Genomic DNA, 43,804 nt, shown 5'->3' with positions numbered 1-43,804 from the left:
CAGCCGCAGCTGATCGGGACCGACCGGGCAGCCCTGGCGCCAGCTGGAACCGAGCCGCTCCGCGGTGACCGGCTTGATGACGGCAACGTAGGACGGCAGGCCGCTGCCGGCCGGCGCGGCGAGTTCCACGGTCTGGACCGTGGCGGCCGGCGCCGACGTGGCACCACCGAGGACCGCGGCCAGCGCAAACGTGATGACAGCAAAGACTTTCGTTCTCAGATTCACGACGATGTTTCTCCGATCGGTTGGGTTGGTGCTGACGACCGGCGGGTCCCCGCTCCGGTCGAACAGCGTGTTCAGCGCACCGGTGAGCTCGACGCGTGCGAGGACCGCGCCGATTCGGAAGTGGATGCCGTGCGCCTCGAGCGGGGTTCCCGTGCCGTGCGCTTCGACGACGTCGAAAGTGGACAGTCCGGCGTCAGCCGGATGTCGTAGTTGGCCTGTCGTTGTTCACCATGCCGACGCCCGCCTTCCCCAGTAAGCGCTTCCCCTTGCACCGAGAGTGCCGAATGGTCACCTCGTCATCCCCAAACCGGGTGATCACACTCTCGATGAGGCGAAATGTGTCAGCGGCGGGCGAACGGCGTCAACCAGGCCGGCAAGGTTTCACACCCGGCCGAAACGTCGGGTTCACAGCCCGAGCGCGCAACCTCTGCGACGTAGGGCGCCGGCCAGCGAATACGGGCTCGATCAGCGCCACGTCCGGCCCCGAAAGGGCGCGCCCGCGGTGTGGAAAGTTCGCCTCACGGAAGCGGACCTGAACCGGTGACGAAGATCCGTGCCGTGCCTCAGCGGGCGACGTAGCCGCCATCGACCGGCAGGGCCACCCCGATGACGAACCCGGCTCCGGGGCTGCACAGCCACAGCACGGCCTGGGCGATCTCCTCGGCGGTCCCGAGGCGGTTGATGGGCTGGTCGGCCTCGGCCTCGGCGCGGTCGCGCTCGCCCTGGGCGATCATGTCGCTGACCATCGGGGTGTCGATGGTGCCGGGCAGATCGCGTTGACGCGGATGCCGCGCGGGGCGTATTCGAGGGCGGCTTCGTCGACGTCGGTGAGGGCGACCGCCGCGCCCGACTCGGCGAACGCGCGCGCTGTGGCCAGGCCCATCCCGGCACCGGCTCCGGTGACGAAGGCGACCTGGCCGGTGAAGTCGTAGGTGGGATTCATCTCGAGTGTTCTCCGGTTTCAGCGGGCGAGTTCGATGGTGACCCGGCCGGCGGTGGCGAGCACCTCGGCGCCGCCGTCGGCCAGGTGGCCGAGGACGACCACACCGCTCGCCGGAGGTGCGTCGCGGTAGTAGCTGGCCAGGTTGCCCCACGGGGCGTAGAAGGCCAGGTCACCGGCCTTCGGGTCGGCGCTCTCCGGGGCGTCGGTGGTGGACAGCCGCCGGGGCAGGTCGGAAATCCGCTCAGAATCGTGGAAGTCGCCCAGGTTCAGCGTGAGCGGCAGGAGGGAGGCGAAATCACGAGCTGCGGCGCTGTCGTTCAGGGTCGCGTTCACGACGCGACCTTCGACGGTGAGGTGGGTGTTCACGGCGGTGGTGCTCCCGGTCGTGGGTGCGAGGGTCGTCGAAGGCGCCGAGGAGGGCGGCTCTTCGGGGCTGCAGGCGGCCACGGCCAGCAGAGCCGCGGTCAGGATCGCGCGGGTGAGGATCACCGGTCCTCCGCCATGGGCTCGGCGAAGTGCCGGAAGCCGTCACGCTGGACGTGAATGTCGAACAGGCGCTCGGCCAGGACGTCCGGACTGCTGTGCTCCGCCTCGGGCCGGATGGCTCCGGGGACGATCAGCTGGGCGACGTGGATGTTTTCCGGAACCAGAGCGTCGTGCAGCATGCCGGCGTAGGCGCTCTCCGCAGCGAAGGCGATCGAGGTGCCGGCGAGCCCGGGGTTCGGCCGCACTGCGCTGCCGCCGTTCACGAACAGGACAGTCCCGCGCCCGAGGGCGCGCATGCCGGGCAGCACGGCGTGCACGGCGGTGACCGGACCCTTCACGGAGAAGTTCAGGGGCGCGTCGAGGTCGTCGGCGCTCGTGTCGAGGACCGGCTTCATGAAGTCGGCGCGGGGCACCGGACTGAACTGGAAGACTTCGACCGGCCCGAGAGCGCCGGCGGCGTCCTGCAGCGCGGCGGTGAGCGACGCGCGATCGAGTACGTCGGCGGGGAACGCGCGGGCCTCGATCCGGGGCCGGCGCCGACGAGTGCGAAGGTCGACATGGGAACTCCTCGGTCGGGATCGGGTCCGATCCCAGGGAACCAGAGACCCCGCGTGGCCGGGGAGGTTCTCCCGGAAGGTGTACTGGCAGAGCACCCTTCGCCGTGGTGCCCGGCCCTATGGTGGTGGCGTGGACAACCGCCAGGAAGTCCGCGAGTTCCTCGTCTCGCGGCGCGCCAAGATCACCCCGGAGCAGGCCGGACTCCCCGCCGGGAGCAAACGCCGGGTGCCGGGCCTGCGCCGCAGCGAAGTCGCCACGCTGGCCGACGTGAGCGTCGAGTACTACGCCAAGCTCGAGCGCGGAAACCTCGCCGGTGTCTCCGCTTCCGTACTGGACGCGGTGGCCAGGGCCCTCCGGCTCGACGACGCGGAACGAGCCCACCTGCTCGCCCTCGCCCACGCCGCGGACGGCACGAGCGCGATCCTGCGGCGACCGAAGACCAAGCAGTGGACCCCGCACCGCAGCCTGCAGTGGACGCTGGACGCGGTCACCGAAGGACCCGCGTTCGTCCGCAATGGACGGATGGACCTGCTGGCGGCGAACCGCCTCGCGCGAGCTTTCTATTCGGAGGTCTACGCGAGCCCGCTGCAACCGCCGAACATCGCCCGGTTCCAGTTCCTCGATCCCGCCTCGCGCCGGTTCTACCCGGACTGGGGTCTCTTCGCCGACGTCTGCGTCGCGATCCTGCACACCGAAGCGGGCCGCAACCCGCACGACAAGGGCCTGCACGACCTCGTCGGGGAACTGTCCACCCGCAGTGATGAGTTCCGCACCCGGTGGGGCGCGCACAACGTCCGCCACCACGGCACCGGCTCGAAGACCTTCCACCACCCCGTTGTCGGGAACCTGACCCTCGCCTACGAAGGTCTCGAGCTGGCCACCGAACCCGGCCTCACCCTCACCATCTACACCGCGGAACCCGGCTCACCGTCCGACGAGGCCCTGCGGCTCCTGGCCTCGTGGGCCGCCACCCAGGAGGGGGAGGGATCGGCTCATCCCCCGGCCCTGCGGGGGGCGGCGGACCAGGACGCGAGGAGCTCCGGCCCTTCCGCGGACGGTGAGCCCGGTTCCGCCGTGTAGACGACCAGGTGAGAGGCACCGGCGAGGTTTCCGCGTTCGAGCTTGGCGTAGTACTCGACGCTGACGTCGGCCAGTGCGGCGACTTCGCTGCGGCGCAACCCCGGCACGCGCCGCCGGCTGGCAACCCGGCCTGCTCCGGCGTGATCTCGGCCCGCCGCGAGACGAGGAACTCGCGGACTTCGGCACGGTTGTCCACAGCGCGACCGTACGCGCCGCCACCCCACGTTGGGGTGTACTACCAGTACATCCTCCGTCAGTGACTCGCTCCCAGCCCGGGAAGACGGTTGTCTGGAAGCTCAGGGGCCGTCCGGCCCGCCACCGTCACGTGAGGAGTCACCCATGCGCGGAGCTGTCATCCACGCTCCCGGCGACGTGCGCTTCGAACAGCTCGACGACCCGAAGATCCAGCAGCCGACCGACGCGATCATCCGCACCGTCATCACCTGCGTGTGCGGCTCGGACCTGTGGCCCTACCGCGGCCTCGAGCCGGTCGGCGATCCGCACCCGATGGGCCACGAGTACGTCGGCGTGGTCGAAGAGGTCGGCGGCGAGGTCACCTCGGTCAAGCCCGGCCAGTTCGTGGTCGGCTCCTTCGCCACTTCGGACAACACCTGCGCGAACTGCCGCAACGGCTGGCAGTCCTCGTGCCTGCACCGCGAGTTCATGAGCACCTGCCAGGCCGGCTACGTCCGCATCCCCAACGCCCAGGGCACCCTCGTCGCCACCGCCGATTACCCGGATGAGGAGTTCCTGCCGAGCCTGCTCGCGGTGTCCGACGTCATGGGCACCGGCTGGTACGCCGCCCTCGCCGCCGAGGTCAAGCCCGGCGACACCGCCGTCGTGGTCGGCGACGGCGCCGTCGGGCTCTGCGGCGTCATCGCGGCCAAGGAACTCGGCGCCGAACGCGTCATCGCCATGAGCCGCCACGAATCCCGCCAGAAGCTGGCCACCGGGTTCGGCGCCACCGACATCGTCACCGAACGCGGCGACGACGGCGGCGCCCGCATCAAGGACCTCACCGGCGGCATCGGCGCCGACTCGGTGCTGGAATGCGTCGGCACCGCCGAGTCCATGCAGCAGGCCCTGCGCGCGGCCCGGCCCGGCGGCAACGTCGGGTTCGTCGGCGTCCCCCACGACGTGCAGCTCGCCGGCGAGGACCTGTTCTTCTCCCACGTCGGCCTGCGCGGCGGCCCGGCACCCGTGCGCCGCTACCTGCCCGACCTGATCGACCGGGTCCTCACCGGCCACATCAACCCGGGCCAGGTCTTCGATCTCACTCTGCCCCTGGACCAGGTGGCGGAGGGCTACCGGGCCATGGACGAGCGCCGCGCCATCAAGGCCCTGCTCACCCCCTGACCGCAGCCCCGCCAAGCTCGCCGACGCACTGATCCACATCGCAGGTCAGGACGAGCCGCCACTGCGCTTCGTCGCCGGCGCCGACGCCGTCGAGTACATCGAGGGCAAAGCCCAGCTCCTGCTCGACCAGGCCGGCGCCCACCGCGAGCTGTCCTCGTCCCTGGCTCACGACGACGCCTGATCCACCTGGGCCTGCCGGGCCGGGATCCCGACCCGGCGCCCGCCCTCACCGCGCGGCGATGATCAGTTCCCGGGCCTTGCGGGACACGGCCACGGCGCTCATGCCGTAGTTGCCGAGCACCACCGCCGTCCAGCCGGACTCGGCGAACCACTCCACGTTGGTGGACACGCCCATCGCGCCGCCGTTGTGGCCGTTGATCCGCTGCCCGTTCAGGTAGTGGGTGCTCGGCCCGTAGCCCTCGAAGAACGAGTTGTCCGGTGCCAGCGGCCACTTCGGGCTCGCGGCGAGGTAGGTGTACGCCGCCGAGTGGAACCTGTTGCGCTGGAAGGCGCTCGCGAAGCGAGCCACGTCCGGGGCACTGGCGAACGCGCCGCCCGCCGGGTTGCCGAGGATGCCGCCGTCGAACCTGTCCACCACGTCGGTCCACTCGCTGCTGCCCGCGAGCTTCTCGTAGGGATGGGCGATCCGGCGGTCCTCGCGCCACTGGGCCGCGGTGAAGAACCCCGCCGTGGACATGCCGGCCGGTGTGAACACGTGCTGCCGGATGTAGTCGTAGTAGTTCTGCCCCGACAGCTGGGCCACGACCGCGGCGAGCACGTAGTAGCCGTCGTTGCTGTACACGTTGCGGGTGCCCGGGGTGAAGTTCAACGGCATGGTGCGGATGAAGTCGATGTTGCCGGCGAAGATCTCGTCCAGGGTCGTCCACTTCTCCTGGCCAGGTGGCCTCGGCGGGTTTTGTGCCGGGCGGCCCAGGCCGGAGGTGTGGGTGAGGAGCTGGTGGATGGTGACGGTCTCGGCGACCTCGGGCCGGAAGCCCGGCAGGTACGTGCCCAGCGACGCGCCGTAGGCGAGCTTGCCCTGTTCCGCCAGCTGGTGGATGGCCGTGGCGGTGAAGAGCTTGGTGATCGAGCCCAGGGCGAAGATCGTGTCCGGGCCGTTGGGGACGCCCCGTGCCTTGTCGGCCATCCGGTGTGAGCGGGCCAGGACGGTTTTGTCCCGGAGGGTCAGCAACACGGTGCCGGAGAACGTGTCCTCCTCGGCGAGCTGGGTCAGGTACCGGTCGAACTCCCCGCCCGGCCGCAGGGCGTCGGGTGCGCGGTCGGCATGTGCGGAACCGGCGGTCGCCATCAGCCCTCCGACGGCGAGGGGGGCGATTCCCAGGGTGGCGAGCACGGTGCGCCGGGACGGCTGGTTCATCGGGAGGTCCTTCCGGTGGCGATCGGTCATGGGCCGGAGCCTGCCGACCGCCGGTCAGGATCTTGTCAGGATCGGGTCCGCACCTCGTTTTCTTGGCCAGTTCACAGGTATGTGGTCGAGACTCCTCGCCATGCCGGCACGCATCCTGGTCGCCGAGGACGACCGCAAGCAGGCGGAGCTGATCCGCCGCTACCTCGAACGCGAGGGCCACGAGGCCACCGTCGTGCACGACGGGCGGGACGTGCTCGACCACGCCCGCCGGCGGGCCCCGGACCTGCTGCTGCTCGATCTGATGCTGCCGGGCGTGGACGGGCTGACGGTGTGCCGGTCGCTACGTGCCGAGAAGGACATCCCGATCATCATGCTCACCGCGCGGACCGGCGAGGACGACCTGCTGCTCGGGCTCGCGCTCGGCGCCGACGACTACGTCACCAAGCCCTACCGGCCGCGGGAGCTGGTCGCCCGGATCCACACCGTGCTGCGCCGTGCCGCTCGGGCCGCGCCGGAGCGGTACCAGGTCGGTGGCCTCGTCGTCGACATCACCCGCCACGAGGTCCGCGCGGACGGCAGACCGGTGGACACCACGCCCGCCGAGTTCACGATCCTCGCCTCTCTCGCGGCATCGCCGGGACGGGCGTTCACCCGCCAGCTGCTGCTCGAGCGGGTCGGCGGCTTCGACCGGGACGTCACCGGCCGCACCATCGACACGCACGTGATGAACCTGCGCCGCAAGCTCGAGCCGGTGCCGACCCGGCCGCGCTACCTGCTCACCGTGTACGGCGTCGGGTACAAGCTCGCGGAGCCGGACGATGCGCCGTAGCCTCCTGCTGAAGCTGGTCGCGCTGTCGCTGGCGGTGGCGGCGCTCGCGGTGAGCGCGACCGCGTTGCTCGCCACCTACGACACGGGCGGCCAGCTACGGGAGGAGCTGACGGCCGACGCGTCGCTGCTGTCGACCGACAGCGACATCCTCGCCGGGCTGGTCACCTACGCCAACGAGCACCGCGACTGGTCCGGCGTCGAGCCGCTCGTGCGGGAGCTGGCGGAACGCACCGGGCGCCGCGTAGTCCTTGCTGCGCCCGGCGGTGAGCCGTTCGTGGACTCGGCCGGGGGCGCGGCCGGCCTGCCCCCGGCGCCCGCGGCGCGGATCGACGCGACCCGGCCGCCCGGCCGGTCGGGCGGGGCCGAGCCGAACGTGGTCGCCCGGGAACCGTCGCTCGGCGTCGACATCTCGTTCTACATCTGGCAGCTCACCGAGGAGGAACGGCGGCAGCGGCAGGCATACGCCCGGGAGGTGGTCGACTGCGTGCGGCGCACCGGCGGCGAGCGGAGCGCGTCGAGCCGCCACCGCGTCGCCGGGCCGGACGGCGGCGGCCCGGCGCAGGTCCCGTGCGTGCCCGCCGCGATGTTCGCGCCCTCGGCGGCCGCCCGCGAGCTCGACGAGCGAACCGTGGACCTGGCCACGCCCTGCCTGACCGCACACGATCTGGCGTACGACGTCACGACCGGCCCGGCCGGCACGCGGCAGCTCCGGCAGCGGCCGGCCGCCGGTCCACAGTGGATCGACTGCGTGGAGACCGCTCGTGCCGAGGCGAAGCGCCCCTACGTGGCCGCACCGGCCGACCTGTACCTGGGTGAGAGCGACCGGTTCGACCCGTTCTCCCCGGACGGCTGGTGGCGGACTGCGGCGATGGTGGCGGCGGTCCTGCTCGTCGCGGCGGCGGTCACGGTCCTGGCCGGGCGGCGGCTGGTGCACCCGATCCGCGCGCTCACCGCCGCCGCCCGGCGGATGGCCGACGGCGACCGCGCGGCCCGTGTCCCCGTGCACGGCAACGACGAGGTGACCCAGCTGGCCGCGGCCTTCAACACGATGGCCGACTCGATCGCGAACACCGACCGGCAGCGAAGGGCGCTGGTCAGCGACGTGGCGCACGAGCTGCGCACCCCGCTCGCGAACGTCCGCGGCCACCTGGAAGCCGTGCAGGACGGAGTTTTCCCGCTCGACGCCGAGCTGGTCGGATCGCTGCTGGAGGAGTCGGCCCTGCTCGAACGCCTCGTCGCCGACCTGCAGGACCTCGCGCTCGCGGACGCTGGAATGCTGCGCATCCACCCGGAGGAGTGCCAGGCGGGTGACCTCGCCGAGCAGGCCGTTGCGGCGCACCGCGCGCGAGCCGAGGCGTCCGGAGTGGACCTTCGGGTCGCGGTCGCCGAAGCCGTGGTCATCCGGGCCGATCCCACGCGGCTGCGCCAGGCACTCGGCAACCTCGTGTCCAACGCGACGCGGCACACCCCGGCCGGCGGCTCCGTGACGGTGACGGTGACCGGCCCCGCGGACCAGGTGGAGTTCACCGTGACCGACACCGGAACGGGCATCGCCGCCGAGCACCTGCCGCACGTGTTCGAGCGCTTCTACCGCGCCGACCCGTCCCGCAGCCGCGCCACCGGCGGCAGCGGGCTCGGGCTCGCCATCTCCAAGCACCTGGTGGAAGCGCACGACGGGGAGCTGTCGGTGACCAGCACACCCGGCTGCGGCTCGACGTTCACCATCCGCCTCGGCCGGCGAGCACGCGGCGCAACACGAGCGAGCTGGCAGACCTGACGGCGTCCCCCTGGCAACGGCAGCCAGCACGCGTCGGTGCTGCGGTCCAGCGGGCTGATCACCAGCGCGCGGTCGGGGAAGTCGCAGATCCACGAGAGCACCCCGCTGGGCCTGGGCGTCATCCGCGCCAGCCGAGCCCGGGCGTGCGCTGCCGCGAATGAGTCATTCGCGACGTTCCGGGCCGGGGGTTGCGCGACCCGCCTGCCAAAGCGAACAATCATTCGCTATGGAGTCCCGAGCCAGCTTCACCGCGGAGACGATGGCCCTGCAGCGGGCGTTCGAATCCCACCGCCCACCCGGGCGTCGCCGCTTCGACGACCCGTATGCGACCGCCTTCCTGCGCCCATCCCTGCGTGTCCTCGCCGAAGCGGCCCGGCTCCCCGGCATCCGGCACCTCGTCACCGGCCTCTACGACGTCGTCGCCGGTCCCGGGCCGCGTGCCTCCGGCATCGCGCGGACCGAGGTCATCGACGACGCCCTCACCGAGGCCATGACCGGCGACACCCAGTGCGTCCTGCTCGGCGCCGGGTACGACGCGCGCGCCCACCGGCTGCCCGCGCTCGCCGGCCGGGCCGTCTTCGAGGTCGACCACCCCGCCACCCAGGCCCGGAAGCGGGCCGTCCTGGGTGCCGGCCCCCGCTACGTGTCCGTCGACTTCGAACGCGACGACCTCGCCGGCCGGCTCACCGAAAGCGGCTTCGACCCGGGGAAGCCGAGCGTGTTCGTCTGGGAGGGCGTCACCAACTACCTCACCGCCGACGCCGTCGACGCGACGCTGGCCGCCGTGCACGGACTCGGCGGCGACCTCGTCTTCACCTACGTCGACGTCCGGGCCCTGCACGAGCCCAGCCCGTTCCCCGAGGCGCGCCGGTGGGTGCGGGCCGTCGCGCGGGCCGGGGAGCCGTGGACCTTCGGGTTGCTGCCCGCCGAAACCGGGGAGTTCCTGGCCGAGCGCGGCTTCGACCTGCGCGAAGACGTCTCGGCCCACGACGCCGGCGGCGGCTCGCGGCTCTACCGGATCGCGATCGCGATCGCGGCGAGGAGTGCCCGTGCCCCGCATCAGTGAGGAGCGCCGCACCGCGCAACGGCAGCGGATCCTCGACGCGGCGATGACCTGCTTCGAGAAGGCCGGCCCGGACGGGGCGTCCATGCAGGACATCGTCGCCGAATCGGGGATGAGCGCCGGCGCCCTCTACCGCTACTTCGACGGCAAGGAGGCGATCATCGAGGCGGTCGCCGCCGACCGGCACGAGTACGAGCGGGACCTCGTCGCCGCGGCGATCGCCGACGGCGGCCCGGACGCCCTCCGCCGGTTCCTGAACGCCTACTTCGACTGGGTGGCCGACCCCGAGGAGGCACGACGGCGGCGCGTCACCGTCCACGTCTGGGCCCGCGCCCAGCACGACGAGCGGCTCCGGCGGATCGTCACCGAGGGGCTCGCCCCGCTCGACGACGTCGGCCGCGCGCTGACCGCCACCGGGCTGCCGGACGGCGTCGAGCCGGACATGTTCGCGCGCGTCCTGCTCGCGCTCATCCAGGGTTTCCTGCTCCAGCGCTCCTGGGAGCCCGATCTCGACGCGCAGCGCTACCGCGACACGGTCACCAGCCTCCTCGATCGGGTGTTGCCCCGGTGAGCGGCGAGCGTGTCAGCCTGTCGCCGTGCAGCGCCTGATGACGTCCTCGCGGCTCGTAACCCGGCGCGCCGGCCGAACCCAGGTCGCCCGGCTGCGCGAGCTGCCGTCGGTCGTTTCGGCCGAGCTCGCCAGCTGCGCACGAGCGTCCGCGAGCGTGTCCGCGACAGCACGCGGCCGCCCCTGCCACCGTCACGCCGAGGGCCCTGGTCCGGACGCGCGCGGGCAGGGGCGTCAGTCCACTTCGGACTCACTGCCGGTCGCTCCGGTGACCATGGCGCGGCCTGGACGACCTTGAAATCGCGACCGTCGAGTACCTCGACTGGTACAACAACCGACGCCTGCACGGCACGGCATATGTCCCCGATTTCCCAGGCAAAGCGGCCGCTTACAATGGTGACGACCAGGCTGGCCGTCGTGCCCGCCACCCGGTCGGTGCGATCTGGGAGGATCACCGGATGACGATGTCGCTCTCGGCCGAACTGTGGCCGGACGTGCAGCCGGAGACCGCGCGGCGGCTCATGCTGGCCGGGGTGGAAGCCTTTGCCCAGCGCGGCTACCACGCCACCACCACGCGGGACATCGCCGGCGCCGCGGGGATGTCGCCCGCCGCGCTCTACGTGCACTTTCCCTCCAAGGCCGCGCTGCTGTTCGCCATCAGCCGGTACGGCCACGAACAGACCCTCGCGCTCGTCGAGAACGTCGTCGCGAAGGAGTCCGATCCCGTCGAACGGATCCGGCTCATCGTCGAGGACTTCGTGGCCTGGCACGCCCGGCGCCACACCGTGGCGCGGGTCGTCCAGTACGAGCTGCAGGCGCTGCCCGAGCAGGAGTTCGAGGTCGTCGCCGCACTGCGGCGGCGGATCGAGCGGATCGTGCGCGAAGTCATCACCAAGGGTGCCGCCGACGGCGTGTTCACGGTGTCCGACCCGCACGTCGCGGCCCGGGCGGTGCTCTCGCTCGGCGTCGACGTCGCCCGCTGGTACAGCGAGCGCGCCCGGCAGACGCCGACCGCGCTGGGCAAGGAGTACGGCGGGCTGGTGCTGCGGATGCTCGGCGTCACCCCTGAGACGCCGGTCACAGACTAAGCAGTCGTTCAACCCTCCGCAGTAGCGGACACTCCCTGTCCGCTACGCCTGGCAGGGTGGTCCTCGTGCGAAACGACACCGAACGCCACGCGAAGTGACCGTCCTGGACGCGCGGGCACTCAACCGCGCCACCCTCGCCCGGCAGCTGCTCCTCGAGCGGGCCGGCCTTCCCGTCCTCGACGCCGTCGCGCACCTCGGCGGTCTGCAAGCGCAGGAGCCGCAGGAGCCGTTCACCGGGCTGTGGTCGCGGCTGCGCGCGTTCGACCCGGCGGCGCTGGACGCCCTGCTGACCGGCCGGCGCGTGGTGCGGACCCACCTCATGCGCCGCACCGTCCACCTGCTCACCGCCGACGACGTCCTGGCGTGGCGGAGCCGGTTCGACGCCATGCTGCGCCAGCGTGTCCTCGGCACCTACCGCCGCGAGCTCGAAGGGGCGGACTTCGCCGAGCTCGCGGCGGCGGGCCGGGCGGTGCTGGCCGACGGCGAGCCCCGCTCGATGGGCGAGCTCGCGCGGGCGGTCGCGCGGCGCCGGCCCGCGGCCGATCCGCGGCCGCTCGGCGAACTGCTGATCGCCGCGCTGATCCCGTCGGTGCAGCTGCCGCCGCGGGGGCTGTGGCGCGTCAAGGCGGGCGTGCGCTACCTCCCGCTGCCGGCGTGGCTGGACCGTGACGTCGACCCGCTCGACCCCGCGGACCCGGCGGACCCGGCGGACCGGATCGGGCGGGCGCTGGTGCGGCGCTACCTGGCGGCGTTCGGTCCCGCGGCCACGGCGGACCTGCGTGCGTGGTGCGGTCTGGCCGGTCTGCCGGCCGCGGTGAAGGCACTGCGTGCCGAACTGGTGGTCTTCCGCGACGAGCGGGGACGCGAGCTGCTCGACCTGCCCGACGCACCGCGCCCCGAGCCGGACACACCCGCGCCGGTGCGGTTCCTGCCGGCGTTCGACAACGCGATCCTCGGCTACGACGACCGCTCCCGGATCATCGACGACGCCCACCGCGGGCTGTCGGTGGCGGGCGAGCGGGTGGTGCTGGTGGACGGCCGGGTTTCGGCGACCTGGAGGGTCGACGGTGCGGACGTGGTGGTGCGGCCGGTGCGGCGGTTGTCCCGGCCCGAACACACCGCCGTGGCCGGGGAGGGCGGGGAACTCGCGTCGTTCCTCTCCGGCGGCGCAAGCGATTGCGTCCGCGTGGAACCGGGCTAACCCACGGCCCTGGCGAACCGCTCCGCCACCTCCCGCAGCCGCTCGACCAGCCCCGGCGGTGCCTCTTCGACCACGAAGTCGTAACCCCACTGGGCCAGGTAGTAGGGCACGGTGTCGAGCGTGTTCGCGCCGGTCAGCACCCGGCAGCTGTGCTCGTCGACCTCCTCGACGACCCCCGACGTGGGCGGGATGCGCCGAGCCAGCACGGCGGCCGGGGCGGCCACCCGCAGGACGAGCCGGTGCGGGTAGGGCGCGGTGGAGATCTGCCGGGAGACGTACGCCGCGAGGTCCCCGGCCGGGGGTTCGCGCGGGGTGAAGCGGAAGCTCGCGACCGGCACGCCCGCGATCCGGTCGACGCGGAAGGTGCGCCAGTCCGCCCGGTCGAGGTCGAAGGCGACCAGGTACCAGCGCCTTCCCGTGTGGACCAGCCGCAGCGGCTCGACCGACCGCTCCGTCTCCGCCCCTTCGCGGTCGCCGTAGCCGAAGCGCAGCCGTTCGTGGTCGCGGCAGGCCGAGGCGACCGCGGTGAGCACGTCCGCGTCGACCATCGGGCCGGTGCCGGGCAGCGACACCGTCGCCGCGTGCAGCGCGCCGACCCGGGGCCGCAGCCGCGCGGGCAGCACCTGCTCCAGCTTCGCCAGCGCGCGCACCGACGTCTCCTCGATGCCGCTGACCGTGCCGCTCGCCGCCGTGCGCAGGCCGACCGCGACCGCGACGGCCTCGTCGTCGTCCAGCAGCAGCGGTGGCAGCGCGGCGCCCGCCCCGAGCCGGTAGCCGCCGGCCACCCCCGGCGTCGCGTGCACCGGGTAGCCGAGGGAACGCAGCCGCTCGACGTCCCGGCGGATCGTGCGGACGTCGACCTCGAGCCGCGCCGCGAGGCCGGCGCCCGGCCAGTCCCGCCGCGCCTGCAGCAGGGAGAGCAGCCGGAGCAGGCGTTCCGCAGTGCCGTACATGGCACGCAGTGTGCCATGTATCGCGGACAACTTCGGTCCTCGATCGACCGGATAGTGCCGCCGGGCGGTCAAAGACTTGCCAGGCACCGTCCCAGGCGGAAAGAGTGACGCATGCCGATCGATCCGCACACCCTGCTCGCCGTCGCCCGCGAAGAAGCGGAACTGGGCCAAGCCGAAGGCGGCGTGCCGATCGGGGCCGCACTGTTCGACACCGCGGGCACGCTGCTGGGCCGCGGGCACAACCGGCGTGTGCAGGACGGCGACCCGTCGATGCACGCCGAGACCGCGGCGTTCCGCAACGCCGGCCGCCGCCCGCACTACCGCGACACGATCATGGTCACCACGCTCTCGCCGTGCTGGTACTGCTCCGGGCTCGTCCGTCAGTTCGGTATCGGGCGCGTCGTCATCGGCGAGGCGAAGACGTTCCACGGCGGTCACGACTGGCTCGCCGGGCTCGGTGTGGAGATCACCCTGCTCGACGACCCCGGCTGCACCGCGCTGATGACGGAGTTCATCGCCGCGCGCCCGGACCTGTGGTTCGAGGACATCGGGGTCGAGAAGTCCGAATAGGACAGTGCTCGACCGGACAGCTTGCTGAGGAGCCGGTATGCCGCCATCCGTTCCGCTCGTGGACCTATCGCCGTGGTTCGCGGGCACGTCCGAGGGCCGGGCCGAAGTGGCGGGCCGGGTCGACAACGCGCTGCAGGAGTCCGGCTTCCTGCTGGTCACCGGGCACGGCGTCCCGGACGGCCTGCGCCGCCGGACCCGTGAGCTGGCGCGGGAGTTCTTCGCGCTGCCCGAGGACGTCAAGCAGCGCTACGCCGTGACCGTCGGCGGCCGCGGCTGGCTGCCGCCGGGCGTCGAGGCCAACGGCTACGCCGAGGGCACCGAGACCCCGCCGGACCTCAAGGAGTCCTATTCCGCGGGCGCGGACGCCAAGACCGGCGTCGCCGAGATCGACGGGTTCTGGTTCCAGCCCAACGTCTGGCCGCACGAGGTGCCCGGCTTGGGCGAGGCGGCCACGGAGTACATGCGCCGGATGCGGGCGCTGGCGGACCACCTGCTGGAGATCTTCGCCGCGGCCCTCGGCCTCGCCCAGAGCCACTTCACCCGGCACACCGGGCACCCGACGTACACCTTCAACATCAACTGGTACCCGCCGATGACCCGGGTCGGCCCGCCGGCACCGGACCAGTTCCGGATCGGCCCGCACACCGACTTCGGCACGGTCACGGTGCTCGACCGCCAGGCCGGCGTCGGCGGGCTCCAGGTCTGCACGGCCGGGAACGAGTGGGAGGACGCGCCGTTCCACCCGGACGCGTTCACGGTGAACATCGGTGACCTGATGGCCCGGTGGACGGGTGACCGCTGGCGCTCGACGCGCCACCGCGTCCTCCCGCCGGCGACGACGGCCCCGGACGAGGACCTGGTGTCCCTGATCTTCTTCTACGAGACCGACCACGACGCGCGGATCACGTCGCTCGCGCCGCCGCTCGGCACGCGGATGTACCCCGAAGTCATCGCGTCGGACTACCTGCGCGAAAAGCTCGACGCCATCACGCTCACCTGACCCTGCCCAGGCTGCGCTGTCCAAGCCTCACGAAGCGGGCTCCGCGCCGATCGTCCGGTTGCGGCCCGCCGCCTTCGCCCGCAGCAACGCCCCCTCCGCGGCGCGCAACGCGTCCGCGAGGACGCCGTCGGCCGGGCAGCCCGCCACGCCGATCGACACGGTCACGCCGACGAACTGCGGGCCGTCCCCCGAGGCCTTCAACGCCACCAGCGTCGAAGCGATCCGCAGCCGGATCCGCTCGGCGATCGCCAGCGCGTCGAAGCGGCCGGTGCCCGGCAGCAGCACCGCGAACTCCTCGCCGCCGGACCGGCCCACCAGATCAGCGGCACGGACCTCATCACGCAGGGCGCCGGCGACCGCGCGCAGGACGGCGTCGCCGACGCGGACGCCGTAGCGGTCGTTGAGCAGGCGGAAGTGGTCGAGGTCGAGCAGCAACACGGCCGCTCCCCGGCCGGGCCCGCCGAGCCGGTCCAGCCGGGCTTCGGCGGCGCCGCGCCACGACGCGGCGGTCAGCACGCCGGTGCCGGGATCGAGGGTGACGTGGTCGCGGCGGCCGCCGCCCGATCCGCCGCGGTGCAGCACGACGGTGGCACCGGCCAGCAGCGGAACCAGCAGCGGCGCGGCTCCGGCGGCCCAGGCGAGCGGCAGGCCGAACGCCGTCATCGCGGCGTCGAAGACGTGCCCCGGCGCGGCTTCGCGCGGACGGCGGGGCCCGTCGGCGCCGGTCACGAGCGCGGCGTTCACCGCGAGGAACACCAGCCCGGCGACGGTGAGCAGGAGGACGGTCCGGGCGTCGAGGGCCTCGCCGAGCGGCCGGACGCCGGTCGCGGTGAGGAAGGCCCCGGCGACGAGACCGGCCAGCGCGGTCGCCGCGGCGCCGAACACCTGCCGGTACACGGGTCTTCTGCGGACCCGGAACCACTGGTGCAGCGCGGAGAGCGCGACCAGCGCGACGGCGAGCCCGGGCCGCAGGACGAGCACGCCCGCGAAGACCCACGGCGTGTCGACGCCGGGGCCGAGGAGGGTGTCCTCGCGGTGGCGCTCGACCGGCCGCGCGAGCTCCGCCGACACCAGCATCCCGGCCACGAGCAGCGCGAACGGCGCGAGCATCGCGGTGAGCGGCGGGTACCGGAGGGCGGCGAGCACGACGGCGGCGACGGCGAGGGCGTCGACCACGACGAGGTAGCAGATCCGGCCCCGGCGCGGCAGCCGCCACAGTGCCCACCGCCGCAGGGCCCAGCGCCGCAGGACGAGGGCGGCCAGGAGCCGGCCCGGGCGGCGTTCCCCGCCGGCGGCGACCGTGGAATCCCCCACCATTTCGGCAAAGTAGCCGGAATGCGGGCCCGTGTCGATCCGCCTTCAGGGGAATTTCACATCGTCACCCGGGCCCGGGCACCGTAAGTCATTTTCCGACCACCGGAGGGTTGACACGCAACATTGGTCTAGTCCACTGTGTGGTGGCACACAGCGCTCCTCCCGGGATGATCCCGCCGCCTCAAACCGGAGGTGCTCCACCCTGCGCGTCTGGAGGACCCCCATGAAATCAGTGCGCCGTCTGCTCACCCTCGCGGTCGCGGCTTCGGCCGCGATGGCGACGGTCATCGGTCTCGCCCCGCAGGCCATGGCCGCGGTCGACCCGGTGCTCGCGTCCCCGTACCTCTACCAGTGGGGCGGGCAGACCAGCCCGACCGCGGCGATGTCCGCGACGGGCGTGAAAGCGTTTACGCTCGCGTTCGTGCTTTCGGACGGCACCTGCAACCCGAAGTGGGACGGCAGCCGTTCGCTCACCGGCTCGGACAAGACGATGATCCAGAACATCCGCAACGCGGGCGGGGACGTGATCCCCTCCTTCGGCGGCTGGTCCGGCACCAAACTCGGCTCGAAGTGCACGTCGGCCTCGGCGCTGGCGGGTGCCTACCAGAAGGTGATCGACGCCTACGGCCTCAAGGCGATCGACCTCGACATCGAGAACACCGACGAGTTCCAGAACGCGACGGTCCAGGACCGCATCCTCAACGCGGTCAAGCTGACCAAGCAGAAGAACCCGAACCTGAAGGTCGTCATCACCATCGGCACCACCACGACCGGCCCCGACACCTGGGGCAAGCGCCTGATCAACCAGGCCAAGGCGATCGGGGCGGGCGTCGACGTCTGGTCGGTCATGCCGTTCGACTTCTCCGACGGCGGTGACATGGCCGCCCTGACGAAGTCCGCGGTCGACGGGCTGAAGAACCAGCTCAAGACCACCTTCGGCTGGAACGACGACACCGCCTACCGGCACAGTGGCCTCTCCTCGATGAACGGCAAGACCGACAACGCGGGCGAGACCGTCACGGTGGCCAACTTCAACTCCATCCGCGGCTACGCGGCGAGCCACCACCTGGCCCGCCTCACGTTCTGGGCCACCAACCGCGACTGCAGCGGCGGCGGCGAATGCAGCGGCATCAGCCAGGACAAGTACGCGTTCACCAAGATCGTCGCCGGCTACACCGGCTGACACCGAGCCCGTAGTGGGGCCGTCGGAGGCCCTCTCACCGGCATCGGGGCCGGTGAGGGGGCCTTCGCGGGGGCCTGTCAGCGCCGCGGACCACCGGGGTAGGGCCCGCAGGCGTACGGGTAGCACTGGTAGGGGTTCCACCGCGGGTCCCATGTGGACGGCGGTGCGCTCGTCTTCGTCGTGACCGGTGGCGGCGGCGGCAGGTCGATCGTCACCGTCGGGGTGGGGGTCGGCGACCGGCGCGCGTGCATCACCGCCGGGGACGGCGTGGTCGTCTCGGTCGGGACGGCGAGCACACTCGACGAAGCCGGGGCGCCGGTGGCCGGTTGCAGCGGCGGGAACTGCGTGGACCTGGGTGCGGAGTCCGGGCGCGTCGCCAGCACGAGCACCAGCCCGCCCAGCACGACGAGCACCGCCGACGCCAGCGCCACCCGCGCCGCCCCGCTGGGCCCCGGCTCGGGCCCGGTGTCCCGGCGCGCCGCCAGCTCGGCCGCGCGCGAGCCGGGTTTGCGCGGCCGCGCCCCGGTCTGGCGGAGCAGTTCATCGACCGTAACCCGGTCCCGCCGCCTGCGCGCACTGCGCGTCATGCACGACCTCCACCTGTTCCCCCGCCGCCGCGCTCGCCCGCGGCCGCATGATCCGGGTGGATCCTAGAAACCCTTGCGGGAATTGTAAACGCGCTGATCGCCGCGGTCTCGTTACCGTTTCGAGACAACCGGATCGCGTTCCCGGCCGTAGCCGTCAACGAGCCGCGAACCGCCGCCGCAGCCCGGCCAGCCGCCGGGTCACCGGCGTGAACTCCGGGAGCTTCAGCAACGCCAGCAGCCCGAACGGCACGGCCATCCCGAGCAGCCCCTGCACCGGCAGCTTCACCCACGCCGCGGGGATCACGCCGAGCGACGCGGGCACGGCACGGCCGGCGAGCACCGCGGCCACCACGCCGAGCCCGCTCACCGAGAGGGTGATCAGGCCGACCCGCAGCGACCGCTTGCTGCGCAGGTGCCCGAGCCGGACCCACAGCCAGACCTGGCCGAGGACGGCACCGACCACGAACCCGGCGCCGTTGACGAGCATCACGCCGTAGACGACGTGCTCGCCGTCGAGCAGCCCGCGGCAGAGCAGCAGCAGCGGGATCTTCACCGCGGTCATCACGAGCATGATCAGCGTGGGCGTGCGGGCGTCCTTCATCGCGTAGAACACCCGCAGCTGCAGCATGACCAGCGCGAAGGGCAGCAGCCCGACGGCGGAGACGGCCAGGGTCTGGCCGAGCCGCTCGGCGTCGTCGAGGGTGCCGCGGCCCCAGGTGAAGATCGCGATGCCGATCGGCGTGCCGACCACGGCCAGCACGGCGGAGATCGGCACGAAGAGCACCGTGGAAATGCGGGAGGCGAGCGAAAGGTCGCCGACGAGCGACCCCGTGTCGCCGTTCGCGGCGGCGCGGCTCATCCGCGGCATCAGCGCGGTCAGCAGCGAAACGCCGAGGATGCCGTACGGCAACTGGAAGAGCAGGGACGCGTAGCTGTAGGCCGTGACGCCGCCGCTGGAGCCGCCGGTCAGCACGCGGGTGGTGACGACGAACCCGACGTGGCTGACGACGACGTAGCCGAGGATCCACGCGGCGAGCCCGCCGAACTCCTTGATCCGCGGGTCGAAGCCCCAGCGCCAGCGGAACCGGAAGCCGGTGCGCAGCAACGCCGGGATGAGCACGACCGCCTGCGCGACGATGCCGAGCGTGGTGCCGAGGCCGAGCACGAGCAGCTTCGGGTCGCTCATCCGGACCGGGTCGAGGGTCAGCTCCCCCGGCACGAGCGCGAACACGACGAGCGTGCCGGTGACGACGACGTTGTTCAGCACCGGCGCCCAGGCCGGCGGCCCGAAGACGTCTTGGGCGTTGAGGATCGCCGAAAGCAGCGCGAACAGCCCGTAGAACAGGATCTGCGGCAGCAGCAGGTACGCCAGCGCGGTGGTCAGCGCGGGGTTCGCGGTCGGAGACGATTTGTCGACGTAGAGCGCGGTGAACAGCGGGGCGATCGCCACCGCGACGGCCGTCCCGACGGCGAGCAGCACCAGCGCCATCGTGATCAGCCGCTGCGTGTAGGCGCGGCCGCCGTCCGGGTCGTCCTGGGAGCGGACCAGCAGCGGCACGACGACACTGGCCAGGACGCCGCCGAAGAGCAGTTCGAACACGATGTTGGGCAACGTGTTGGCGACGGTGAAGGAGTCGTTGATCACCCCGGCTCCGGCCACCGCGGCGAGCAGCAGCTTCGCGACGAATCCGGTGACGCGGCTGACGGCCGAGGCGACCGCCATCCGGCCGCTGGAGCGGGCCAGCGACGAGCCGGCGCCTTCCCCGCGGCCGGCGCTGACCGGCGACGCGGGCGGCCGCGCGACGATCTGGGTGGCGAACTCGTCGTAGGGCCGGTGGGAGACGTCGGGGTCGCGGGTCGGCCAGTGCGGGCCCCTCAGCTCGCTCGGGAAGAAGACCGTCGCCTCGTCGTCCACCGGTGGTGGGTGCTCCGCCATGGGGACAAGACTGCCAGGTCGGCTACTCGGGATAAATCGAACGCACGAGCGACGTCACGACCCTGCGTGAACGCGGGCCACCGGTCAGGCGGCGACCGTGATCGCCACCGCGGTGCGGCCCGCCTCGGTCAGTTCGGCGGTGACGCGGCCGGTGGCGCCTTCCACGGCGGGACGCAGGTAGCCACTGTGGGCCAAGGCGTGGGCCGTCATCTGATCGCAACAGGCGAATCCGTCGATGAAGAGGTCGGGTTCGCAGCTGCACGACATCTGCGCACGTCCCGCGGCCACCGCCCTCAGCATGGCCATTGCGCGGTAGGTGAGCTCGACTCGTGAACCGGACACCGGATTGCCTTCCCCTGGAAATCGCTACAACCTGTCATTCGCCCAATGGGCCGATTGTGTTACTTACGGCACTATGACGTTTCGGACCCGGCCGAGGTTCCAGCGGCGGAAAAGTCTGCCGGAAGGCAGACGCGCCGGGCGTCGCGAGCTGCTCGAATCGAGGTATGAAAGCACTGTTCAAGCAGGTGACGGCGGTGGCCGCGGTGGCGGCGCTGCTCATGACCGGGACCGGGACCGCCGCCGCGGGCGAAAGTTCGCCCTGGCGAGACTGTTACGACGGCTTGTCGTGCACCGAGATCCGGGTGCCCGCTGACTGGGACCGGCCGGGCGAGGGCACCACGGTCACCGTCCCGCTGCTGCGGATCCCCGCCCGTGAACCGAAACTCGGCACGCTCCTGGTGAACCCCGGCGGCCCCGCGCAATCGATCCCGCTCTTCGCCGTGCCGGGTTTCCGTGACCAGTTCACCGACCTCGCGGCGCGGTTCGACGTCGTGGTGTTCGACCCGCGCGGCCTCGACGTCACGTGCCCGGCCCCGACGCCCGCGCCTCTGCCGGGGCCGCTGACCGAGAGCGCGTACGACGCCTACGCCGCGGCCAACGCGAAGTTCGCGACGGACTGCACGACGGCCGCGGGTGCCGCCCGCGGTCACCTCGGCGCCCGCCAGGTCGCCCACGACATGGACGCGATCCGCGCCCGGCTGGGCGAGCGGCGGCTCGACTATTTCGGCAGTTCGTACGGCACGGTGTACGGGCAGGAGTACGCGGCGCTGTTCGGCTCCCGCGTCGGGCGCATGTACCTCGACAGCGCACTGGACCACACCCGATCGGAGCCGGCGGCGTGGGCCCGGGCCGGGGCCGTGACGGCCGAACGCAACCTGTTCCGGATGGCCCGGTGGTGCGCGGCGGACGCGGGCTGCGCGCTGCACGGCCGCGACGTCATCGCGCTGTGGGACCGGCTGTCGGCGACGCCGGACGGGGCGCTGATCGTCCGGTGGGCCGCGGCCCGGATCGGCGACGACCGGAGCTGGGTCGCGCTGACCACGGGCCTGGCGCAGGCGGAAGCCGGGGACACGTCGGCGATGACGCCGCGGCCGGCGGCGCCCGACGCCCGCCTCGCCCGGACGGCGTTCTGCGCGGATTTCCCCTTCCCGGACCGCTTTCCGGCGGCCAAGCGGGTCGAAGCCGAGCTGCGGGTGGCGGCGCCCCGGCTGGGCTGGGCGGTGCACCCGTGGCGGGTGTCGGGCCAGTGCGCCGGGCTGCCCCCGATCGGGCTGAACCCACCGGCGGAGCTGCCCGCGATGCCGCGCGTCCTGGTGGCGAACGGCGACGACGACCCGCTGACGCCCGCGGCGCACGGCCGCCGCGTCGCCGCGCAGCTGCACGGGACGTACCTGTCCTCGGCCGGCAATCATGCGCTTTACCTGCGGGGGAACGCGTGCGTGCGGGATTACGTGCACCGGTGGCTGTGGAACGGGGAGCTGCCCGCACCGGGGGCGCGTTGCGAAAGCGCGAGGTGATGTCCCTGCGGGAGAGCCGCGCCGCGGCGCCCTGGACGTGTACAACGTGGACATGGCCATCGACCCACCGGGACCGTGGCGGTCACTGGCCCGCCTCAGCGGCACGACCACGGGCGACCTGCTCGTCACCGCCGCCGCCGCCGCCGTCGTGCTCGGGCTCGGGCTGGCCGACCAGCCCACCGCCGACCCCCGCACCATGGCCGCGGCCGCCGGTGCGGTGGCCGCGCCGCTGATGATCCGCCGTCGCCACCCGCTGACCGCCGCCGTGCTCTGCGCCGCCGTCGTGGTCGCCGCGACCGTGCCGCTCCGGCCCGGCCGGCTGGTCGCCATGGCCGCGTTCGGGTCGGCCGCCTACCACCGGCCGCGGCCGGGCGTGCTCGCCTGCTCCGTGGGCTGGCTCGTCGTCCTGGCCGCCGCCGGGGTCCGCCCGGTGGGCGCGGCCACCTACACGGATCTCGTGCTCCTCGGCATCGCGCCGGTCGCGGCCGGCTATGCCCTGCGGCTGCACCGCGACCGTGCCGAGCACGCCGCGCGCCTGTACCGGGCGGAGACCCGGCGCGTCGTCGCCGAGGAGCACGCCCGCGTCGCCCGGGAGGTGCACGACGCCGTGGGGCACCACCTCACCGTGATCCGGTTGCAGGCCACCGCCGTCCGCCACGTCACCCGCGCCCTCCCCCCGGACGCCGACCGGGCACTGGCCACGATCGCCGACGCCTCGGCCACCGCACTCGCCGAGGTCCGCGCCGTCCTGCCCCGGACCGGCGCCTCACTGTCCGATCTGGACACCCTGGTGGAGCGCGCGACGGGCCCGGACCGCACCGTCACCCTCACCCGGTGCGGCTCGCCGGACGTGCCGCCGCTGCTCGACCACGCCGGCTACCGGCTGGCCCAGGAAGCGCTGACCAACGTCCTCCGCCATTCCGACGCGACCCGCGTGGACCTGCGCGTCGACCACCGCCCGGACGCCGTCGTGATCACCGTCGCGGACAACGGTTCCACCACCCCCGGCGACCAGGCCGAAGGCGCCGGGCTGCGCGGCATGCGGGAGCGGGCCCGGCAGCTCGGCGGCACGCTGCGGATCGACCCCGGCAGCCCGGCCGGCTGGCGCGTCGAAGCCCGGCTCCCCCGGTGATCCGGACCCTGCTCGCGGACGACCAGGAGCCGGTCCGCTGGGCGCTGCGCCTGGTGCTCGACGCCGAAGAGGACATCGAGGTGGTCGGCGAAGCCGCCGACGGGGCCGAAGCCGCCGAGAAGGCCCGGTATTGCGGTGTGGACGTCGTGGTGCTCGACCTGCGGATGCCGCGCCTGGACGGGATCGCCGCCATCCGCCGGATCCGCGAATCGGTCAACCCCGCGCCCGCCGTCGTCGCCCTGACCACGTTCGACGTCGACGAGTACCTGTTCGGCGCGCTGGAGGCGGGCGCGGCGGGGTTCGTGCTCAAGGACAGCGAACCGGCGCTGCTCGTCGACGCCGTCCGCGCGGCCGCGAAGGGGCAGGGGCTGCTCGACCCGCAGGTCACCCGCCGCACCCTCCGCCGGTTCGCCGAGCTCGCGCCCCGGCCCGCGCCGGACGGCCTCGGCGCACTGACCCCACGGGAACGCGAAGTGCTGCGGCACGTGGCGCAGGGGATGAGCAACGCCGAGATCGCCGGCGCCCTCGTCGTCGGCGAAGGCACGGTGAAGACCCACGTCGCGCGGATGCTGGCCAAGCTCGGCCTGCGCACCCGCGTCCACCTGGCGATCCACGCCTACGAGCACGGGCTCGTGGACCGCCGTTGACCAGCCTGCGGCTCAGGCGGCGCCCCCGGAAGGCCGTCCGTGGTGAGCCGGCGCCGGCTCAGTCCCGCGTGCCGGCCAGCCGCAGCTCCAGCGTCCGGGCCCACTCCCGCACGATCTGCCGCCGCCTCCGGGTGTCGTCGGTCAGCAGGTTCGCCAGCCCCAGCCCGCGGCCCAGGTCGAGCGTGGCCTGGACCAGCTCCCGCACGCCCGGGCGGGACTCGTCGACGCCCAGCAGCTCCACCGCCACCCGGTGGACCTCCCGGCCGACCCGGGCTTCCAGCGGCACCAGCACCTCCCGCAGGGCGTCGTCGGTCGCCGCCACCGACCACAGCTGCAGGGCCGCGCGGAACAGGGGTCCCGTGTAGAGGTTCAGCACCATCTCCACGACGTGCTCGATGCGGGACGCCCCGCTCGGCAGGCCGGCGGCCTGGGCCCGCAGCTCGTCGATCTGGGCCTCCCCGAGCAGGTCGACCGCCGCCACCACGAGGTCCTCCCGGGCCGGGAAGTGGTGCTGCGCCGCGCCGCGCGAGACGCCGGCCCGCTCGGCGATCCCGGCCACCGTCACGCCGTGCCAGCCGCGCTCGCCGAAGCTGTCGAGCGCGGCCTCGACCAGCCGCCGCCGCGTCGTGCGGCTGCGCTCCTGCTGGGGTTCGCGGACGCCGGTCAAGCCGGCTCCACCCAGAAGTCGAGCTGGAGGTCCTCCTCCGAAGCGCCGCCGACGCGGTACCGCGCGAAGTCCGTGACCCCGGAGGCGCGCAGCACCTCGTCGTCGAGGAAGAAGTTCCCCGTGACCTCGCGGCTCGGCTTGGTGAGGATCGCGTGGGCGGCGTCGGCCATGATTTCCGGCGTGCGGCTGCGCGCAGCCAGTTCCGCGCCGACGACGTTGCGGATCGCCGCGGTGTCGATCGTCGTGCGCGGCCACAACGAGTTCGCCGCGATGCCGTCCTCGCGCAATTCCGCCGCGAGCCCGACGGTCACCAGGCTCATCGAGTACTTCGCGATGCTGTAGGCGAGGTGCCCGGCGGTGAACCACTTCTCGTCGAGGCTGATCGGCGGCGACAGCGTCAGGATGTGCGCGTTGGCCGACCGACGCAGGTGCGGGATGGCCAGTTTGGACAGCAGGAACGTGCCGCGGGCGTTGATGTCCTGCATCAGGTCGTAGCGCTTCATGCTGACCTGCTCGGTCGGCGTCAGGTCGATCGCGCTCGCGTTGTTCACGACGATGTCGATGCCGCCGAACTGCTCGGCGGTCTTCGCCACCGCGGCAGCCACGCCGTCGTCGTCCCGGACGTCGCCGAGGATCGGCAACGCGTGCCCGCCCGCCTTCTCGATCGCCTCCGCCGCGGTGTGGATGGTGCCGGGCAGCTTCGGGTGCGGCTCGCCGGTCTTGGCCAGCAGCGCGACGTTCGCGCCGTCTTTCGCCGCCCGCAGCGCGATCGCCTCGCCGATGCCGCGGCTGCCGCCGGACATGAGGATCGTCTTGCCGTCCAAAGTAGACACATCGGCTCCTAGTAGGACTTGGGCAGGCCGAGGCTGTGCTGGCCGACGAAGTTGAGCACCATCTCGCGGCTGACCGGGGCGATCCGGCCGAGCCGCACCGCGGTCACGAGCGTGCCGAGGCCGTACTCGGTGGCGAGACCGTTGCCGCCGTGGGTCTGCACGGCCTGGTCGGTCGCGCGGATGGCCACCTCGGCGGCCGCGTACTTCGCCATGTTGGCCGACTCGCCCGCGCCGAAGTCGTCGCCCGAGTCGTAGAGCGACGCCGCCTTCTGCGTCATCAGTTTGGCCAGCTCGAGCTCGATCTTGATCTCCGCGAGCGGGTGCGCGAGGCCCTGGTGGGCGCCGATCGGGGTGCCCCACACCTGCCGCTGGTTGGCGTAGCCGACGGCCTTGCCCACCGCGTAGCGGGCGATGCCGAGGGAGAACGACGCGCCCATGACGCGTTCCGGGTTGAGGCCGGCGAACAGCTGCGCGATCGCCGCGTCCTCCTCGCCGACCAGCGCTTCGGCGGGCAGGTGGACGTCGTCGAGGAACAGCGAGAACTGGTTCTCCGGCGCGACGATGTCCATCGGGATCTTCGTGTACTCGAAGCCGGGGGTGCCCGTCGGGAGGATGAACAACGCGGGCTTGAGCCGGCCGGTCCTGGAGTCCTCCATGCGGCCGACGACGAGCACGGCGTCGGCCTCGTCGACGCCGGAGATGTAGACCTTGCGTCCACTGAGGACCCAGCCGTCGCCGTCGCGCTTCGCGGTGGTGGTGATCTTGTGCGAGTTCGACCCGGCGTCCGGCTCGGTGATCGCGAAGACCATCCGCTTGGTGCCGTCGGCGATGCCCGGCAGCCACTGCTTCTTCTGCTCTTCGGTGCCGAACCGGGAGATCACGGTGCCGCAGATCGCCGGCGAGACGACCATGAGCAGCAGCGGCGCGCCCGCGGCGGCGAGCTCTTCGAGGACCGCGGCGAGGTCGGCGATCCCCGCACCGCCGCCGCCGTACTCCTCGGGGATGTTGACGCCGAGGTAGCCCAGCCGCCCGGCCTCGTCCCACAGTTCGTGGGTCTTCTCGCCCGCGCGGGCCTTGCGCGCGTAGTACCCGTGGCCGTACTTGGCGCCGAGTTCGGCGACGGCCTTCCGGAGCTCGATCCGCTCTTCCGGCTCGATGAAGTTCATGGCGTTCATGCTTCTCCCACTACTGTGTCCGATGGCGCGTCTCCGACGACGGCGAGGATGGTGCCCACTTCGACCTGCTGTCCGACCGTGACCGGCAGTTCCGCCACCACGCCGTCGGCGGGAGCGGCGATCCGGTGTTCCATCTTCATCGCTTCGAGCCACAGCAGCGGATCGCCCGCCTTCACCGGATCTCCGGCCTGCACGGCGAGCCGGACGACGGTGCCCGGCATCGGCGCGACCAGCGACCCCGCGGCCAGCGCGGCGTCCGGGTCGGCGAACCGCGGCTGCGCCGTCAGCGCCACCGAACCGAGCACCGAGTCCACGTAGGACACACCGGCGTGCCGGGCGACATCGAAAACTCGCCGCACCCCGGCGACCTCCAGCACGACCCGGCCCGGCTCGGCCGAGACGAGCTCGGCGTCGAATCCTCCGGCTTCCAGCCCGTCCCGGGTCAGCGAATAGACCACTTCGTACTCGCGGTCCGCGACGGTGAAGACCTTCCGCTGCCCGGAAGAACGGACGTTGCGCCAGCCGCTCGGCAGCCTGGCCTGCGTGGTCGCCGCCACCCGGTTGCCCGCCGCGTCCGCCAGCGCCGCAGCGAGGGCGGACAGCCGCTCGGTGTCCACAGTGGCCAGCGGCGCGGCCAGGGTGGCCAAGCCGTGGCGATCGAAGAACGCGGTGTCGGTCTCCCCGGAGAGGAAAGCTGCGTGCCGCAGGATGCGCACCAGCAGGTCGCGGTTGGTGACGACGCCGTGGATCTTCGTGGCCGCCAGGGCCTTCGCCAGCCGCCGGGCGGCTTCGGCGCGGGTCGGCGCCCAGGTGATCACCTTGGCCAGCATCGGGTCGTAGTGGACGCCCACCACGGACCCGCTTTCGAACCCGGAGTCGAGCCGCAGGCCGGGACCGTGCGTGAACGACCGGTCCACATCGGGGACGTCGAACGTGTGCAGGGTGCCGCTCTGCGGCTGCCAGTTCGCGGCCGGGTCTTCGGCGTACAGCCGGACCTCGATGGCGTGGCCGGTCGTCGGCGGCGGGTCGGCGGGCAGCCGCTCGCCTTCCGCGATCCGCAGCTGCAGGGCGACCAGGTCCAGGCCGGTGACGTTCTCGGTGACCGGGTGCTCGACCTGCAGCCGGGTGTTCATCTCGAGGAAGTAGAACCGGCCGTCGGGCCCGGCGAGGAACTCGACCGTGCCCGCGCCGACGTAGTCGATCGCCTTGGCGGCCTTGCGCGCGGCCTCGAACAGCTCTTCGCGCATCCCGGCGTCGACCAGCGGCGACGGCGCCTCCTCGACGACCTTCTGGTGCCGGCGCTGGATCGAGCACTCCCGCTCCCCCACCGCCCACACCGTGCCGTGCCGATCAGCGAGCACCTGGACCTCGATGTGGCGCCCGGTCTCCAGGTACCGCTCGCAGAAGACGGTCGGGTCGCCGAACGCCGACCCGGCCTCCGCACTGGCACCTTCCACCGCCTCGGCCAGCTCGTCCAGGGAGCGGACCACCCGCATGCCGCGTCCACCGCCCCCGGCGGACGCCTTGACCAGCAACGGAAGGTCGTCCTGGGTGACCTGGTCGGGGTCCAGTTCGGACAGTACCGGGACGCCGGCCGCGGCCATCAGCCGCTTGGACTCCACTTTGGAGCCCATGGTCTCGATGGCCTCCGGCGGCGGCCCCACCCAGGTGAGCCCGGCGTCGAGGACGGCCCGGGCGAAGGCGGCGTTCTCGGACAGGAAACCGTACCCGGGGTGGACGGCGTCGGCGCCGGTGTCGGCCGCGGCCTTCACCAGCAGCTCGGCCCGCAAATACGTCTCGGAGGGTGCGTTGCCCGGTAGGCGGACGGCCGCGTCGGCCTCCAGGGCGTGCGGCGCGGCGGCATCGGCGTCGGAGAACACCGCGACGGTGCCGATCCCGGCGTCGCGGCAGGTGCGGAAGACGCGGCGGGCGATCTCGCCGCGGTTGGCGACCAGCAGGTTCTGGATCATCGCTCGCTCACATCCGGAAGACGCCGAAGCCCTCGGCGCCCTTCACTGGTCCATTGTGGATCGCGGACAGGCTCAGGCCCAGCACGGTGCGGGTGTCGCGCGGGTCGATGATGCCGTCGTCGTAGAGCATGCCGGAGAGGAACATCGGCATCGACTCCGCTTCGATCTGCCCCTCCACCATGGCGCGCATGGCCTTGTCGTGCTCCTCGTTGTACTCCTGGCCACGGCTTTCCGCCGCCGCACGGGCCACGATGGACAGCACGCCGGCCAGCTGGGCCGGCCCCATCACCGCGGACTTCGCGCTCGGCCAGGCGAACAGGAACCGGGGATCGAAGGCGCGGCCGCACATCCCGTAGTGCCCGGCGCCGTAGGAGGCGCCCATCAGGACCGACAGGTGCGGCACCTTCGAGTTCGAGACGGCGTTGATCATCATCGCGCCGTGCTTGATGATGCCGCTCTGCTCGTACTCCTTGCCGACCATGTAGCCGGTCGTGTTGTGCAGGAACACCAGCGGGGTGTGGATCTGGTTGGCCAGCTGGATGAACTGCGCCGCCTTCTGCGACTCCTCGCCGAACAGCACACCCTGGGCGTTGGCCAGGACGCCGACCGGGTAGCCGTGGATGCTCGCCCAGCCGGTCACGAGACTGGACCCGTACAGCGGCTTGAACTCGTCGAAGTCCGAGCCGTCGACGACGCGGGCGATCACCTCGCGCGGGTCGAAGGGCACCTTGAGGTCGGTCGGGACGATGCCGAGCAGGTCTTCGGCGTCGTACCGCGGCTCGGCGTAGTCCGGCTTCGGCGTCGGGCCCTGCTTGGTCCAGTTGAGCCGCTTGACGATGTTGCGACCCAGCCGGATGGCGTCGGCCTCGTCGACGGCGAGGTAGTCGGCCAGCCCCGAGGTCCGGGCGTGCATCTCGGCGCCGCCGAGCGACTCGTCGTCGGACTCCTCGCCGGTCGCCATCTTGACCAGCGGCGGCCCGCCGAGGAACACCTTCGCACGTTCCTTGACCATCACGACGTAGTCCGACATGCCCGGCAGGTACGCACCGCCCGCCGTCGAGTTGCCGAAGACGAGCGCGATCGTCGGGCAGCCCGCGGCCGAGGCTCGCGTGAGGTCACGGAAAATCCGGCCGCCGGGGATGAAGATCTCCTTCTGCGTCGGGAGATCCGCACCGCCCGACTCGACGAGGTTGATCGACGGCAGCCGGTTCTGCGCGGCGATGTCCGCGGCCCGGAAGCTCTTCTTGGTCGTCCACGGGTTGCTCGCGCCGCCCTTGACCGTCGGGTCGCTGGCCGAGATCAGGCACTCGACACCTTCGACGACGCCGATGCCGGTGACGAGGCTCGCGCCGACGCGGTAGTCGGTGCCCCACGCGGCCAACGGCGACAGCTCCAGGAACGGCGAGTCGGGGTCGAGCAGCAGCTCGATCCGTTCCCGCGCGAGGAGCTTGCCGCGCTTGCGGTGGCGTTCGACGTACTTCTCGCCGCCGCCGGCGACGGCCTTGGCGTGCTCGGCGTCGATCTCGGCGAGCTTCTCCAGCATCGCTTCGCGGTTCGCGCCGAACTCGGCGGCCCGCGTGTCCACTGTGGACCTCAGAGCAGTCACGAGGTGTATCCCAATCGCTTCGCGGCCAGGCCGGTGAGGATCTCGGTGGTGCCGCCGCCGATGCCGAGGATCCGGACGTCGCGGTAGTGGCGCTCCACTTCGGACTCGCGCATGTAGCCGAGCCCGCCGTGCAGCTGGACGGCCTCGTTGACCACCCACTCGGCGGCCTCGACGGCGGTGTTCTTGGCGAAACAGGCCTCGGCGATGACTTCCTCGCCCGACACGTGCCGGATCGCGGTGTGGCGGGTGTAGGTGCGCGCGACGTCCACGCGACGCGCCATCTCGGTGAGCTTGTGCTGCACGACCTGCCGCGAGATGAGCGGACGGCCGAACGTCTCGCGCAGCCGGCACCAGTCCAGCGTCAGGTCGAGGGCCCGCTGCGCGTGCGCGTAAGCCTGCACGGCCAGGGACAGCCGTTCGGTGACGAACTGGATGGCGACCTGCGCGAACCCGCTGTTCTCGGCGCCGACGAGGTTCTCGACCGGGACGCGGACGTCCACGTAGGACAATTCGGCGGTGTCGGAGCAGAGCCAGCCCATCTTCTCCAGCTTGCGCGACACGGTGAACCCGGGCGTGCCGCGTTCCACGACGATCAACGAGAGCCCGTGCGCGCCGTCACCGCCGGTGCGCACGACCGTCGTCACGAAATCCGCGCGGCAGCCGGAGGTGATGAACGTCTTGGCCCCGTTGACGACGTACTCGTCGCCCTCCCGGACGGCGGTGGTCCGGATCCCGGCGACGTCGGAGCCGCCGTCCGGCTCGGTCACGGCCAGGGAGCCGATCTTGTCGCCGTTCAGCGTCGGGCGCACCCAGCGCTCGATCTGGACGGGGTCGCCGGCTTCGGCGATGTGCGGGACGGCGATGCCGCAGGTGAACAACGACGCGAACAGCCCGCCGGAGCCGCCCGCGTAGTGCATTTCCTCGGCGACGACCAGCGCGTCGAGGTAGTTGCCGTCGCCGCCGCCGATCTCCTCGGGGAAGGCGACGCCGAGCAGACCGAGCTCCCCGGCCTTGCGGTGCAGGTCGCGCGGCAGCTCGCCGTCCCGTTCCCAGCCGTCGAGGTGCGGCAGGACCTCCTGCTCGACGAACCGGCGCACGGTCTTGCGCAGCTCGGCCCGTTCGGGCGTCCGGAAGGGATCGGTCACAGCAGCACCTCCGGGACGTCGATCTCCCGCGACCTCAGCCACTCCCCCAGCGCCTTGGCCTGCGGGTCGAACCGTGCCTGCGACGCGACTCCCTCGCCGAGAATGCCCTCGACGACGAAGTTGGCCGCCCACAGGTTGGGCAGCAGGTAGCGGGTCACCGGCAGGTCCGCGGTCTCGGGCAGCAGCCGCTTGAACTCGGCGACGGTCAGCCGGTGCACCAGCCAGCGCCAGGCTTCTTCCGACCGCACCCAGACGCCGAGGTTGGCGTTGCCGCCCTTGTCGCCGCTGCGGGCGCCCGCGATCCGGCCGAGCGGTACCCGCCGCACCGGGCCGTGGTCGAGGGGTTCGGGCAGCGCCGGCTCGTCCACTTCGGACAGCTCGCGGGTGGCGGTCGAAGGTGCTATGTCGACACGCATCCCGTCCGGCAGGACGGCGACGTGCGGCACCTGCGCGGCGTCCACATAGGCCGCGGTGTAGACGCCGTACGGCGAGGCGTCCGACGGCGGTGCGGTGACGTGGAAGCCGGGGTAACTGGCCAGCGCCAGCTCGACGGCGGCGCCGGTGAACGCGCGCCCGGCGACCTTGGGGTCGGCGTCCTTGACCGCGACGTGCAGCAGCGCGCTCGCGGTCTGCTCGGTGCCGGCGTCGGCGTGGTCGGTGCGGGCCAGCGTCCACCGGACGTCGGCGGGCGGCCGGTCCTTCAAGGACGCTTCGAGTTGTTCGCGCACCAGCGTGGCTTTTTCCTCGATGTCGAGTCCGGTGAGGACGAACGTCGTCTCGTTGCGGAACCCGCCCAAGGTGTTCAGTGCGACCTTCAGCGTCGGCGGCGGCGCTTCCCCGCGGACGCCGGAGATGCGGACGCGGCCGGGCCCGTCTTCGGTGAGCGACAGCGTGTCGAACCGGGTCGTCACGTCCGGGCCGGCGTAGCGCGCGCCGGTGATTTCGTACAGCAGCTGCGCGGTGACCGTGCCGACGTTCACCACACCCCCGGTGCCCGGGTGCTTGGTGATGACGCTGGAGCCGTCGGCCTCGATCTCGGCGATCGGGAAGCCGGGCACGCCCAGGGTGTGCTCGGTGAAGAAGGCGTAGTTGCCGCCGGTGGCCTGCGCGCCGCACTCGATGACGTGCCCGGCGGCGACCGCGCCGGCGAGGGCGTCGAAGTCGTCGCGGGCCCAGCCGTAGTGCGCGGCGGCCGGGCCGACGATCACCGAGGCGTCGGTGACCCGCCCGGTGACGACGACGTCGGCGCCCGCGTTGAGGCATTCGGCGATACCCCAGGCACCGAGGTAAGCGTTGGCGGTCAACGGTTTCCCGAGACCCAGCTCCTCGGCGCGCGCCACGAGGTCGTCCCCCTCGACGTGGGCGATCTTGACGTCGAGGCCGAGCTTCCCGGCCAGCTCGCGGAGGGCATCGGCGAGCCCGGCCGGGTTGAGCCCGCCCGCGTTGGCGACGATCTTGACGCCCTTTTCCCGCGCCAGACCGAGGTTTTCCTCCATCTGGCGCAGGAACGTCTTGGCGTAGCCGCGGTCGGGGTCCTTCATCCGGTCACGGCCGAGGATGAGCATGGTCAGCTCGGCCAGGTAGTCCCCGGTCAGGACGTCGAGGGGGCCGCCGGTGAGCATCTCGCGGACGGCGGAGAACCGGTCGCCGTAGAACCCGGAGGCGTTGCCAATGCGATACGTCATGCGAACTGCCCCGGCTTCCGGCCGGGGCCGGGTGGCCCGGCGAAGGCCTGGGCGATGCCCAGCCACTCCTCGACGTCGGCGCCGTGGGCCACGAGGTCGGTGTCGGCGGGATGCCGCCGCTGGGTGACGACCAGGCAGAAGTCCAGCGCGCTGCCGGTCAGCTTCTGCTCGGCGTCCTCCGGGCCGAACGCCCAGGTGGAGCCGGCCGGCGCGGTCAGTTCGACGCGGAACTCCTCCGCCGGCGGGGCGAGCGAGTGGGTCAGGTAGGCGAAGTCACGGGTGCGGGTGCCGAAGCGGGCGATGTGCCACAGCCGCGCGGTCGGCTCGCGGGTCCGGCCGAGGGCGTCGAAGACGTCCTGGCCGTGCGCCCAGGTCTCCATCATCCGCGCGGTCGCCATCGAAGCGGCGCTCATCGGCGGGCCGTACCAGGGCAGCTTCTGGCCGTCCGGCACCGCGGCGAGAGCTTCGGCGAGCAGCTTCCGGCCCTGTCGCCACTCGTCGAGAATTTCGCGCGGCGGCTTTTCCGCGCCTTCGGCCGCACCGAGGTCGACGTAGTCTTCCCCGGTCTGCAGCATGCTTTCGACCTCGGCCTGCCACTTCTGGGGGTGCGCGGCCGCGATCAGGGCCTTGCGATCGGTCCAGGCCAGGTGCGCGATCTGGTGCGCGATCGTCCACCCTTCGGCCGGTGTCGCCCGCGCCCAGTCCGACGCGGGCAGCTCCGCCACCACGTCGTCGATCGTCCGTGTCTCCGCGTCGAGATCCCCGAGGATCACGCCGAGATCCGCCATCGCCCGCCTCCTTGCGTCCGGCAGCCAGCGTCGCACCGGCGGTCGGAAAAATCAAGCACGCCTGATTGTTTCGCCCCGGACACGAAGGGTTGCCTTCCCGGAACTCTCCGCAGTGTTGCGTTCGGGCTTAGCGCCACCGCCACCAGGAGAAGCGGCGGAGGACTTCGATCGCCCGGCCTCGATCGCCCCTCGAAACACTCCGATCGTGGCTCAGATCGTCGAGCAGATCGATGATCACGACACGATCCAGATCCACGTTGCCGATGGGATCCGACCGGAAGTCGTCCGACGTGGACATCCGGACGTCCACCGTGCCCGACGGCCGCGCGTATTCGCCGAGCAGGAAATGGGCGAGCAGCTCGGCCGCGTCGACACGAGCCGGCCCCGCCATACTCCGGTCGCCGATGAAGCCGACGAGAACGCGAACCGCGGCCGGCTTGTCGATCTTTCCCTGCAGGCCCGCGACGTAGACCCGGGCGCGGTCGCTGAGGGAGTGGTCACCGACCAGCGACTTCACCGCGTCAGCACCACAACGGCCACCGATCTGGAGCATGATCTCGAGGACCCGGAGCCTTCCGTCGTCGTCGAGCGTCGTGTCCCGGACCAGCGACTCGAGCAGCTCCGTCGAGTTGTACTCCGCCATGGCGGCCAGCATCTCCACCGCGCCGATCCGCACGTTGAGGTCACTCACGCGTTGCGTCGCGATGCGTTCGAGATCCCTCAGCGCTTCCTTGTCCCCGCGTTCCGCCAATGCACCGGCGGCCCGGATCCCCACGTGCGGATCGACCGAAAGGTCCGACGCCAGCTTCGACAACACCTTTTCCGCGTTGGAGCCACCGTGTTTGACCAGCGCACGGACCGCCTCCTCGCGCACGTAGACCGGAACGTCGGCCCCGCGGGCCAGTCCGTCGAGCAGCTCGATCCCGCGCACCTCTCCGGCGCCGGCCAGAACACCGGCGGACCGGACTCGCGAGTACCCGCTCATCCTGCCGTCCAGTGCGAGCTCGGCGAACAGATCCGCAGCCGGCCCGGCTTCCAGGCCGCGGAGGATCATGACCAACGCGACCCGTTCGCGCCCGGCCAAGGTGGCGTCTCGCGCAAGATCGACGAGCAGGTGGGACACGTGGTCCGGATCGAGCGACGCCACCCGCGCCGCGAGCGTGGCCCGCATCCGCGAGTCGATCGACCTGTCCCTCGCCAGCTCCTCCAGCAGCCGGCCCGCGGCTGCGACGTCGACATCGAGATCGACAACCGCCTCGGCTGCCCGCGCGCGGATTGCGGGGTAGAGGTCGCCGGCGCGGGCGATCGAGCTCAGCCGGTCGAGCGCGTCCTCCGCACCGGTGGAGGCCAGAAGACGGAGAGCCAGGAAGGCGTTCTCGAACCGCTCCTGATCACCCCGAACCACTCCTCGAGCACGACGAGAAGGCGCGGAAGCCACGGGATGACCCAGGATCCGGACGAGATCCACGAGCTTCTCCGCCATCGCCAGAACGACGCTTCCCGGCACATCGGTGCCGAGACGGAGCAGAACGGCGATGAAACCGCACCCGGCCAAGCCGCCACGGGCGACCAGCCGGAGCAGGTAGCCGGCGACAGCGTCTTGAACCTCGCCGCACTGGTCGATGACGAACCGCCGCGCAGGATCACCAAGCCGCTGCGTTGCAGCAGACTTTGCAAGTACTCGCGCCAAACGGTGGCCGGTACCCGTTTGGGACGCTCGGCACCGGGCAGCCCCGAGAAGATGTCCAAGATCGAAACAGAGCTGCCACCCTGCATCTCCGCCGCCGACCGGGAGATCAGTTCGAGGAGGCGCTCGAGGGTCCGCCAACCTTCGCCGAGGGCCTCGTCCCCGTAGCATGGCAAACTGGCCCGCACCTGGGCCTGGATACCCGACGTGTCCGCGCCCTGCATGCGCCGCGTCAGCTGCTCCACGTATTTGCGGTAGATTTCGCCGCGGCTGGCCGGCAACGGCGCGTCCGGGTTCGCGCCGTGCAACTGGCAGAGCAACGCCGCCATCAACGGCGTCCGGGCAAGACCGAACACCCTGGTCCGTCGGACCGCGCTCGCGAACCTCTCGGCCACCCGGTCCGGGTTCTCAAGTCCGAGCACCCGGAACCAGTCGGCGGAAACGCGGTTCAGGTCCGACCAGGTGAACGGTTCCAGCTCGTACACCGGAGCCTGCGCGCCGAGGACGGCGAGCTCCCATTCGGGCAGGGGCCGGGTGGCGATGACAAACCGGTACTGGCGTCCACGGCCGCCGTCGGAGATCTGGTCCAGCGCGGCCAAGAGCTTCCGGCGACCGGCCGTGTCGGTGATCTCGTCGAGCCCGTCGACCATGACGAGCCACGGCACGTCCTCGTACGGGCACTTCTTGAACAAGTCGTCCGGTAGCTTCTCGAGCAGGCCGAAACCGCTCAGCTCGGCGGTCGCCGCCTCCGCGAGCGCGGCCGCCAGCGGCTTGCCCGACAAGGCGGCCGCGGACACCAGGATCGGCAGCGAAGTCTCGAGCTCACCCGCTCTTCTCGCCTCCACCGCCCGGATCAGATGGGTGCGGAAGAGACTGGTCTTACCCCCGCCGGGGGCGCCGACGACCACACAGATGCGATCGCTGTCCAGGATTTTCTTCGGCGGACATCCGGCCCGCCACGCGTCGAGCCGGCGGCATGGACGTCCAGGAAGCAGACTCGCCGGCCAAGGAGACCGGCCCCGCGCCGAGCTTCCCGGGCACAGCCGACCGCGTACGTATGTCTCCGACCCGGACTCGCTGACGCACGTAGACCTCGGTCAGCGGCGGCGTGTTCCCCGGCAGTACGCCCGGGTAGGGATGCTCTTGAGCCGCCCGGACGGCCGCCGCGATGTAGTCGTCGATCAGGGAGTGAGCCGGACGGCCCGCCGGCTCGGGTTGGGGCTCCGTCCGGGCCCGGCCCTTGGCGGGCCGGCCGGGCTGGGCGGCCTCCAGCAAGTCGGCCCAGTACCGCTCGACGGGAGCGGTGACGCCGGCCTGTTCGCTCCACACCCGCACGAGCGCGAACACGGCCGTCAAACTGCCGGCCGATGGCGTTTTGGTCTTCGAAAAGTCTTCCGCCAGCCAGTCGCTCAACCGCTGACCCCGAAAATCGGCGACGAGATACGGCGATTTGCGCAAGATCCGTTCGGTTTCGTCCTGCGACAACGGACGGAGTCCGGCTTTGCGACGAGCGGCGTCGGCCTTGCCTTTGAGAGCGCGCAGCTCGTCGTACAACCGCCGCTCACTGCGTGTAGCGATGGCTCCCTCCCCGCCCCCATCCTTTGCCCGCAGCGGGTGATGTCACCGCTCGAAGCAGCGTGCAGCGTAGCCCACGAACCGCCCGCTTCACCCGTTCGAGGGTCCAACTCGCCGGAAGCAGCGAACGATCTTCCTCCACAAGCACCTGACGAGGAGGCACCATGCACTGCCGGAAAAGCGTCGGCGATGAGATCGAGACGACGGGACAAATCGTGGCCACGGCGGGCCGAGAATTGCCGCGGCGCGCCGGAGAAGCCGGTTCGTCATTCCTCGCCTCGGTGATCCACCTTGCCTTGACCGGCGACCGAGAAGCCTTCATCAGGATCGTTTCGCTGTTTCTCCTGCTGGTCGGCGCCGTGGTCCTCGTGGGCGCTGTGCTCCCGTGGGTTTCCGCCGTCGCGGTCGGCGGCGCTTCGGCATGGGCGGGCCGCCGAGCCCGTCGTGGCACTGGCAAGGCGTCCACCCGGGCGCAGTCGTGACCGAAGCCGACGGAGTCGGCCCTGCCGATGCCGGACCTGCTCGCCCCGGACGCTGCGGACCCACTATTGACATCTTGCCAGTAGCGCCGGACTGGAATAGCTTCGTCGGCATGGCCGAGTACGCCGAGATTACCTACGCCGTCGCGGAGCGGGTCGCCACGGTGACGCTGAACCGCCCGGAAGCGCGCAACGGCTACACGATCCGGATGGCCGACGAGCTCGGCGCGGCGATGGATCGCGCCGACCGCGACGAAGACGTCCGGGTCGTCGTGCTGACCGGTGCCGGGAAGGACTTCTGCGTCGGCGCGGATCTCTCGCAGGGTGGCTTCGACTTCGACCCGTCGACCGGCCCGGACGCGGCGTGGCAGGAGCCGGCCGGCCGGTGCTCGAAGCGGATCTTCACCATGAACAAGCCGGTGATCGCCGCCCTGCACGGCGCGGCTGTCGGTGGCGGCATCACCATCACGCTGTCCTGCGACTACCGGCTCGCCTCGGACGACTCGCGGTTCGGCTTCGTGTTCACCCGCCGCGGCATCTACCCCGAAGGCGCGTCGGCGTGGTTCCTCCCGCGGCTGGTCGGCATGGGCACCGCGCTCGACTGGATGATCAGCGGCCGCGTCTTCACCGCGGCCGAGGCGCTCGAAAAGGGGCTGGTGCACCGGGTTCTCCCGGCCGGGACCGTGCTCGAGGAGGCGTACGAGCTCGCGAAGGAGATCGTCGAGACGACCGCGCCGGTGTCGGTCGCGGTCACTCGCCAGCTGCTCTACCGGATGGCGAGCGCCGGCTCGCCGTTCCCGGTGCACGAACTCGACTCGAAGCTGATCGGCGGGCTCGGCACGAGCCCGGACGCCGTCGAAGGCGTCCTGTCGTTCCTGCAGAAGCGGCCGCCGTCGTTCGGCATGCGCGTCGACGAGGACCTGCCCGCCTACCTCCCCTGGCTGGAGAAATGAGCCACTACCCGCCGCAGCCCTGGCACCTGACCGCCGACGCCCACGTGTCGATCTGGCGGGTCCCCGCGCGCGACGTGCACCCGGACGCCCTGTCCGTCGCCGGGCACACCTCCGTGTTCACCGCCTGGATCGCCTACCGCGAGCCCGGGCAGCTCAGCTACCACGAGCTGCTCGCCGCCGTCCCGGTGCGCGGGAAGCGGACCACGTGCACGATCACGCAGATCTGGGTCGACTCCGAAATCTCCCTCGCCGGTGGCCGCGAGCTGTGGGCCATCCCGAAAGACCTCGCCGCGCTGCAGTTCACCGACCGCACCCACACCGCGGTGACCGGCGACGGCTGGATCGCCACCGCGGCGTTCACGCCGAGGCCGGGCCTGCCGCTCGCGCTCCCCACCGGATTCGACGTTCTCCAGGACCGCGACGGCACCCCCGTGCGGACCCCGGTCGGCGCGAAGATCCGGCCCCGGCTCGCCGCGGCCGACTGGACGGTCAACGCCGCCGGTCCGCTCGGCTACCTGGCCGGCCGACGCCCGTTCCTGAGCCTCGCCCTGCCCGGCACACAGCTGCGTTTCGGGGCCTGAGCAGCGCCTCTGGGTGATCACGTAACACGGCAGAGTGAGCTCATGACACGCCATCTGGGGCTCCGCGCGCACATCGACCCCTACATGTAGTCTCTGGGAACCGGCAGCCCCCAGCGACGGGGAGACCGCTGCAGAGGGTCGCCGGGCAGCTTTGAAGAACCTGCAGCGCACGGCCTGGTGAGGCCGTGCGGCGATCGAACGCGCCCGAAAACTTGGAGACACGCATGTCAGTCGAAACCGGTCAGCGGCCCTCCGCTGCCGACGCACCCACCGCGATCCGGGTCATCCGGCGGGACGGCAGCGTGTCGCCGTTCGACGCCGGCAAGATCTCGGTCGCGCTGACGAAGGCGTTCCTCGCGGTCGAGGGCGGCGACGCCGCCGCGTCCTCCCGCGTGCACCACGTCGTCGCCGAGCTGACCCAGCAGGTGGAGACCACCCTGCTGCGCCACGCCGGCCCCGAGACCGCCCTGCACATCGAGCAGATCCAGGACATCGTCGAGCTCGCGCTCATGCGCGGCGAGCACCACAAGGTCGCCCGCGCCTACGTCCTCTACCGCGACGAGCGCGCGAAGGCCCGCGAGGCCGCCAAGCCGGCCACGACCGAGGTCGCGCTGAACGTCAAGGGCACCGACGGCGTCCTGCGCCCGCTCGACTGGGCCCGCGTTTCCCACGTGGTGGGCGAGGCCGTCGCCGGCCTCGAGGACGTCACGGCCGAGCCGGTGCTGGCCGAGGCCAAGCGCAACCTCTACGACGGCATCAGCGCCGACGAGCTGGCCCTGGCCCAGATCATGGCCGCCCGCGTGCTGGTCGAGCAGGAGCCGAACTACTCCTACGTCTCCGCCCGCCTGCTGCTGGACAAGCTGCGCGGCGAGGCGCTGAGCTACCTCGCCGGCACCCCGCGCCTGGCCAGCCAGGACGAGATGGCGGCCGAGTACCCCGCGTACTTCCGCGCCTACCTGCGCCGCGCGATCGAGCTGGAACTGGTCGACGCCGAGCTGCAGCGCTTCGACCTGGACCAGATCACCGCCGCGATCCGGCCCGAGCGGGACCTCGACTTCGGCTTCCTCGGCCTGCAGACGCTGTACGACCGGTACTTCCAGCACCACGACGGCACCCGCTTCGAGCTGCCGCAGGCCTTCTTCATGCGCGTCGCGATGGGCCTGGCCGTCCGCGAGGACAATCGGGAATCTCGGGCAATAGAGTTTTACGAGCTGCTGTCGAGCTTCCACTTCATGGCCTCGACCCCGACGCTGTTCAACTCGGGCACCACGCGCCCGCAGCTGTCGTCCTGCTTCCTGACCACGGTGGACGACGACCTGGACTCGATCTTCCAGGCGTACAAGAACAACGCGCTGCTGGCGAAGTACTCGGGCGGCCTCGGCAACGACTGGACCCCGGTCCGCGGCCTCGGCGCGCACATCAAGGGCACCAACGGCCAGTCGCAGGGCGTCGTGCCGTTCCTCAAGATCGCCAACGACACCGCCGTCGCCGTCAACCAGGGCGGCAAGCGCAAGGGCGCGGCCTGCGCCTACCTCGAGACGTGGCACGTCGACATCGAGGAGTTCCTCGACCTGCGCAAGAACACCGGTGACGACCGCCGCCGCACCCACGACATGAACACCGCGAACTGGGTGCCGGACGAGTTCCTCCGCCGCGTCGAGGCCGACGCGCAGTGGACGCTGTTCTCGCCGAACGAGACCCCGGACCTGCACGACCTCTACGGCAACGACTTCTCCGCGCGCTACGCCGAGTACGAGGCGATGGCCGACCGCGGCGAGATCAAGGTGTTCCGGCGCGTCCGCGCGGTCGACCTGTGGCGCCGCATGCTGACCATGCTGTTCGAGACCGGCCACCCGTGGATCACGTTCAAGGACCCGTGCAACCTGCGCTCGCCGCAGCAGCACGTCGGCGTCGTGCACTCGTCCAACCTGTGCACCGAGATCACGCTGAACACCAACAGCGAAGAGGTCGCGGTCTGCAACCTCGGCTCGGTGAACCTGCTCAAGCACGTCACCCCCGAGGGCCTGGACACCCAGCGCCTCGAGAAGACCGTGCGCACCGCCGTCCGCATGCTGGACAACGTGATCGACATCAACTTCTACACGATCCCGGAGGCGCGCCGCTCCAACCTGCGCCACCGCCCGATCGGGCTGGGGCTGATGGGCTTCCAGGACGCGCTGTTCGAGATCGGCGTGCCGCTGTCGTCCGACGCCGCCGTGCAGTTCGCCGACGAGAGCATGGAGCACATCTCCTACTACGCGATCTCGGCGTCGACCGACCTCGCCGAGGAGCGCGGCCAGTACCAGTCGTTCGAGGGCTCGCTGTGGAGCAAGGGCATCCTGCCGATCGACTCCATGCAGCTGCTCATCGACGCCCGCCAGGGTGACGGCCTCGACGTCGACCTGTCCACCACGCTGGACTGGGCGCCGCTGCGCGAGCGCGTCAAGACCGTCGGCATGCGCAACTCCAACGTGATGGCGATCGCGCCGACCGCGACGATCTCCAACATCTGCGGCGTCGGCCAGTCGATCGAGCCGCTGTTCCAGAACCTGTACGTCAAGTCGAACATGTCCGGCGACTTCACCGTGGTGAACCCGCACCTGGTCCGCTCGCTCAAGGCGCGCGGGCTGTGGGACGAGGTCATGGTCAGCGACCTCAAGTACTTCGACGGCAGCCTGGGCCGGATCGACCGCGTCCCGGACGACCTGAAGGCGCTGTACGCGACGGCGTTCGAGATCGAGTCGAAGTGGCTGGTGGACGCGGGTTCGCGGCGCCAGAAGTGGATCGACCAGGCGCAGTCGCTGAACCTGTACATCGCGGCGCCGAGCGGCCGCAAGCTCGACCAGCTCTACCGCTACGCGTGGCACAAGGGCCTCAAGACCACGTACTACCTGCGGGCGCAGTCCGCGACGCACGTGGAGAAGAGCACCCTGCGCGGCACCGACGGCAAGCTGAACGCCGTCTCGGCCACCCCGGCCCCGGCGGCGCCTGCCCCTGCGGCCGCCCCGGCACCGGCACCCACGCCCGCCCCGGCCCCGTCGGCTTCGGTCCCGGCCGTCAAGCCGGAGGCGATGCCGGCGACCGACGTCGACTTCGTCGCCACCGAAGGCGCCGCCTGCCGCATCGACGACCCCGACTGCGAAGCCTGCCAGTAAAGGAATCCCTGTACAGATGACCAACGTGGAGACGACGGACGCGACCGGCCTCGGGGAGATCGAGGTCGGCGCCGCCCGGATCAACGTCGACGACAAGCGCATGATCAACGCGCGCGCCGACGTCAACCAGCTGCTGCCCATGAAGTACACCTGGGCGTGGGAGAAGTACCTCGCGGGCTGCAACAACCACTGGATGCCGACCGAGGTCGCCATGCAGGCCGACATCGCGCTGTGGAAGTCGAAGGACGGCCTCACCGAGGACGAGCGGCAGATGCTCAAGCGCAACCTGGGCTTCTTCGCGACCGCGGAGTCCCTGGTGGCCAACAACATCGTGCTCGCGGTGTACCGGCAGATCACCAACCCCGAGTGCCGCCAGTACCTGCTGCGCCAGGCGTTCGAGGAGGCCGTGCACACGCACACCTTCCAGTACATCTGCGAGAGCCTCGGCCTGGTCGAGGGCGAGCTGTTCAACATGTACCGCGAGGTCCCGTCCATTGCGGACAAGGACGCGTGGGCGCTGAAGTACACGCAGAACCTGGAGAACCCGGAGTTCGAGACCGGCACGCCGGAGGCCGACCAGGCGTTCCTGCGTGACCTCGTCGCGTTCTACGTGATCTTCGAGGGCATGTGGTTCTACACGGGCTTCGCTCAGATCCTGTCGCTGGGCCGCCGGAACAAGATGGTTGGCATCGCCGAGCAGTACCAGTACATCCTGCGCGACGAGTCGATCCACCTGAACTTCGGCATCGACTGCATCAACCAGATCAAGATCGAGAACCCGCACCTGTGGACGCCCGAGTTCCAGGAAGAGGTGCGCGGGATGCTGCGGGAGGCGTGCGAGCTGGAGGTCAAGTACGCACGCGACACGATGCCGCGCGGCATGCTGGGCCTGTCGGCGCAGCTGTGCGAGCAGTACATGCACTTCATCACCGACCGCCGCGCGCAGCAGATCGGCCTCACCCCGATCTTCGGCGAGACCGAGAACCCGTTCCCGTGGATGTCCGAGGCGATGGACCTGAAGAAGGAGAAGAACTTCTTCGAGACCCGCGTGATCGAATACCAGTCGGGCGGCGCTCTCGACTGGGACTGACCTCCCCGCGTCCGTGAATGCCACCTTGAGGGACCAAGCGTCCCTCAAGGTGGCATTCACGTCTTCAGTACGCGTAGCGCCGCACGGTTTCCGGGTGGATCACCAGGCGCACCTGATCCACGGCCAGGATCGCCTTCAAGTCGGCCGCGCGAGCCGGGTCGCCGAGGTCCCAGTACCGAGCCGCCAAGCGCTCCGCCAGCTCATGAGCGCCGTCGGGTTCGATCGAAGCGCGGCCCGCGACCGACACCCAGCGCTCGCGCTCGCCCACCGGCGCGGCGACGACGATCGAGGCGCGCGGGTCACGGCGCACGCGTCGCACCTTGAGCGCGTCCGGTTCGGTGAACAGCTGGATCGTGCCGTCGTCGGTGGCCTCGAACCACACCGGGCGGGGCTCACCGGTGGACACGGTCAGGAACCCGTGCAGAGGGCGGCGAAGGAACTCGAGATCGTCGGGGGTCATGGCGTTCATGAGATCAGTGAACCGCACCGATCCGGACGATCCCATGGGTGAAAAGCCGGATTCCCTGTCCGTTCGTCTAACCTCGCGACCGTGGATGACCTCTTCCGCGGTGTGCGGGCCCACGGCTCGCTGTTCGGCAGCTCGGCCCTGTCCGCGCCTTGGGCCCTGCACTTCGTCGACGGCGCGCCGCTGACCCTGTGCACCGTCCTCAGCGGCGGCGGCTGGATCGTC

Annotated in this window: 44 protein-coding genes and 1 pseudogene (1 of these 45 only partly in view); 21 read left to right on the top strand and 24 right to left on the bottom strand. The window is 71.5% G+C overall.

The window, feature by feature from the left end; translation table 11 throughout:
- Positions 1–435 (top strand): hypothetical protein (locus tag AB0M80_RS23640; RefSeq protein WP_364568540.1); only part of this gene is annotated, 435 nt, incomplete at its 5' end.
- A 353-nt stretch (positions 436–788) separates the two neighbouring features.
- Here the strand turns inward: AB0M80_RS23640 and AB0M80_RS23635 are convergent.
- Genes AB0M80_RS23635 through AB0M80_RS23620 form a run of 4 tightly spaced genes read right to left on the bottom strand, consistent with a single transcriptional unit; the run spans position 789 to position 2,307 of the window.
- Positions 789–971: an SDR family oxidoreductase gene (locus AB0M80_RS23635; RefSeq protein WP_364568538.1), complete on the bottom strand. Its 183-nt coding sequence runs from the start codon at positions 969–971 to the stop codon at positions 789–791.
- Positions 956–1,168 (bottom strand): SDR family NAD(P)-dependent oxidoreductase, encoded by a 213-nt coding sequence (locus tag AB0M80_RS23630; protein WP_364568535.1) that lies wholly within the window; start codon positions 1,166–1,168, stop codon positions 956–958. Before AB0M80_RS23630 ends, AB0M80_RS23635 begins: the two co-directional genes overlap by 16 nt.
- A gap of 18 nt (positions 1,169–1,186) precedes the next feature.
- Positions 1,187–1,657 (bottom strand): cyclophilin-like fold protein, encoded by a 471-nt coding sequence (locus AB0M80_RS23625; protein ID WP_364568532.1) that lies wholly within the window; start codon positions 1,655–1,657, stop codon positions 1,187–1,189.
- A complete protein-coding gene (locus AB0M80_RS23620; RefSeq protein ID WP_364568529.1) occupies positions 1,654–2,307 on the bottom strand; it encodes an SDR family NAD(P)-dependent oxidoreductase in 654 nt (217 codons plus the stop codon). Before AB0M80_RS23620 ends, AB0M80_RS23625 begins: the two co-directional genes overlap by 4 nt.
- A gap of 34 nt (positions 2,308–2,341) precedes the next feature.
- Between AB0M80_RS23620 and AB0M80_RS23615 the strand changes: the two genes are divergently transcribed.
- Positions 2,342–3,292: a helix-turn-helix transcriptional regulator gene (locus tag AB0M80_RS23615; protein ID WP_364568526.1), complete on the top strand. Its 951-nt coding sequence runs from the start codon at positions 2,342–2,344 to the stop codon at positions 3,290–3,292.
- An 11-nt stretch (positions 3,293–3,303) separates the two neighbouring features.
- On the opposite strand, the pseudogene AB0M80_RS23610 reads toward AB0M80_RS23615, so the two are convergent.
- Positions 3,304–3,488, bottom strand: a pseudogene (locus AB0M80_RS23610) (transcriptional regulator); the annotation flags it as partial.
- Positions 3,489–3,631: 143 nt separating this feature from the next.
- Here AB0M80_RS23610 and AB0M80_RS23605 point away from each other — a divergent pair.
- The gene (locus AB0M80_RS23605; protein WP_364568524.1) at positions 3,632–4,648 is read left to right on the top strand and encodes a zinc-dependent alcohol dehydrogenase family protein; all 1,017 of its coding nucleotides are present in this window, start codon (positions 3,632–3,634) and stop codon (positions 4,646–4,648) included.
- Here AB0M80_RS23605 and AB0M80_RS23600 read toward each other — a convergent pair.
- The gene (locus tag AB0M80_RS23600) at positions 4,638–4,817 is read right to left on the bottom strand and encodes a hypothetical protein (protein ID WP_364568521.1); all 180 of its coding nucleotides are present in this window, start codon (positions 4,815–4,817) and stop codon (positions 4,638–4,640) included. The two genes, AB0M80_RS23605 and AB0M80_RS23600, sit on opposite strands and share 11 nt — an antisense overlap.
- A gap of 57 nt (positions 4,818–4,874) precedes the next feature.
- Positions 4,875–6,056 (bottom strand): serine hydrolase domain-containing protein, encoded by a 1,182-nt coding sequence (locus AB0M80_RS23595; protein WP_364568518.1) that lies wholly within the window; start codon positions 6,054–6,056, stop codon positions 4,875–4,877.
- 100 nt (positions 6,057–6,156) lie between these two features.
- Here AB0M80_RS23595 and AB0M80_RS23590 point away from each other — a divergent pair, with 100 nt between their 5' ends.
- From AB0M80_RS23590 to AB0M80_RS23565, 6 genes are all read left to right on the top strand, one after another.
- Positions 6,157–6,846, top strand: coding sequence for a response regulator transcription factor (locus AB0M80_RS23590; protein WP_364568515.1), 690 nt, complete (start codon positions 6,157–6,159; stop codon positions 6,844–6,846).
- Positions 6,836–8,623, top strand: a complete 1,788-nt coding sequence (locus AB0M80_RS23585) for a HAMP domain-containing sensor histidine kinase (protein WP_364568512.1) — start codon at positions 6,836–6,838, stop codon at positions 8,621–8,623. The genes AB0M80_RS23590 and AB0M80_RS23585 overlap by 11 nt, the downstream gene beginning before the upstream one ends.
- Before the next feature lie 226 nt (positions 8,624–8,849).
- Complete coding sequence (locus AB0M80_RS23580) at positions 8,850–9,689, top strand: SAM-dependent methyltransferase (RefSeq protein WP_364568509.1); 840 nt, start codon at positions 8,850–8,852, stop codon at positions 9,687–9,689.
- Positions 9,673–10,257 carry a TetR/AcrR family transcriptional regulator gene (locus tag AB0M80_RS23575; RefSeq protein WP_364568506.1) on the top strand — a complete coding sequence of 195 codons (585 nt, stop codon included), beginning with the start codon at positions 9,673–9,675 and terminating at the stop codon, positions 10,255–10,257. The genes AB0M80_RS23580 and AB0M80_RS23575 overlap by 17 nt, the downstream gene beginning before the upstream one ends.
- Positions 10,258–10,712: 455 nt before the next feature.
- Positions 10,713–11,342, top strand: coding sequence for a TetR/AcrR family transcriptional regulator (locus tag AB0M80_RS23570; RefSeq protein ID WP_364568504.1), 630 nt, complete (start codon positions 10,713–10,715; stop codon positions 11,340–11,342).
- Between the two features lie 94 nt (positions 11,343–11,436).
- Positions 11,437–12,543, top strand: a complete 1,107-nt coding sequence (locus tag AB0M80_RS23565) for a winged helix DNA-binding domain-containing protein (RefSeq protein ID WP_364568501.1) — start codon at positions 11,437–11,439, stop codon at positions 12,541–12,543.
- On the opposite strand, the gene AB0M80_RS23560 is transcribed toward AB0M80_RS23565, so the two are convergent.
- Positions 12,540–13,496 carry a YafY family protein gene (locus AB0M80_RS23560; protein WP_364568498.1) on the bottom strand — a complete coding sequence of 319 codons (957 nt, stop codon included), beginning with the start codon at positions 13,494–13,496 and terminating at the stop codon, positions 12,540–12,542. The two genes, AB0M80_RS23565 and AB0M80_RS23560, sit on opposite strands and share 4 nt — an antisense overlap.
- Positions 13,497–13,607: 111 nt before the next feature.
- Here AB0M80_RS23560 and AB0M80_RS23555 point away from each other — a divergent pair, with 111 nt between their 5' ends.
- Positions 13,608–14,066: a nucleoside deaminase gene (locus AB0M80_RS23555; RefSeq protein WP_364568496.1), complete on the top strand. Its 459-nt coding sequence runs from the start codon at positions 13,608–13,610 to the stop codon at positions 14,064–14,066.
- Positions 14,067–14,103: 37 nt separating this feature from the next.
- Positions 14,104–15,066 (top strand): 2-oxoglutarate and iron-dependent oxygenase domain-containing protein, encoded by a 963-nt coding sequence (locus tag AB0M80_RS23550; RefSeq protein WP_364568493.1) that lies wholly within the window; start codon positions 14,104–14,106, stop codon positions 15,064–15,066.
- Between the two features lie 27 nt (positions 15,067–15,093).
- Here the strand turns inward: AB0M80_RS23550 and AB0M80_RS23545 are convergent, their stop codons facing one another.
- Positions 15,094–16,383: a GGDEF domain-containing protein gene (locus AB0M80_RS23545; RefSeq protein ID WP_364568490.1), complete on the bottom strand. Its 1,290-nt coding sequence runs from the start codon at positions 16,381–16,383 to the stop codon at positions 15,094–15,096.
- 220 nt (positions 16,384–16,603) lie between these two features.
- On the opposite strand from AB0M80_RS23545, the gene AB0M80_RS23540 reads away from it, so the two are divergent.
- Positions 16,604–17,563 carry a chitinase gene (locus AB0M80_RS23540; protein WP_364568487.1) on the top strand — a complete coding sequence of 320 codons (960 nt, stop codon included), beginning with the start codon at positions 16,604–16,606 and terminating at the stop codon, positions 17,561–17,563.
- 77 nt (positions 17,564–17,640) lie between these two features.
- On the opposite strand, the gene AB0M80_RS23535 is transcribed toward AB0M80_RS23540, so the two are convergent.
- From AB0M80_RS23535 to AB0M80_RS23525, 3 genes are all read right to left on the bottom strand, one after another.
- Positions 17,641–18,150, bottom strand: coding sequence for a hypothetical protein (locus AB0M80_RS23535; protein ID WP_364568484.1), 510 nt, complete (start codon positions 18,148–18,150; stop codon positions 17,641–17,643).
- 154 nt (positions 18,151–18,304) lie between these two features.
- Positions 18,305–20,086 (bottom strand): murein biosynthesis integral membrane protein MurJ, encoded by a 1,782-nt coding sequence (gene murJ, locus AB0M80_RS23530; RefSeq protein ID WP_364568481.1) that lies wholly within the window; start codon positions 20,084–20,086, stop codon positions 18,305–18,307.
- 84 nt (positions 20,087–20,170) lie between these two features.
- Positions 20,171–20,428 carry a hypothetical protein gene (locus AB0M80_RS23525; protein WP_364568479.1) on the bottom strand — a complete coding sequence of 86 codons (258 nt, stop codon included), beginning with the start codon at positions 20,426–20,428 and terminating at the stop codon, positions 20,171–20,173.
- A gap of 164 nt (positions 20,429–20,592) precedes the next feature.
- Here AB0M80_RS23525 and AB0M80_RS23520 point away from each other — a divergent pair, with 164 nt between their 5' ends.
- The 3 genes from AB0M80_RS23520 to AB0M80_RS23510 are packed head-to-tail and all read left to right on the top strand — an operon-like array spanning position 20,593 to position 23,724.
- Complete coding sequence (locus tag AB0M80_RS23520) at positions 20,593–21,945, top strand: alpha/beta fold hydrolase (RefSeq protein WP_364568476.1); 1,353 nt, start codon at positions 20,593–20,595, stop codon at positions 21,943–21,945.
- Between the two features lie 52 nt (positions 21,946–21,997).
- Positions 21,998–23,077, top strand: coding sequence for a sensor histidine kinase (locus AB0M80_RS23515; protein WP_364568473.1), 1,080 nt, complete (start codon positions 21,998–22,000; stop codon positions 23,075–23,077).
- Positions 23,074–23,724 (top strand): response regulator transcription factor, encoded by a 651-nt coding sequence (locus AB0M80_RS23510; protein WP_364568470.1) that lies wholly within the window; start codon positions 23,074–23,076, stop codon positions 23,722–23,724. Before AB0M80_RS23515 ends, AB0M80_RS23510 begins: the two co-directional genes overlap by 4 nt.
- A 58-nt stretch (positions 23,725–23,782) precedes the next feature.
- Here the strand turns inward: AB0M80_RS23510 and AB0M80_RS23505 are convergent, their stop codons facing one another.
- The 11 genes from AB0M80_RS23505 to AB0M80_RS23455 all read right to left on the bottom strand — a co-directional run bounded on the left by AB0M80_RS23505 (position 23,783) and on the right by AB0M80_RS23455 (position 36,834).
- Positions 23,783–24,391 carry a TetR/AcrR family transcriptional regulator gene (locus AB0M80_RS23505; protein ID WP_364568467.1) on the bottom strand — a complete coding sequence of 203 codons (609 nt, stop codon included), beginning with the start codon at positions 24,389–24,391 and terminating at the stop codon, positions 23,783–23,785.
- Entirely contained in the window at positions 24,388–25,224 is an 837-nt protein-coding gene (locus tag AB0M80_RS23500) for an NAD(P)-dependent oxidoreductase (protein WP_364568464.1), read from the bottom strand. Before AB0M80_RS23500 ends, AB0M80_RS23505 begins: the two co-directional genes overlap by 4 nt.
- Before the next feature lie 8 nt (positions 25,225–25,232).
- Positions 25,233–26,399, bottom strand: coding sequence for an acyl-CoA dehydrogenase (locus AB0M80_RS23495; RefSeq protein WP_364568461.1), 1,167 nt, complete (start codon positions 26,397–26,399; stop codon positions 25,233–25,235).
- The gene (locus tag AB0M80_RS23490; RefSeq protein ID WP_364568459.1) at positions 26,396–28,369 is read right to left on the bottom strand and encodes a biotin carboxylase N-terminal domain-containing protein; all 1,974 of its coding nucleotides are present in this window, start codon (positions 28,367–28,369) and stop codon (positions 26,396–26,398) included. Before AB0M80_RS23490 ends, AB0M80_RS23495 begins: the two co-directional genes overlap by 4 nt.
- A gap of 7 nt (positions 28,370–28,376) precedes the next feature.
- The gene (locus AB0M80_RS23485) at positions 28,377–29,975 is read right to left on the bottom strand and encodes a carboxyl transferase domain-containing protein (protein ID WP_364568457.1); all 1,599 of its coding nucleotides are present in this window, start codon (positions 29,973–29,975) and stop codon (positions 28,377–28,379) included.
- Complete coding sequence (locus AB0M80_RS23480; protein ID WP_364568455.1) at positions 29,972–31,120, bottom strand: acyl-CoA dehydrogenase family protein; 1,149 nt, start codon at positions 31,118–31,120, stop codon at positions 29,972–29,974. The genes AB0M80_RS23485 and AB0M80_RS23480 overlap by 4 nt, the downstream gene beginning before the upstream one ends.
- On the bottom strand, positions 31,117–32,805 hold the full coding sequence (locus AB0M80_RS23475; RefSeq protein ID WP_364568453.1) for an acyclic terpene utilization AtuA family protein: 1,689 nt from the start codon (positions 32,803–32,805) through the stop codon (positions 31,117–31,119). Before AB0M80_RS23475 ends, AB0M80_RS23480 begins: the two co-directional genes overlap by 4 nt.
- Complete coding sequence (locus AB0M80_RS23470) at positions 32,802–33,593, bottom strand: TIGR03084 family metal-binding protein (protein ID WP_364568451.1); 792 nt, start codon at positions 33,591–33,593, stop codon at positions 32,802–32,804. The genes AB0M80_RS23475 and AB0M80_RS23470 overlap by 4 nt, the downstream gene beginning before the upstream one ends.
- Before the next feature lie 127 nt (positions 33,594–33,720).
- The gene (locus AB0M80_RS23465; RefSeq protein ID WP_364568448.1) at positions 33,721–34,998 is read right to left on the bottom strand and encodes a HEAT repeat domain-containing protein; all 1,278 of its coding nucleotides are present in this window, start codon (positions 34,996–34,998) and stop codon (positions 33,721–33,723) included.
- Entirely contained in the window at positions 34,905–36,188 is a 1,284-nt protein-coding gene (locus tag AB0M80_RS23460; RefSeq protein ID WP_364568445.1) for a hypothetical protein, read from the bottom strand. The genes AB0M80_RS23465 and AB0M80_RS23460 overlap by 94 nt, the downstream gene beginning before the upstream one ends.
- Positions 36,160–36,834, bottom strand: coding sequence for a hypothetical protein (locus AB0M80_RS23455; RefSeq protein ID WP_364568442.1), 675 nt, complete (start codon positions 36,832–36,834; stop codon positions 36,160–36,162). The genes AB0M80_RS23460 and AB0M80_RS23455 overlap by 29 nt, the downstream gene beginning before the upstream one ends.
- Before the next feature lie 185 nt (positions 36,835–37,019).
- On the opposite strand from AB0M80_RS23455, the gene AB0M80_RS23450 reads away from it, so the two are divergent.
- The 5 genes from AB0M80_RS23450 to AB0M80_RS23430 all read left to right on the top strand — a co-directional run bounded on the left by AB0M80_RS23450 (position 37,020) and on the right by AB0M80_RS23430 (position 43,113).
- Complete coding sequence (locus AB0M80_RS23450) at positions 37,020–37,337, top strand: hypothetical protein (protein WP_364568439.1); 318 nt, start codon at positions 37,020–37,022, stop codon at positions 37,335–37,337.
- Between the two features lie 110 nt (positions 37,338–37,447).
- Entirely contained in the window at positions 37,448–38,287 is an 840-nt protein-coding gene (locus tag AB0M80_RS23445; RefSeq protein WP_364568436.1) for an enoyl-CoA hydratase-related protein, read from the top strand.
- A complete protein-coding gene (locus AB0M80_RS23440) occupies positions 38,284–38,868 on the top strand; it encodes an acetoacetate decarboxylase family protein (protein ID WP_364568433.1) in 585 nt (194 codons plus the stop codon). Before AB0M80_RS23445 ends, AB0M80_RS23440 begins: the two co-directional genes overlap by 4 nt.
- A gap of 224 nt (positions 38,869–39,092) precedes the next feature.
- Positions 39,093–42,023, top strand: a complete 2,931-nt coding sequence (locus tag AB0M80_RS23435; protein ID WP_364568430.1) for a ribonucleoside-diphosphate reductase subunit alpha — start codon at positions 39,093–39,095, stop codon at positions 42,021–42,023.
- Positions 42,024–42,039: 16 nt separating this feature from the next.
- Positions 42,040–43,113, top strand: coding sequence for a ribonucleotide-diphosphate reductase subunit beta (locus AB0M80_RS23430; RefSeq protein WP_364568427.1), 1,074 nt, complete (start codon positions 42,040–42,042; stop codon positions 43,111–43,113).
- A gap of 64 nt (positions 43,114–43,177) precedes the next feature.
- Here the strand turns inward: AB0M80_RS23430 and AB0M80_RS23425 are convergent, their stop codons facing one another.
- Complete coding sequence (locus AB0M80_RS23425) at positions 43,178–43,582, bottom strand: pyridoxamine 5'-phosphate oxidase family protein (RefSeq protein ID WP_364568425.1); 405 nt, start codon at positions 43,580–43,582, stop codon at positions 43,178–43,180.
- A gap of 81 nt (positions 43,583–43,663) precedes the next feature.
- Here AB0M80_RS23425 and AB0M80_RS23420 point away from each other — a divergent pair, with 81 nt between their 5' ends.
- A protein-coding gene (locus AB0M80_RS23420) for an AraC family transcriptional regulator (RefSeq protein ID WP_364568422.1) crosses the window boundary here: on the top strand, positions 43,664–43,804 show its beginning. Its footprint extends 837 nt past the window's final position; 141 of the gene's 978 nt are visible here — the first part of the coding sequence; the start codon lies at positions 43,664–43,666; its stop codon lies off the right edge, out of view.

The organism is Amycolatopsis sp. NPDC051045 (assembly GCF_040682955.1).
GTDB lineage: Bacteria > Actinomycetota > Actinomycetes > Mycobacteriales > Pseudonocardiaceae > Amycolatopsis.
The sequence above is the reverse complement of the archived record's forward strand: the minus strand, read 5'-3'. Positions and strand labels throughout refer to the sequence as shown.

Bases quoted from the DNA above. Each gene is read 5' to 3' on its own strand.
- AB0M80_RS23635 (WP_364568538.1), bottom strand. From the start codon at position 971: ATGGTCAGCGACATGATCGCCCAGGGCGAGCGCGACCGCGCCGAGGCC.
- AB0M80_RS23630 (WP_364568535.1), bottom strand. From the start codon at position 1,168: ATGAATCCCACCTACGACTTCACCGGCCAGGTCGCCTTCGTCACCGGA.
- AB0M80_RS23605 (WP_364568524.1), top strand. From the start codon at position 3,632: ATGCGCGGAGCTGTCATCCACGCTCCCGGCGACGTGCGCTTCGAACAG.
- AB0M80_RS23595 (WP_364568518.1), bottom strand. From the start codon at position 6,056: ATGACCGATCGCCACCGGAAGGACCTCCCGATGAACCAGCCGTCCCGG.
- AB0M80_RS23590 (WP_364568515.1), top strand. From the start codon at position 6,157: ATGCCGGCACGCATCCTGGTCGCCGAGGACGACCGCAAGCAGGCGGAG.
- AB0M80_RS23585 (WP_364568512.1), top strand. From the start codon at position 6,836: ATGCGCCGTAGCCTCCTGCTGAAGCTGGTCGCGCTGTCGCTGGCGGTG.
- AB0M80_RS23580 (WP_364568509.1), top strand. From the start codon at position 8,850: ATGGAGTCCCGAGCCAGCTTCACCGCGGAGACGATGGCCCTGCAGCGG.
- AB0M80_RS23570 (WP_364568504.1), top strand. From the start codon at position 10,713: ATGACGATGTCGCTCTCGGCCGAACTGTGGCCGGACGTGCAGCCGGAG.
- AB0M80_RS23560 (WP_364568498.1), bottom strand. From the start codon at position 13,496: ATGTACGGCACTGCGGAACGCCTGCTCCGGCTGCTCTCCCTGCTGCAG.
- AB0M80_RS23555 (WP_364568496.1), top strand. From the start codon at position 13,608: ATGCCGATCGATCCGCACACCCTGCTCGCCGTCGCCCGCGAAGAAGCG.
- AB0M80_RS23550 (WP_364568493.1), top strand. From the start codon at position 14,104: ATGCCGCCATCCGTTCCGCTCGTGGACCTATCGCCGTGGTTCGCGGGC.
- AB0M80_RS23545 (WP_364568490.1), bottom strand. From the start codon at position 16,383: ATGGTGGGGGATTCCACGGTCGCCGCCGGCGGGGAACGCCGCCCGGGC.
- AB0M80_RS23540 (WP_364568487.1), top strand. From the start codon at position 16,604: ATGAAATCAGTGCGCCGTCTGCTCACCCTCGCGGTCGCGGCTTCGGCC.
- AB0M80_RS23535 (WP_364568484.1), bottom strand. From the start codon at position 18,150: ATGACGCGCAGTGCGCGCAGGCGGCGGGACCGGGTTACGGTCGATGAA.
- murJ (WP_364568481.1), bottom strand. From the start codon at position 20,086: ATGGCGGAGCACCCACCACCGGTGGACGACGAGGCGACGGTCTTCTTC.
- AB0M80_RS23520 (WP_364568476.1), top strand. From the start codon at position 20,593: ATGAAAGCACTGTTCAAGCAGGTGACGGCGGTGGCCGCGGTGGCGGCG.
- AB0M80_RS23515 (WP_364568473.1), top strand. From the start codon at position 21,998: ATGGCCATCGACCCACCGGGACCGTGGCGGTCACTGGCCCGCCTCAGC.
- AB0M80_RS23495 (WP_364568461.1), bottom strand. From the start codon at position 26,399: ATGAACGCCATGAACTTCATCGAGCCGGAAGAGCGGATCGAGCTCCGG.
- AB0M80_RS23490 (WP_364568459.1), bottom strand. From the start codon at position 28,369: ATGATCCAGAACCTGCTGGTCGCCAACCGCGGCGAGATCGCCCGCCGC.
- AB0M80_RS23475 (WP_364568453.1), bottom strand. From the start codon at position 32,805: ATGACGTATCGCATTGGCAACGCCTCCGGGTTCTACGGCGACCGGTTC.
- AB0M80_RS23470 (WP_364568451.1), bottom strand. From the start codon at position 33,593: ATGGCGGATCTCGGCGTGATCCTCGGGGATCTCGACGCGGAGACACGG.
- AB0M80_RS23450 (WP_364568439.1), top strand. From the start codon at position 37,020: ATGCACTGCCGGAAAAGCGTCGGCGATGAGATCGAGACGACGGGACAA.
- AB0M80_RS23445 (WP_364568436.1), top strand. From the start codon at position 37,448: ATGGCCGAGTACGCCGAGATTACCTACGCCGTCGCGGAGCGGGTCGCC.
- AB0M80_RS23440 (WP_364568433.1), top strand. From the start codon at position 38,284: ATGAGCCACTACCCGCCGCAGCCCTGGCACCTGACCGCCGACGCCCAC.
- AB0M80_RS23435 (WP_364568430.1), top strand. From the start codon at position 39,093: ATGTCAGTCGAAACCGGTCAGCGGCCCTCCGCTGCCGACGCACCCACC.
- AB0M80_RS23430 (WP_364568427.1), top strand. From the start codon at position 42,040: ATGACCAACGTGGAGACGACGGACGCGACCGGCCTCGGGGAGATCGAG.
- AB0M80_RS23425 (WP_364568425.1), bottom strand. From the start codon at position 43,582: ATGAACGCCATGACCCCCGACGATCTCGAGTTCCTTCGCCGCCCTCTG.